Source organism: Candidatus Endomicrobium procryptotermitis, from assembly GCA_031279415.1.
Taxonomy (GTDB): Bacteria; Elusimicrobiota; Endomicrobiia; order Endomicrobiales; family Endomicrobiaceae; genus Endomicrobium_B; species Endomicrobium_B procryptotermitis.
Genome location: JAITIP010000011.1, coordinates 1 through 41461, shown reverse-complemented (window position 1 = coordinate 41461; position 41461 = coordinate 1). Strand labels below are relative to the sequence as shown.

Here is a 41461-nt window from a genome sequence, read left to right as displayed (position 1 = left end):
TAACAATACCCCTGCGGCTGTTGACTTTATTTCTGATATCGCTGACGTAATAATATTTCCTTTGGAAACAATTGAAACTTCGTTATTTGCCGTTATTGCGCCGTCAATTTGCGTATCCCCTGCGCTTTCTAACGAAATGCCCGCATCGCTTGAAGTAATTTTAGCTGTCGTTGTAAGCGCTTTTTCCGATACAATTTCTACTTTTTCTTTTGCCTCAATATCTCCGTTAACCGTTGTATCTTCTTGGCTTGAAATTGCTATTGAACCGTCTGCAGACGCAATTTTGCTTGTTCCCGTTGTAATTGCTTTATCTGAAACTATATTGATATTTCCTTTTGCGGAAAGATTGTTTGCGGAAAGATTTTTGGTTCCCGACAAATTTATAATTCCGTTTTCAGAAGAGACGGCATTGTATGAAATATTTTCGCTTGACGTAAAATTTATACCGCCATAAGACGCGGCGCTTACATTGCCACTTGTCTTAACTTGAAGTTTATCGCTTGAACTTCCTATATTGCCGCCGACATTTGCAAAATTTATGTTTGCTCCCGAAATTGAAGTATTGCCCTGCCTTGCAATATCGCCCTGCGCAGATATTTTTACGTCTCCTGCAGCCGCAATATTTCCCGTGTATAAAGTATTTGTTCCTTTGCCTGCGACATTAATTTTTCCGCTTGAATTTATAGTAAGCGCATTATAAGCGTCTGCAACAGCTTCTTCCTGCGTAAGAGTTATCCCAAGCGCCTGAGTGTCGGTTCCTATGTTTGCGCCCGTAAGCTGCACGCCTTCCGATACTATATTTATAAGACTTCCGCTTACTCCCGTTATATTGCCGCTTGTTGTAAGCCTTGTAAATCCGTTTGAAAGAAGGCTGTCTATTAAAAAATTCTTTGAACCCGCATTAAGATAAATTCCGTCTTTGGCTCTTGCTATAATTTTGCCCGTTATGTTTAATACAAGGTCTTTAGACAATGTCCCAATAGAACCGTTTCCCGCTTCAAGAACAATGTCGTTTCCGATTAAATTAGGCGCAGACTGGGAAGTATTGACATTATAAATACCGCCTTTTGCATATATGGTTATATTTTGTCCTGTCCCCGCTTCTATCGTATTTACATTAATATCTTGGTCGCCGCCTAAATAAACGTAGCCGTTTGCTTTAAGTTTTATTGAATCTGCGTTAATATCCAAATCTTCCGTTTCAAACACTCTTACTGAAACGGGCTTTCCTGCGCCGTCAAGACTAAATACAAGATTGTCGCTTTCAGCGGAAGCTATCAAAAGTTTGTCGGCTTCGCTTAATGCCGCATAATTTGTAAGATTTATATCTTTATACCCCATATTAAGCCCTATTGACCCGCCCGCTTCAATATCTACATTTTTCCCTAAAACGTTTGCATCTTCCACTTGATATTGCGTGTCAACGGTACTTTTAAGGCTTGAAGCGTTGACTGCATATTTAAGCTGATCTTGAGTCCAGCCTGCTCCATTTTGATTAAAAAGGTCTAAACCGTACCAGTCGGTTAAAAGCTGGTTAGCCGTCCTTGTGTCAAAAACAGCTTCTTCGTTTGCGTCAGTAACATTTCCCACAGCTTTAAGTTTAATGTCGCCGGTAAAAGACTGAACGCTTACTATGCCTAAATCGCCGGTATCGGATATATTGATGTCAGACTGAGCGGCAGCCGTTAAAGTATCGGCTTGAATATTTAAAATACCCAAACCGCCGCTTATGGAACCTAAAGAACCGTATTTTGATTCAAGCAAAACATTTTTTCCTTTGACAAAAGACGAACCGTCGGTTTTTATGGAACTGTCCGAAACTATGCTGACGTTTCCGTTTAAAGCCTTAATGCCGTTGACAACGGTATTATACATATTTCCCTGCGTATCCTTTAAATTGCTAAAAACTAAATTAATGTCGCCGACGTTTGAAGAAGCGGTAATTTTTCCTCCGTTTAACCTTGCATCAAGAGCAAGGTTTTGCCCTATGCCCGCCTGCGCCGAAATAGTTATATCTTTTGCAATGACGGAAGCGACGCCTAAATTGTTGACGGCTCCTTGCGAAGAAATCAAATTAACCGCTCCCGCTGACGACATTATACTGCCGTTAAGATTTAAATTGTTAACAGAAGAAATATTAGTTTCGGGCGCGGAATATCCTATAAAATTTATGCCTATATCGTAATCGGCTTTTACGCTGTGTTTATTGTAGGTTATCGTGCCTGTCCTATATTCAAGCTCGTGATGATATTCCGTTGTTGAAAAAATCCACCAGCCGTGCGTTTCCGTCCAGCGTCTGTCTTTGGTTTTTTCTTGACTTAAAGTGACGGGTCCGGTGCGGCCATAACTGTAAGAATTAGAATTTCCTGCGTCAACAATAATGGTTTCGCCGTCAATAATAGGCGACGTCTCCGAAGGTCCCTTACTATAATTGTATGAGTTCTCGTCAGGCACAAAAAAATCCATACCCCAGAAAGAATTGCTGGAATTAGAATAATATTCGGTAAAAGACGACGTAGTTCCAGTAGTCCACGTATATCTTTGATTTGAAAGCGGCTTATAAGCCGAAGTCGTGCTTGAATTGCTTCCCGACGAACCGTCGCTGTATTTTTGCGTTTTTATTACATTGCCCGCAGCGTCTCTTGTATATTGCGTAACAAGAAAAGCGTCTCCTTTTTGAAACGCCGTATCCGTAATTTTTATTATGCCTGAAACCTTATTGTCGTTATAAATGTTTCCCGCCTGTATGTTATAAGACGAATTATTTACTATGTTTATTTTCCCATATCCGTCAAGCGCGGTAAGCTGTCCTGCCGCCCCGCCCGTATTTAAAATATGCCCGTAAAGTTCAAGCCGTCCTCCGCTGACTGAAACGTCATCTAAAATTATTTCGTTCGTTAAAACATTATAATAAGCATTAATGTTTCCATGCGCTGAAGAAAGAGCGTATAAAGGCGGCGCCGCTTGATTTGAGCCGATCTTAGAATTATAATCGGCAATCGCGCTTGTTACGGTAAAACCGCCTTCAAGGGAAAGGCTGTCATTTGCTATATTCAAAGTCCAGTCCGCCACGCCACTTTGTATAGAGCCGTTAATATTTAAATAGCGGCCGCTTATAAAAATATTGTTGCCTATAATTCCCGGTTCGCTGCTTTTTGCGCCGCTATTATCATTTCCGCTTGTAGAGTTCCCCGTTTCATAACCTTGCGCAATATCTTGCCATTGCGAACTTGGGTCCCCCCCGATATGCCTAAAACCGTCGGTATATGATTGAATTACGTCCGCATCCGACTGAATGTTTATATTTAAAGCATTGATATTTCCTTTAGAGTAAATGCTGCCTTTAGAAGCAGCGATAAAATTTCCGTCGCGGTTTAAAATGTCGCCTTTAAGTTCAAGATATGAGCCTACGCCTGCATTAGAATAAAGATTTTTTATTTCTATTACGGGATTATTGTCGCTTTCTGAAGTAACTATGCTTGAAAAATTTGCCGAAGAATTTTTGTTGACCGTATTGATGTCGGCATTGCTTTCCACCTGAACCCCGTTAAATATCACGTTTCCGCGCAGATCTTCCGAAATTACGGCGTCGTTTATTCTTAAAAACAGATCGCTTGTATTGTTAATTTTTATTTCGGCATAACCCGGCGCGGACAATATCCCGTTCCCTTTTAAAACGTCGGCGGTAATCTTTATTTCGCCTCTGTTAGCCGCAATATTATCAAAAGTAATATATTTCACATCGTTTACGACTTTTACAAGTCCGTTTTCGTCAACAAGCCCTAATGCCTCAAGTTCGGATTTTAATCGCACCACTTCAGCTTCATAAGCTCCTTTTAAAACAGCGTCCTTGCTATAAATGGCTGCAAGTTCCTCGTATTTTTCAATTTCCTCTATAATGTTAGTTACAAGATTTTCATCGGTTATGCTCCGACTGACGTCTTCTAGTCCAATGCCCGAAACAGTATAGGAGCCGTTAGCCCCGCTAATATTTGCATTAAATATATTGTTCACTCCCGAAAGCAAAGAACCGTTTATAGCCACCTCAGAGTTTTCTTCAATATCTGCCGAAGTCGCCCCTTCTTTTGTCGCAAGAGTTACGCTGTCGCTTGCCGTATAAATATTTAAAAGCCCTTGAGACTCAGATATTGCATAAGAAGCGTTTATTTCTATCGCGCCCGCCGAACGTAAAACCGACCCGCTGTTGACATTAACTTTATTGTCAATAAAAACTCCGCCATGCGCCTCAGACCCTCCCTCTATAGGTATGCCTGTTTTATTGTAAATATCGGTAATGGCGCTATTTTTAAAATTTGACCTTATTCCTCCATAAGGCTGCGTTAAACCTAATTTTATATCGCCTTTGGCATACACTACTGCTCCGTTATAAAAATCAATATTGTTTTTAATATTGCTTAAAGCCTTGCTTTGTCCGTTTGCTATGGCACTTCCTCCATAGACGCTTATTTGAACCGCAGAATTTATATCCGCGTCGGATTTAACGTTAAATATCGCGTCGCCCGCAGTATTGATATCGGCGTCATAAACTTTAATATTTGCATCGCTGTTATTTGTAATATTGCTTGTAAGCACCGGAACCATCGCAAGCCCGCCGCTTGTAAGAACGAGCTTGTCTTTTGCCTTAATATAGTTAAACGCTTCGGATACAAAAGAACTTGTTCCATCGGATTTTTTAACGGTATTAAGCGCGGCTCCGTTATTTATGACTATGTCGGCTTTTGCGTTTATATCGGTAATGCTTTGCGAGACGTTGACTTGAACGACGCCGCCTGAGGTGGATTGAAGATTTTTATCATACTTTGATTTGTCATAGCTGTTTGACGCGCTTAATTTTAAATCGTTTGCGGTAAGATTTGAATTGCCCGATATTTCAATTTTAGAATTTATATTTGCGTCGTTATCGTCGTTTAAAGACGTCGCTCCGACAATACTTGCATTAACAGCGTCGGTTTTGCTGTCTTGGCTTGCATTGTTTTGGGATATAAGCTCAATTTTTGAAGCTTTTAAATTCAATGCCTTGTCCGTTTTTCCTATACCGACATAAGACGACGAATTGTTAATATTATTAACTGCGGCGCCGCCGCCGACTAAAGCTCCGTAACTTCCTGAAAACGACTGAGCGTAAGTCTGGCTGTTGTTTACGGCTTTTGCCAGAAAAATATTTGAAGCGTTAACGTTTACGCCCTCGTCTATATTGACAGAAGATTTTGCATCCGCTTTGACTTTTGCCAAATTTACGCCCACGCCTATTGCGCCCGCCGTATAGGCGTCTGCCTTAATGTCTTGTTTAGAATATATGGCAGATTGAACCGATATGCTGTTTCCTTGCAATTTTGAATCTTTAGAAATATTCGCGCTGACCGTTCCCTTAACTTCGGATTCCGACTCTGCGCCGTTTCCGCTTAAAAGCGCGCCCGCCGCCGAAGTTGCCGATATTTCCGTGTCGGCTTTGTTTTGAACCGCAGCAACCGTTATACTATAGCCGTCTATATTATTGTTTAGCCCTATTTCAGCTTTATTATCTAACTCAAATAGAATATTTGCCAAAGACACTCCTATGGATAAACCGCCTACGTTGACGCCGTAAGTTTTAGATTTTGCAGAGAGATTGCCTTTTGTAGCGACGTTTAAGCTGGCGGATAACACATTGTTTGCTCCGGTTAAAGCCCAGAGTTTTCCGCTGACATTGACGTCTGCATCGCTTCCCGAACCTGAAACTATTCCGCCTGCCCCAGACTCGGCTTCGCTAAAGAGGGTATGGTCGGTTTCAGCCAATATATTAACCGTTCCTCCGCTGATAATATTAACATTATCTTTAGTAGAAGCTATCGTATCGCCGCTTTTATTTATATTCGCTATTGAAGCGCCCGCCCCAACGCCGCCAAGACTTGCCGAAACGCCCACCGTCTGCGCATGAATATTTGATTTTGTTTTAGAAATAATATCTAACTTAGAAACTTTTGTCAGCTTGACGCTGTCGCCTATATAACTTTCCGTATGATTATTTGCGTTAAAAATAGATATTGCTCCACCCAATGCGCCGCCAAAAGCCGCCGCAGCCATCGTGGACAAACTGTCTCCTTGAACTTCAGACTCGGATTTTAACGTCAGATTAGAATAATATAGTTCTATTACAGTATTATTTCCTATTAAAGCTTTTGTTGAAGAATTGGCGTTTGCAACCGCTACTGAAGCGCCCATTGCATTTATTCCGACAGCTCCTGACCCGGATTTTTGATTTATTGAGAGAAAATCTTTTGCGTTTATGTCAAGAATGCTTGAAGTTATTTTTGCGTTTGCGCCTATGCTTGCTATTGTGCTTTTGTCCTGCGATATGTACGTATTAAAAGCTTCATTGACGTCTGTCGTGAACTTTTCCATATTTTGAGCGTCTGTTCCGTTGAGAATGTCTGCTCTGTCTTGTCCTAACATTTGCCCGTCTATGTTTCCATTTTCAGAAAGATGTTTGTCAAGTATGGATTTTGCGTCAAAAGCCGAATGCAAATCGTCGCTGCTTAAATTTCCTCCTATAGTAGCAACAGACACCGAGCCGCTTAATCCTACGGCTCCGGCTCCCATAGCCGCCGTTATATCGTCTATTGCGCGTTTATTATCCGCAATAACGCTCACTTTGCCGCCTATTATTGATGCTGAAATTTCCACGCCCGAGCCTACCTGCGCGGAAGTTTGTCCGTTGATTTTTGAAATTAAAACTGAAGCGCCTATGCCTGCGCCTACCACTCCTGCGCCAAGCGTTGCCCCGAGATTTTTTATTGAAGAATCAGAACTTGCTTTTATTGTTATCTCTTTATATGCGTCGGATGAAAGCTTTGTCTGGTGCCCGCTTGTTTCTTCAACTAAAGCCTGCGTATCGGAATCTAAAGTTACTACGCCTATGCTTGCAGAAATTCCCGCGCCTATTCCCGCTGCGGCAATAGTAGGGATATATGAATTTACCTGCTGCACGGAATTTGCCAAAACGTCTATTGACCCCGCAGATATATCTGAATCTCTTACTATTGATTTCGTAGCGTTTTTAACGTTTGCGACAAAAATCGCTCCAGCAATACCCGCTCCTTGAAGAGCAAGCGCGCCCGCGCCTACGGCTATGGCGTTTGGTCCGTCGTTATTTTTGCCGAGTTCTACGTTATCATTTGCTTTTATGGAAACATCGCCGTTGATGCTAATTGCGCTGTTTTCAAGCAAAGCCTGATTATCGTTTTTTATATCTAAAACAACTGCATTTCCCGCAATGCCTACAGCACTTCCAGCTCCTGCGCCGCTAAGAACAATAGCATTATAGCGTTCAAGGCTGTCTGTGATTATATTTAAATCTCCTTTCACTCTTATGTCCGAATCTTTTACTATAGCTTTTGCAGTGTTATTTATTAAAGTAGTGTCAGAAACAGCCCCTGCCCCGATTGTCCCGCCTATGCCCAAACTTCCGCCGTAAACGTCAATGTCGGTATAATTTGCCGCCGTAATATTGGCGTTCTGCAAAGCGTTTGACTGCCAAGCGTCAACCGCTTTATTGATATTGGTATTTTTTACCAAAGTTTGAGCATTGTTATTAATATTGCTGACACTTACGTCTGCGGCGACGCCCACATTTCCCGCTGCTCCGATATTTACGCTATAGACATTAATATCGTCATCCACTTTAGACTGCGCCAAGAAACCGCTTTTATCTGCGCCGTCAAAATCTTTTAGCGATAAAGCGCCCAGAGTTTTAATAGCAGAGTCTTCAACATTTACATAAGCGTTATCGGAAACGGAATTTACCGCAACCGTTCCGCCTATGCCCGCCGTTCCTGCGGCGGCTATCATTCCTCCGTAAAAATTAATGACGTTTTCAGACAATGCGCTTGCTTTTATTGAACCTTTAGCGTCTAAAGTTGAATTTTTAACTGAAACATCGGTATTGGTTTTTATATTGTTGACGGCTACGCTGCCTGCTACTCCCGCTGTCCCGCCTACCCCGCCTGCGGCTGCGGCTGTTTCCGTTTCAGTTTGCGAAACCGCAGAAACTGAAATATTGCTGTCTTTGCTTGTTATTGTTGAATTTTCAATATAAGCTTTTGTATCGCTGCCAATTCCGCTTATCGCGCTGGCTATTCCCACTCCGCCTTCTTTGCCCGCGCCCACTCCGCCCGCTATATTTAACATTTTGGCTTTATTTTCAGCGCTGACAGATACCGAACCCGTTGAAATATCAACCTGCGCGCCTTTTATATAACTTTCGGTATCATTATCTATGCTTGCCACTGTAACGCTTGCCGCAATAGCCATGTTTTTAAGAGCTGCACCTATAGCTCCTGATATTGCCGTAAGAGCAGAATCGTTTATCGCGTTTAAAGAAAGCCCATAAGCTGTTATTTGCCCGCCGTTAATATAAGATTTTACGCTGTTATTTATATTGTTGACGCCTACCGCCGCTCCTATTCCCACAGTTTTTGCACTGCTTATTCCCCCGGCAATAGCAAGAATTTCGCTTGCATCTTTTGCGCTTACAGACATAATATTTGAAGCTGCGGGAGAACTTAATACAACGGTTGAATTATCGGAATAAGCCGCAGTATTATTTTCAATTTCGTTGATAGATACCGCTCCCGCTACAGAAATTCCGTTCTTTGACATAGGCGCGGCAGACCCTGAAGCTGAAACAGATAAAATATAAGAGTCGTTTTTAGCGCTCAAATTAAGTTTTGAAGCGTTTATTGTCGCTTTTTTTACAAACGCCTCTATATTATTGCTAATAGTATTGACGCTTGCCGAACCGGCAATTCCCACTGAAGTTTGGCTTTCTGACGAAAACATTATAGCCGCAGAACCTGAAGCCGTAGTAATATTAGTTTCATCTTTTGCGTTAATTTCAATATCGCCGCTTTTTATATTTGCGCCGTTTATAAAAGCCTTTGTGTCTGCTTTTGAATTAGTTATGCTTACGTCTCCGGAAATTCCAAGACCGAAACCGCCCCCGCCGCCTTTAGCGTCTTGCCCATTTTCAGCCGCTAAATCTTCTTGCGATTGAGCTTCTTTTGCCGACTGTCCCGCTTGAACTGACGCAGCAACTGAAAAAGCATAAATATCGCCTTGCGTGGACGCTTTAACGTTTATATCTCCCGCCTCTATATTCGTTTCAGTTGGGGTGGAAGTTTCTTCCTCTTCATCCTCGCCTATATACGCTTTTACCTCGCGCTCAGAATCAATCAAAGCCGCAGCGGCACCTACGCCTACGTTTTTACCGCCGGATACTTTTAAAATACCGCCCGATATATTGTATATTTGAGTATCGTCTAAAGCTGAAAGGTTTAGCACGCCGCTATTTATCAAATCCAATTTTGAACTTCCGCTTATATGGGCAAGCGTGACATTAACATTTTCAATCCAGTTAAACACGCCGTTAAAGCCAAAACTTTCGGCTTTTTTATTTCCCGATATGGCTATGGTAATATCTCTTTTTTCTGTTTGCGCTTCAACGTTTAACAAAGACGCTTTTATCTGCGCGCCGTCATCTATATAGCTTTCCGTTTTATTGTCGTAATTTACCCAAACCATACCCGCGCCCACTCCGGCTTTAGCGCTTGAAGCGCCTATATTTCCCGCGACGTTTACAGTTTGAAGAAGAGAATAGGCATTCACCGATACGTCGCCCGGCAATGTCGTTCTTTGATTTATCTTGGCGTTTTTGCCTATATAGGCTTTTGAGGTTGAATTGAAAGCCGTCATATTAAAAGAAGCGGCAAACCCGAAATTGCCTTGTTCATCAGAATTTTCCTGATTTGTTGAAACTGTAGAATTTGCCCAAGTATTGACAAAACCGTTTTGCAAGCCCAGGTTCCCGTTAAGTTTTTGAGTAATATCGGAAAGTCCTTCAATTTTATGCCATGTTATTTCATAGGGCAGCAAAAAGTTGCTTGACACAGATATATCGCCGTCTGAATCAACTTGCGCATTGTCGTCTATGTAAGCTGAAACGTTATTATTGTATTCGGATATGGCAACTGCCGCCGCGCCGCCGTTTTCTTTGGTGTATCCGCTTTCTCCTTTATTTATAGAACTAACGGAAGCGTTTGAAGCATGTCTTATTCTGTTTTCGGTAATTTGAGCCTTGAGAGTAAAATTTCCCGTTAAATCAGCATCTGCGCCCGCGGTTATATCGGCAGACGAGCCTACTTTAGCGATAGCGTTATTTGTATGTTCGCTATAAGCTACAGAACCCGCCGCGCCAAAACTTGAATGCGATTTTTGCTGAAATTTGTCTCCGCCTTTTCCAAAAAGTTTTGCAATACCGCTTTTTTGCGCGGCAAAATTAGCGGCTTTGTTGACATAATATGTAACCTTGTTGTCGCCTGTGCCCGCGCTTGAAGTTGAACGATTATTTGCGCTGTTTATTATTGAAGATATTGAAGCGTCCTTTCCTGCGGACAATTTTGCGTTGACGTCTGTTTCATTGTTTATTTCGCTTAAAGAAACCGCGCCTGAAAAAGCAAGATTTCCATCGTCAAAAGCCGACGCCGAAGAGTCGACTTTTATATCTTTATCCGTAAGAGCCTCTATTTCCATATCCGCGCCTGAAGTAAGCTGTGCGTTTTCATTTATTTTTACTTTATTATTTCCTTTCATTATTCCTAAGGCAAAAGCTCCGTCCATACCTGCAAAACCTACGGACGCATTGCTTATTGCCTTAGCGTTTACATCTAAAAGAGTATTTGTATAGGCTTTAATATTAAGATTATTTCCTGCCGTCAAAACAGCGTTTTGCGATATTTCAACCAGAGAATTCGTATTTGCTATGCCCACCGCTACGGCTAAATTGGTAAAAGGAACAGTAAGTTTTAACTGAGAGTCAACTTCAGACTTAATATCCAAATTATTTGAAGCGGCAATATTTACGTTTTCTCCTATTTTGACGGAAGCGCTCAAATCGTGCTTTGCGCCCATTCCTACAAGTCCGAAATTGTCTATGGCGTCAACGACAACTTCGCTGACATTTAAAGCCAAATCTTTAATTACGTCGCCCCAATTGTCTGAAACGGCATCCATAACATCCGATGGAGAATCTTCAGTCTCCCAAGTGTCTTCAACAGCGTTGGGCTTGCTTTGAAAATCCAAAGCTGAATCGGCTTTTGCATGTATGGTTATATCTTTTCCTTTAATTGAAGTTCCGTCACCTATTTCTATGGAAGCCTCCGCCGTTTTAAACCAAGGAGTTTGAGAACTTGCAAGAGCTTCTATCAGTACGTCGCCGCTTGTTGCGCCCGAAGAATCAATAGATACGTTTTCGCCTATAACTATGTCTTCGCCCTGCAAACTTATGTTTCCGCCATTTCCATTGACGGCGGAAGCGTTAATAACGGATTTGTCGCCTATATTAAGGTCTTTGTCCGCATGTATATTGATATTGCCCGCATTATTTGTCCCTTTCGCCGAAACGTCCAGAACTACGTCATTTTCTATATCTATATTTTCAGCGGAAAATAAAATATTCCCCGAATCTGCTCCTGTTTTTGAAGTAGTAATATTTACTCCGCTGCTTACTGTAATTGTATCGTAAGCCGTAAAATAATAATTTGCGCCTAATGTATCTGTAGAAGCTAAAATCGTCAAATCGTTTGGGTCTATTAAAACTGTTCCGCCTTTACCGTAAAGAGAATATGCCGCTAAACCCCAGCCTTCAAGGAAAACATTATTTTTTGCGCTAAATTCTATAAAACCGCCGCCGCCGTACTCGGCTGTAGCAGAAACTAAAGCCCCGTTCCTTAAATATGCGTCGTTGTCTGCCCAGATAAAAATATTTCCGCCGTTTTCTTGTCTTGTCCCGTTTGAAGATATGACGGAACCGTTTTTAAGTTCAATATCGTTTGCCGCGGTAATTGATATGTCTGAGCCTTGCGCGTCAATTTTCCCTTCGTTTATAAAATTGCTTTTTGAGTCTATTATTATCTGCCCGTCTTTTATATATATTTCCGTCTCTTCTATGCCTGACAAATTTGCTATATCCGACGGCTTTACGCTGTTTATTTCCCCGCTATGTGCAATTTCGGCGTTTCCCGCTTTAATGCCTGCCCCATTTTGAGCGTTAATCTTTCCTTTAATAGATATTGTTCCGCTTGGGTTGACGGGCATATCCCCTGCTAAAATAGCTTTTGTTATCAAAGACGAAACGCTTTTATCTTCGTTTATTATTGAATCCATAAATTCTTTCGTAGGCGTTGCAAGCATTAACGCTCCTACGTTTACCACTCCGCTTTGACCTATCATTATTCCGTTAGGGTTTAAGAAAAAAACGTTCCCGCCTATTTTGCCGTCTTTAAAAGCGTTTAATACGCCGTCAATGCTTGTGGCTTTGCCGCGGACAAGATTGACAAGATTATTAATGCCGTTTTGTAAATGCAAATTGACGGTATTATCTAAATACACGTCAAATTGCTTGAAAGAATTAAAACCCGTATTTCCTGAAACAGTATTGGTTTTAATATCCGTAACATTTCCGTTAGTTTCAAGCAAAGTGTCTGTTTTGCCGTCAATAACAATCATCTGAGCAAACCCGCTTTGCGAAACCGCAAACAAAACCGCCGTAATCAAAGAAACAATTTTTTTCTTCATTTTAAATCTCCCTAATATATTTTTTGATTTTTTTAATAATTTTTAATAACAATTTTTTTACGATAATAATCAAATCTAAATTCCTTAAAATTCTAAAACACTTTCTTCCAAACGGCAACCGCAAATAAAATACCCCGTCAGAGAGCTGCGCTCTCTGCCACCCCTTTTATAAAAAGGGGAATTTTTAAGGGTTTTTAGAGGCGCCCATCTGCTTTAATATTTGTATTGTTTGCATAAGAGCCTTGTATAAAAATTTCATAGTCAAGTCCTTGAAGTTCAGCGCTATCGTTTATAGCAGACTTTATCATAGATTTTGCATTTTCTATTCTTGTCTCTTCCGCATCACTAACCGCAGAACAATAGCTGCTTAAAGTTTCTTCTGAATATTTCGACATAAATTTCCTTTTTAAACCCTTGCAATTTTCTCGCAAATTACTATGTATTCCGACAGCATAGTATTAACTGTTTTTCCTTTTTCGTTTATCGGGGAGTTTTTTCTTGGCATTGATTTATTGCTTAATGCTCGCTCATAAGTTATTAAATGCTTAAAACCATTTTCTTCAAATTTCTCTGCAATAAATTGGTCTGTCGGTAATTTAATATTTTTAACGGTTCTATTTCCTACCACATAGATTGCTTTGCCGCCTTTTTTTACATTACCTGCAACTTTTATTATGGAAGCGCCCAAATCATTATAAAAAGCGGATACTTCTAATGCTCTTTTATTATCAACCCTATCTATTTGAGAAATATAATCTGCAATTATTCTGTCTTTGATATTTTCTTTTGTCTTATGTCCTCCCATTAACATAGCGTCAATTTTACGAGCATAGTCTATACCTAACCACTCATTTGAAAGAGCAGAAAATTGACCGTAAGCGACTGTTGTTCTGCTGTCGCCATAAGGCGGGCTTGTAAGCACAACATTAAAGGTATTGCCATTAGGAGTAAATTGAGAGTAGTTAATTTCAACCGATATATTGTCTTCTAATTTGGGAAGATAAAAATCTTTGTAGTAAGCAAAAGTCGTATCAAACTTCTTAAAATAAACGCTTATTACATCAGGATTAAAATTCAACAATTCTTCCGACTTAATACGGAATAACTTGAACTCATTATTGCGGGTATAAGAACATTCTCTAACGGTTTCCGAGAACGGTAATAGGAAAAAATTCCGTATATTTTTATCCTTAATTTTATCTATAAAATATTTTATAACCGTAAGATTTTTTATTACTTCTTTTGAAAACCAAAAATCAATATTGGTTATTTGAGGTCTTTGTAAATTTTCAATGCCTTGCTCATTCTTTATGAAGTCATATAGGCTATTTCTAAATGCTTTACGGGTTTCAAAAAGTTTTTCTATTTCAATCTTTGTAAATTTAACTTTTGATAATAGGACGGCAAGAGGATTCATATCACAACCATACATTTCTTTTATACCGCATTCCAACCCGCTTGAAAAAGACGAGCCTGAACCGCAATAAGGGTCAAGCAAACTTCCTTTTGAGATATTAAATTCTTTAAGAATATCTATCCCGATTTGAGGAAGCATTGTGGCGGGATATTTATGCAAATTAGGGTATGAAGAACTGTAAGATTGCCCTATATAATCGTATTTTGTATTTCTGACGACTTTATACATTATAAGACCTCATTAATATATTTCGGCAAAAAGGAAATTTATATTCTCCCCTGAACTATAAACATAAACTTTGAACCGTGAACTTCCTCTCTGTCTCTTTCGGAAAGAGGAACTGCCCAAATGAAACTGCCTTCAACATATTTAAACGCTCCGATTTTTATTCCTGCTCCTGCGCTAAAAAGATTTGCCGACCATTTGGCAAAAGGGTCTGCTTCTTTATCCAATAATACTGAAGCATAATCGCCAAAGACAAAAGCGGATAAATAATCAAGAAATTTATATTTAAGAAAACCAAAACTGTAATTTATTTCAAGCGTTGCCGCTAACCCGTTTTTTGACATATATATGCCTGAGTTATAGCCTCTTACCGTGCCGTCGCCGCCTATTGTGAACTGCTCGCTTGCGGGAACAATGTCAAATGCCGCCTGTCCTTTTAGTTTTAAAACAGCTCCCACATATTTTATGATGCTTGAATAAAACTCACCATAATATGTTATTTTTTCAAAGTTCGTTTCGCCTTCAATTATTTTCAGCCCTTGCGTATATGTAAGCGAATTATAAAGGTAGCCAAAACTCGTCATTATCATATTGTCGCCGGTCAATGACAAATAATCGCTTTTTGCGTCTTGCGCGGTATATCCCGTGATAGAACTTGCGCCGCGCCCAGACCCCGCGTTAAAACTTACATTGCTTACGGTTTTTTCTCTGACGTAAAAAGGACGTTTTAGAAAAATATAAGCCCCGTAATAATCGCCTTTAACATTAAGCGGTTCAAGCTGTCCTTTTACTATTTGAGTGTCTGAATAATTAAAGCCCGCTCCCACTCTAAAACCAAACAAAGGCTCCGGAATTTCATAAGATAAAAAAGCTGCGTGCGAACCTTCCGACAAAACTCCGCCTAAATTCAAAATATCTCTATATCCCGTAAGACTTCTTATCGAAGAATAAAGACCATACCTTATAATACCCGTTTCATCTTGTCCTGCATTGTCTATAAAAGCGTTTATCTGATACCATTTGGGTTCATCTATAACTATATCTATGTCGCTTGTGCCAAAAACTTGACCAGGAGCTAAAACTATTCTCGCTTTTGCGTCGTTTGCAGCGTTAAAATTCATTATCTGGCGGTTTGTGTCGTTTGTGTTTAAACTGTCCGCATTGTCAAAATTTATATACCTTTTTATATATTTTTCGTTTGTATATTTATTGCCTTTCAAATTTATTTTATCTATCGTCCCCTCTACAAGACTTATAAAAAGATCGCCTGAATTTATATTTTGTTTTGAAAGAAAAGCCTGCGAAGAAATGTATCCTTTGAGCATATACTCATTGTTGATGGCATTGACTATAGCATATATATCGTTTACGCTCATTTTTGTGTTTTCGTATTTTTGTTTAAGCGCATCAAAAAAACTTTGAGGCAAAACGTCGCTTTGTGAAAACATAAGTTTTTTTAATAAAACTATTTTTTCATCTTTTGGGTCCTGCCCGACCTTTTCCTCTATTTCCTCAAGTTTTTTCTTTTCTTCCTGAACGCGCTCCTCAAGTGCCTTTGTTCTTTCTTCCTGCTTTATACTTTGCTGAAGATTTTCGGAAGGTAGTGGACTTTGAGCATATGCCGCGTTTATTATAAACAATAAACAAAATACAAAAATAACTATGCGTTTCATTTTTTCTCCAAGCTGTATATATTTAATTTTACCGACAACAACGAAAATACCATCTGGCAGTCCCGACACGACCATCCTCTTTGCTCTCGGGTAAGTCGCTCACATCTTGTGACTCATGATCATTATTCATGCACACTCGGCCGGCCTTTTACAAAAATAGGAATAAAAAGTAAAGTTCCCATTTTTGTGAAAGGGATAGTGGAAGACATTATTTCCCAACTGGGCATTTGCGGTTGTAGTTTTCCTATTTCTTTTCTTCTCCAGCTTCCATTTCCGCCGCAGCCAAAATATTCGCAGTCAACAATATTTCTACCCTTCTATTTTTTGCATACGCTTCTAGTGCGTCTTCATTGTCAACAGGGTTTTCATCACCTTTATAATCAATATGTATATTGATTTCTTTAACGCCCAAAGACAAAAGAAAGTTCTTTGCGCTTTCTACACGTTCTTTGCTCAAAATTAAATTCTTTTCACGATTGCCTGTTTTATCAGCATATCCCGTTAAATATGCGCGCGTCTCAGATATTGCCTGCAATTTTGCAGCCCTCATCAGAGCGTCTTTTGATACTACACTCAATTCCGAAGAAGATATGTCAAAATATACAATCGCTTTATATCCTTTTTCTTTTACCGTTTGCTTTAGTGAAAGTTTCGACTTTTCTTTCTCCTCCGCTATAATACCCGCCGCAAAAACAAAAACACAGACAAAACATAAAAATATTTTTCTCACTTTTTTTCTCCATTTTTTATTAAACTGTTTGCTCTATCACAAAATGAAAAAAACGGCTTTTGTTTATCACCGTTTTTCATACTGAATTGGTAATGAGAAGAAATATATTTATAAGAATATAGGTATGGTGTAGGAATAGATAGTCTTGGCTGGTCCGGAAATTTATTTTTCATTTTTTATACATGTCCCTTGAAATATCAATCATAAATTTCAATCGAATCCTTTTTTATTGATTTCCTAAAATTATTATCGAGCCCTTTGGTAGTAACAAAGTCAGCCTATTTGCCAAAAATTCTATTTATATCAATATAAAACTGAGATAATTGTAAAAGCGTTTTTATATTCCATTTTTCTATGTAAATATCAATATCGCTTTTCACATTCGCTTTACCGCTATATAATGACCAAATAAATAGATTCTCATTACGACGTGTTTTTTTGCAACTAGTGCAAATATTTTTTAATTTCTTCTATAGAATAGGTTTTTTCTTTAAAAAATGCGGCAGTTTATTCTCTTTTTTATAAGAATATTATAACAAAGGAAATATGCATTGTCAAAAGAAGATATAGAAGACTGTCAATTTAAAAAACAAAATGACACAAAAAGAGAGAAAATTAAGAAAGAAAAAGCTTTTAAACTTGGCTAGGGGATGAGTTTATGCCCTAGTTCTTTTGAAAAAAGTATAAATTCAGCTATTAAATATTTACTTTCTTATCGCAGATAAAAGAAGCCTTTATCTTTATTTCCCTCTTGGGTGCGGGAACTCTTTGATGCCAAGCCAGCCGTCGGGGTGATAGCTGTTACCTTTCCTGCATTATAGAGATTCGGTGATGGTGGTTGATGATTAACGATAAACAACAACGACAACTGCAAACAGAGACTATCCCGCGGCTACGTTGCATCCCTTCATAGAAGGGGAAAAACGGCTTGTTATCTGTTCTCTTTTATCTTTTCAATAAATTCATCCATTATCCAACTGGTATCGTTTGGACCTGAGGATGCTTCAGGATGAAATTGAACAGACATCATCGGTTCCGTCTTATGTTTTAAACCCTCTACAGAATCATCGTTTGCATTGACAAACCAAAGTTCCCAGTCGTCTTGTATAGTCTTTTTTTCAACCGCATATCTGTGATTTTGACTGGACATATACGCGTGTTTTTCAGGCAGCGAAAAAACAGGCTGATTATGGCTTCTATGTCCGTGTGGAAGCCGCCTTGTTTTTGCACCCGAAGCAAGCGATAAAATCTGATGTCCTAAACATATCCCTAATACTGGTTTATTTGAACCTAAAACATCTTTTTTCACTCTTTCAACCAAATCTCCCGTATTTTGAGGGTCGCCCGGTCCGTTTGAAATAAGCCACCCATCTACATTTACCGTTGAAAAATCCGTATCCCAAGGCAAAAGCAAAACTTCGCAGTCTCTTTCAACAAGCATTCTTGCAATATTAAATTTTGCGCCACAATCTATAAGCGCGACCTTTTTTGCGCTGCTTCCGTACCTTTTTATTTCTTTTACAGACACCGACGGCATGAGATTATATTTTGAAGGATCAACATATTCGTCATCGGTAAAATTTTTTAGAAATTCGAACCTGTCAATTTTTTCTTTTTTTGTACCTTCGGGAATTATGCGTCCGAAAAGATTGCCGGACTCTCTTATCATTTGAACTAAATATCTTGTGTCTATACCAGCAATTCCGGGAACATTGTTTTCAATCATCCATTGTTCAAGCGAAATTCCTCCGTCATGGTGATGACAGCCGCCATAAATATCTGAGACTATAATGCCTTGAGTTTTTATGGACGAACTCTCATGTCCTTTAGTCATAAAGAAATCCCCGCCTTTAGCGACAGGAACGCCATAATTGCCTATTAAACAAAAACTAAAAACCAAAATTTGTCCCAAATACGAAGGATCCGTCATAGCCTCGCCATAGCCAAGCATTCCCGTATTAAACACCATTTCTCCGCTTACGCACACATTTGCACCTATAGCTCGACCTTCAAGGACTATCCCGTTTGACAATTCTAGATAAGCTTTTCTATACTTTTTGAGTAAAAATTTCTCCTTCTTCATTTCTTTTCCTCTATAAATTTGAACATATCTATAATAGTTTTTGCTATCTGCACAATCTGTTTAGATGAATTCATGGCTTTTTTCTGCATTTCTTTATATGCATCGTCTTCATCCATATCAAACTTTTTCATTAAGATGCCTTTGGCTTTTTCAATCAATTTCCTGTCTTCAAGTTTATGTTTAAGTTCGTCAACTTGATGCTCGTATTCATGCATTCTTCTGGTAAGCCTCAAAATCAGGGAAATCGTATGATTAAGCACCAGCGAATCTATAGGTTTTGTTATACAAAATATTTCAAAAGATTTTTTTTTCAATTCTTCCACATATTCGCTTTGCCTGAAATCCGCCAAAACTATTACTGGACAAATCCGCGAATGTTCAACCATCTGCGCGAAATCCAACCCCGTCATATCGGTTAAATTGTAATCCGTAATGACTATGTCAGGAAATAAAGTCGTAACTTTTCTCAGCGCTTCATTACCGGAGATGGAACTTCCCATAATGGTAAATGACGCTATTTCCAGCTGTTTTTTTACCGAGTTTACAACAGATTCAGAACCTGCAAATATTATCTTCGCCTTGTCCATTTTATATTTTTAATCAATATGCGGAAAGATATTCGTCCGTCTCCCATTTGTGAACCTGAGTTATGTAAGAAAACCATTCCTCGCTTTTTGCTTCGAGGTAGCGATCTGAAATATGCTCTCCAAAAACATTTCTCATAAATATGCTGTTTTTGAATTCTATCATCGACTGCTCTAAATCTCCGGGCAAATCTTCCACCCCGGCTTTTGTTCTGTCGATTTTACTCATTTTAAACATGTTTTGGTCAACGGGCATCGGCGGTTTCGTTTTTTTCTTTATCCCATCAAGACCAGCAGAAAGACAAGCCGCCAAAAGCAAGTAAGGATTTGAAGAAGGGTCAGGACTGCGCAGCTCTATTCTTGTGCTGTTGCCTCTTGAAGCTGGAATTCTTATTAGCGGACTTCTGTTTTTGCATGACCAAGCTATATAAACAGGAGCTTCATATCCCGGCACAAGCCTTTTATACGAATTTACCAGAGGATTTGTTATAACTGTCATAGATTTCATATGTTCTATCAATCCGCCGATAAAATTATACGCTATGTCTGAAAGTTGTAATTCGTCTTTTTCATCAAAAAAAGTATTTTTGCCGTCTTTAAACAATGACATATTTGTGTGCATTCCGGAACCGTTTATTCCGGAAATCGGTTTAGGCATAAATGTCGCGTGAAGTCCGTGTTTTTGCGCTATGGTTTTGACAACCATTTTAAAAGTATTTATATTGTCGGCCGCTCTGAGTGCTTCGGAATATTTAAAATCAATTTCATGCTGGCCTTTGGCGACTTCATGATGGGAAGCTTCTATTTCAAAACCCATGCTTTCCAGAGCAAGACACATATCCCTTCTGGCATTTTCTCCCAAATCTACAGGTCCCAAATCGAAATAACCGGCGTCATCGTGGGTTATCGTCGTAGGTTTGCCTTTATCATCGGTTAAAAATAAAAAGAACTCGCATTCCGAGCCTACGTTAAACGAGTATCCCATATTTGCAGCTTCTTTTAACACTTTCTTTAAAGCATATCTAGGACAGCCTTCAAAAGGTTTTCCGTCAGTCGTATAAACATCGCATATAAGCCTTGCAACTTTGCCGTCCTGCGGCCTCCACGGAAATATCACAAACGTATCTAAGTCCGGATAGAGATACATATCGCTTTCTTCTATCCTTACAAATCCTTCAATAGAGGAGCCGTCAAACATGCACTGATTACTCAACGCTTTTTCAAGCTGGCTTGCGGTTATCGCGACATTTTTCAAAGTCCCCAAAATATCGGTAAACTGCAATCTTATAAATTTTACACCGTTTTCTTTCACAAGCTGGATAATCCGCTCTTTTGTATACATTTTCATCTCCCTCGACACTTTATTTCGATTATATAAAAAAACATCCTAAAAAGTTTTGTTTCTTTTCGGACGCAGTTGCAATTTATCATGTTGTATAATCATGAAATTTTTCGAATATTTTATATAAGTTTTTATCTAGTCTATATCTTTTTTTCAAAAAAATCAATTCAATATTTGCAATACATATTCTTATAGGGATTCTTGTTTACAGCAGCATATTTGATAAACGATTCGATTTTCAATGATTTTAAGTCTCTTTTAAAGTATTTTGAATATAAATCTATATATTTTTTCAAAAAAGCTTTATCTTCTTCGTTCAGCTTAACTTTTACGGCTTCTTTGCCCAATTTATATTTTTCGGTTTTTCCATTAAGATAAATCGTGCCCCCGTGCATTCCGGTTCCGCAAAACCTTCCCGTCAAATCTTCGTCTTTTTTAAGATTTATTCCTAAAAGAATTATGGCTCCCCCCGCCATATATTCGCCAAGAAAGTCACCAGCCTTCCCGCCGATTACGATAACAGGCTTCATTTCGCGGTACTCTTTCATATGAATGCCTACTCTGTATCCGACGTTTCCTTCAACGTAAATTTCACCTCCTCTCATGGAATACCCGGCTGTGTCTCCGCAATTGCCATGAATTATTATTTTACCGTCATTCATGGTATTTCCAACCGCGTCCTGCGCGTTTGAAAAAATTTCAAGTTCAGCTCCGTCCATATAAGCGGCCATATCGTTGCCTGGAGTGCCGTAAATTTTTAGTTTCACTTTTTTGGCAAGTCCTCGCCCTATATATCTTTGACCGTAGACGTTATTAAGCGTTATGTTTTTATCGATTTCAGAAGTTTCTGATATAAGATTGTTTAAATCGCGGTAATGCATGTTTAAAGCGTCTATAGTTTTCATAATTTACCCCATGCTTTTCCTTTTCTGGCTTCTTTAGGATAAATGTTTAATCCTATGTCTTTCGACTTTATATCGTATTCAAGAGAAGACAATTTTGTCCTGTCGTTTATCAAAGCGGTATAAATTCCTGCTCTTTGATTATCATTTATTAAAACGAATCCTATTAAATTATCATTTGCAATGTTAAGTCTGCGGAATTTGTCGCCGCGCGTATCGGAAAACAGATTATTTGCGTCCCCACTGCTGACAATTCCTGCAGAAATAAGCTGCAAACCGAAAAATGATATGGCATTCATCGCAAAAGAAGCCGGCGCTTTATGCCTTTTTCCCGTCATATTAAACCCGGCAGTTTCTCCCTGCGTAGTCGCATTAGGCCACAACGCCAAAACTTTATTTTCATTTGAAAGCATGTCAAGCGATTCGACACAATCACCGGCGGCATATATATCTTTCTGTGAAGTCTGCATATATTCGTCAACTATGATTCCTCTTTCAGTTTTAATTCCAGCGCTGACGGCAAGTTTTATGTTGGGACGCACGCCTATGGCGATAATAAGAATATCGCATTCGGGCCTATCGCCGTTTGAAAATTTTACTCTTTTTACTTTTTCTTTTCCTTCGACTTCTTCTATATATATATTGTGTAGGACTTCAATGTCTTTTTCTTTTATGTGCTTTTCAATAATATCCGCGGCGGTTTTGTCAAGGACCGAAGACATCAGCCTGTCCGCCAAATCTATGACTGTTATTTTTTCCACTTGCCCGTACAAACCTTCTGCAGCTTTTAATCCTATAAGTCCAGCGCCGGCAATAATGACTTTTGAATCTTTACTTAGGGCTTCTTTCAATTTTATACTGTCTTTATAAGTCAAAAAAGTAAAAACGTTTTTCTGTTCTTTAAGATTTTTTATTTCAGGAACAAAAGGTGTGCTTCCGCAAGCTATCAAAAGTTTATCGTAATCGACTTTTCCACCTCCTCTAAAAGTAACTTTTTTCTTTACGGCATCAACTTTTTCAGCTTCGGTATTTAAAAGCAGTTTTATATTTCTTAAAGAATAAAAATCTTCATCCCTGTAATTCATATTTTCGGCTTTGACTTTTCCGCTTAAAAAATAGGATATTAGAGGTCTTCCATAAGCAGGAAATTCTTCGTTTGAAACGATTGTTATATCGCCTTTTTTATCGAGCGTTCTTACAGCGTCGGATGCGTTAATTCCTGCCGCGCTGTTGCCGATTATCAAATATTTCATATCAAAGCCTCCGCTTCTTCTTCGGTTAAAAGCTTCAATGCTTCATTAGGGCAGTTCTTAACGCAGAGCTGCGTACCGTAATTTATGCATAAATCGCATTTAGATACGGCTTTTCCATCTTTATTTTTTTTAATTGCGCCGTAAGGACATACAAGAACACATGACAGACACCCAACGCATTTTTCTTTATTATTTCTTACAAGCCCGTTTTCATCTTTATACATCGCTCCGGCAATACAGGCTTTCACGCATTTTGGTGACGCACAATGCCTGCACTGTAGGGCAAAATACATTTTAGCTTTGGGCTGCAATATTTCTTCGATAACTATCGAAGAAGTTATATTTTCTTTTTTATGCGCTTTTATTATATCTTTCGATTTTGAATGCGCAGTTCTGCAATACACTTCGCACAATCCACAGCCAAGGCATTTGCTTTCAAACGCGTAAACTCTTTTCATTTTATTTATTCCCCTGCATACTTAATACCGAGAATTTCAAGCTCTTTATCATTTAAGTCTATTCCCCTGAGCATAAGCCTGTTTCCTCTTAAACTGTCTATGGCGTTTATGCCCATTCCTCCAAGTATTTCCTGAATTTCATGATTCCACGCTGATATTAAATTAATAAGCCTTTTATACATTATATCAGGATTAAGCCTTTTTACGAGTTCGGGTTCTTGCGTGGCGATACCCCAATTGCATTTTCCAGTCGAACAAGCGTGACACATATGGCATCCCAACGCTATTACCGCTGCAGAAGCTATGTAGACGGCATCAGCTCCCAAAGCAATCGCTTTTACTATATCGGCACTGTTTCTTATCGAGCCTGCGGCTATAATTGAAACCTGATTTCTTATACCTTCTTCTCTTAGTCTCTGGTCTATTGTCGCAAGAGCGAGTTCTACGGGAATTCCAACATTGTCTCTCACTCTTGTAGGAGCAGCTCCCGTCCCACCTCTGAAACCGTCAATTACTATCGCATCCGCTCCTGCTCTGGCTATTCCAGAAGCTATCGCTGCGGCATTATGAACCGCGGCAATTTTTACAAAAACCGGCTTTTTATATTCCGTAACTTCTTTCAACGAATATATAAGCTGCCTTAAATCTTCTATTGAATAAATATCGTGATGAGGAGCTGGGGAAATTGCATCTGAGCCTTCTGGTATCATCCTTGTTGCGGAAACGTCTTCGTCGACTTTTTCTCCCGGAAGATGACCGCCTATTCCTGGCTTTGCACCTTGCCCTATTTTAATTTCTATCGCCGCTCCGGCGTTCAGATACTCTTTATTTACTCCAAACCTTCCAGAAGCAACCTGCACTATTGTATTTTTTCCATATTTATAAAAACCTCTGTTCAGACCGCCTTCACCTGTATTGTAGTATATGCCAAGTTCGGAAGCGGCGCGCGCAAGAGATTCGTGAGCGTTTCTTGAAATGGAACCATAACTCATTGCGGAAAACATTATCGGAATATTGAGTTCAAGTTGGGGAGGCATTTCAGTAATAAGTTTGCTGTTAGAATCGAATTCAAGTTTTTCTGGTTTTCTACCTATCATCACTTTTGTTTCCATTGGTTCTCTGAGAGGATCTATTGAAGGATTTGTCACCTGGCTGGCATTTAAAAGCATTCTGTCCCAATATATCGGAAAAGGTTTCGGATTTCCCATGCTTGACAGAAGCACTCCGCCGCTTTGCGCCTGTTTATAAATTTCGTTTATGGCCGCTCCCGTCCAGTTGGCGTTTTCTTTAAACTCCAGAGAATACTTTTTTATTTTCAAAGCTCTCGTCGGACACAAAAGAACACACCTGTGGCAATTGACACATTTCATATCGTCGGCTTTTACGATGTCTTCGTCCTCATCATAGGCGTGCACAAGATTTGCGCACTGTTGAATGCAAACCTTACATTGTATGCATTTTTTTTCATCTCTTATAACCTCAAAAGCGGGAGTATTAAAATCTATGCTCATTTTGTCCTCCTTGAATATCGTCTTCAAGTAAAGCAACTACAGGTTCCCCGCCTCTGGGCAACCACACTCTTTCGGGATCTGCGCAAATGATTCTTATTGCGCTTTCTTCGCTTGCGACATAAGTTCTGTCGCCTTTTTCGGCCGCGACCAAAGAACGCAGTTTGATTCTGTCGTTTAAAGCAATCATTCCTTTTTCATAACCGAGTATTATCGAAAAAGGACCATTTATCAAAGCGCTTGAATAAACGGCTCTGAGACTTTTAAGCTCATTTTGCAAATCTTTATTCACTTTTTCTATATCGTCCCAAAAAGGAGCGACCATAATTTCTATGGCTTTTTCTATTGGAAGCCCATGTTTTCTTATAAGAAGATCAAACAGATAAGTTATTACTTCAGTATCGGTTTGAAGGGTGCATTTATATCCAAACATTTCAACAAAACGTCTGTTGGCATCATAAGAAGAAATTTCTCCATTATGCACTACCGACCAGTTAAGCATGGTAAAAGGATGTGCTCCTCCCCACCAGCCGGGCGTATTTGTCGGAAATCTTCCATGTGCTGTCCACATATAAGCTTCATAGGTATCCAGCATAAAAAATTCACCTATATCTTCTGGATAACCGACACCCTTAAACACTCCCATATTTTTCCCGCTGGAAAAAACGTATGCGCCCGTATATTCTTTATTTATTCTTATTACACATCTTGCGGTAAACTCTTTATCATCCATAAAACCTTCCTTTACCATATAAGTTCTTGGATGAACGAAATAACGCCATATCAAAGGCTTATTTTTTACGGTAGGAACCTGACTTGTGGGTATATTTCCGGCACTTTCAATATCAAAATGTCTCGCAAGAAACTCTTCCGTCTGCATTTTAATATTTAAGTCGTCATAAAATATGTGCAGCGCAAATAAATCTTTATACTGTGGATATATGCCGTAAGCGGCGAAACCGCCACCTAAACCGTTTGAACGGTCATGCATTAAAGCGATGGATTTAATTATTTCCTGCCCGCCGAACCTATTGCCTTTTTTATCTATGATTCCGCTAATCGCACAGCCGGCAGGAATTCGTAATTCCCCTTCTTTTAACATGTAGTCCTCCCCGTATAACAAAAAAAGCATCCTTAAATAATCTGTGAAGATTATTTTCTAGGACGCCTTTGCCCCAACCGTCAATTATCAATTTATCTGTATAAATGTACCATATTGCAAAAAAAAAGTCAAGAGAGCCGTTAAGGTCAAAATAGATATAATCTATAATCCTTTTTAAGATATAATAAAAGAGGTGATAGCAATGGACATTTCCAAAGAAACACAACGAAGACGAAAAATTTTGGAACAAGAAATGATACTTGTATTATATACAAGGCTTTGATTGATATTTTTCAACCCGGTATTTTAAGATATTCTTTAGCGTATTTGCCGAAAAATTAAAAAAATGACGGCAGATGTAGAACCTGAAAAATTGAAAGAGCATTTATTTATATTGTGTTTATAAATCCATTCCTTGTGCTAAGAACATTATAATGCAGAATTTAATTTTTTAAAGCGGACAGATATACAATTTTTCGATTTTGTCTCTGTTATGCTAAGCCTTTGTCTTTTAATTTTTCTTCCGTATAGTCTATCATCCTCTTTCTCGGACGGCTGAAAGTTTTTCTTAAAAAACGTCTGAATATTTCCATATATTCAAATATTGCGGGAACAATTATAAGCGTAAGTACCGTAGAGGCTATAATGCCTCCAATAACTACTATACCCATGCCTTTTCTGAACTGCCCAACTTCGGAAAGCCCTAGTGCCGTCGGCATCATTCCAGCGATAAGAGCAAACGAAGTCATTAGAATCGGACGAAGTCTTATGGAACCAGCTTTTATTATTGCATTGTCTATATCTACACCGGCGCGCATTTGCTGTTGTATGTAGTCAACAAGCAAAATTGAGTTTTTGGCGACTATGCCCAGAAGCATTATCATTCCTATCAACGTAAACATGTCTATCGGCTGTCCCGCAATAAGCAACGCTATAATTCCACCGATAATTCCTAGCGGCAGCGCCGTCATAATCGTAAAAGGCGTTATTACCGACTCGTATAAGCTAGCAAGAACCATAAATATAAACATCAGAGAAAGTAAAGCAGCAATTGCTATGCTTGACTGCATTGTGGCCATTTCTTCGGCATTTCCGGATTCTCTAATTTCTATATTTTTCCATTTCTGTGCATTTTTCGGATTGGCGTATTTTTCTTCATAAAAGATTTTAAAAGCTGCTTTTTGCACGGTACCTATGGCGCCGCCTTCCGAGAGATTTCCCTCAACTGAAACAAAACGTGTCCTGTCTTTTCTGAAAATCTGCGTCGGTCCTTCGGCTTCCTGCAACGCGGCCACATTTTTAAGCTTTATAAGCTTATTATTTATATTGTTAACATATATCGTACTAAAAGCTTTGCTTATATCTTTTTGATTTTCCTGTAGTCGCACGCGTATATCGTATTCAAGCCCGTTTTCCCTGTATTTTCCAGCAATCGCACCATCTATCATGGCACGGACTTCTGTGCCAATTATAACAGAATTCACTCCGAGCACTTCCATTTTAGACGCGTCCATCTGCAATCTTATTTCCGGTTTACCGGGTTTGTAATTTGTGGTGAGGTCTACCAAATGCGGAATGGATTTAAATCTTTCTATAAGAGTTTGCGCGGCTTCATATAAAATGTCTATATCGTCTCCGGTAAGTTCCATAATAAATTCGCTTTGGCTGCCACCAAGCAATTGTCTGGTGATGGCAATATCAAGCTCTTCGCCATATTTTTTATTCAGAACTTCTCTCAAATAATCTTTCATCTGCGAAGTAGAACGCATTCTTTTTTTAGACGGCTCTTTTTGTTTTTTCTTACTAAATAAAGAGAGAATTCTTTTTATTATTCCGCCTTTTGACGGATTATCTATCATTTTAACATAAATACTTGTTTTATTTGCCATAGACGAAAACATGTCCGCTGAGCCTACGGATGAAGAAATAAGTTCCACATCGGGGGCACTCATTATTATTTCTTCTATATCTCTTGCATATTTGTCCATTTGCTCTAAAGAAGTGCCGGGTTTTGACACAAGAGTAACGTTGAATTCCCCCCATTCCGAATTCGGCATAAATGTATTTTGAAGAGATTTTCCACCGACTATGGTAAAAACAAAAATTATCATTATTATCATAAGTGTCATGAATTTCCAGCTTATAGAAAAGCACAGCTTGTTTTTTTCAAAATTAAAAAAATTGATGAACGCAAAAACAAGAAATGCCGTAAGCGCAATAATAAAAAACACGACAGACGGAACATGCGCGATTTTTTTTGATATGCCAAAAATCAGTAAAAATACGGATAAAATAAAAAACAGAAATTTATATTTGATAATGTAAACGAAAACATTTTTTATTTTTTTGTTTAAATTAAATGTTTTGTGCAGCAAATCTTTTTTGACAATAAAAGAAATCAGCCCCGCATAACAAAATTCCACAAAGCCAAAAAGTTTATTAAACCATACCACTGTCAGCAATCTGAAAATATAAATCAGTCCGTTGCGAAATTTTTCGACGATTCCCAAAATTCCTGAACGCATTTTTGCTTTTGCCTTTGTCTCTTTATGTTGAGGAATTATGTAAGCGGAAAGCATAGGCGCTATTGTCAAGGCGTCAAGAACCGATATGAGCATTGCAAATACTACCGTCAATCCGAATTCTCTGAAAAACTGTCCCATAATACCGCTTAAAAAAGCCACCGGGAAAAATACAGCTATAACAGTACTGGTGGTAGCTATAACCGCCAAAGTAACTTCATTTGTGCCATCTATAGCAGCTTTTATTGAATTAGCCCCTTCTTCATAATGCCTGAATATATTTTCTCTGACAACTATGGCGTCATCTATCAAAAGCCCGACGGCAAGCGATAAAGACATAAGCGATATTACATTTAAACTGAATCCGAAAGCGTACATAAACACAAAAGCACCTATCAAACTGTTCGGCAGAGCAAGAGCAGTAATAAATGTCGAACGCCAACTGCCGAGAAAAAAGTACACAACAACAACCGCAAGAAAAATACCTTCAACTATGGTATCTTTTACGTCCGCAAGATTCCTTCTTACCCCCTGCGCAGTATCGGAAATAAGAGTTATCTTGGGATTTCCATTGAACTTTTGGTATTTGACATTTACTTCATCGATTTTATTTTTTACTCCATCTGAAATCGCGACATCATTGCCTTTTGCCTGCCTGTAAATATGCATTAATAAAGAGGGTTCATAAATTATATTTCCATTTTCATCTTTAAAATCTAGTCTGGCTCTTGAAATTTCATCTTTGACACCATCTTCGACGGTTGCCACATCTTTAACCGTAACCGGAACATCGTTGCCCACAAAACTGACGACGACATCATTTATCTTTTTCACGGAAGAAAACTCTCCCATTGTTCTGTAGGTTATTTCTTTTTCCCCTCTGTCCACTTTTCCGGCAGGAACATTAAGAGTGTTTGCTTTAATTCTAGAAGCAAGAGCTGTAAGAGTAAGCTCATGCTCTTTTAATTTTATTTTATCGGCATTTACATGTATTTCTCTTCTTGAACCACCGACGATCTGTATTTGCGAAACACCCGATACCTGCGAAAAATCTTTTGACACTACATCATATGCAAAATCATACAACTCTTTCGGAGACATCGTGTCTGATTTTAAACTTATCGTAACAAGCGGCATACTATCCATATCAGCTTTTAAAATTATCGGCTCTTCTATGTCTTCCGGCAAAGTCTGCCTTATCTGCCCAATTTTGTCTCTTATCTCCTGTGTTGCGATATCGGGATCTTTTGAAAGAACAAATTCTGCAAACACTATGGATAAACTATCCTGATTTATCGAAGTGAGATGCTTAAGTCCAGCAACACTGGACACAGCGTCTTCAACGGGTTTTGTTACCAGTTGTTCTATTTCGTTGACTCCAGCACCAGGATAGGTTATTATTGCAGCCACATAAGGAAAATCTACATCAGGAAACATTCTGACACTGAGCTTGCTAAGAGAAACCACTCCGAGTATCAGAACGGTCATAAGTATCGCCATTATAAAAGTTGGACGTTTAATTGAAAGTTTTGCTAAATTCATTTTTTCCCCTTATATAATTTTTTATAATATTTTTTATCGTTATATTTTCCCGAATGCAACCAAGACTTCTGATTACTTCAGGACAAAACAGACTGCACCACATTTTGGGTTTACTCTATATTAACACCGTAAAAAGCTTCTGCCTGCTCATATATGCTTATAAGTTCAATAATTGTCTGAAGCATTCCTAAGTACGAGTCATCGAGATCCTGTTCGCTTTGCAAAACAAGATAAGTCGTGCTTCTTCCTTTTTTCAAAAGATCCTGCTCCTCTGCATTTCTCTGTTGCTGAATATTTCTTATTTCCATAGCTAGAGCAAATCTAGATTTGGCATTGCTCCAGTTGTCTAACAACTGGAACCAATCATTGCTTTCTTGAAGTTTAGCGTTTTCTACGGCTTTTTCAGCCGCCGTCTGTGCCGCTTTGTATCCACTGATGATTGTCTTTCTTAAAGAAAAATCTAACGGAAGACTGTAACGGATACCTAACGAATATGAAGGCTTGTTCAGTTCTCCCAAATCAGAACTTGCCTTCGGAAAATCTTTGTTGACACCGTTTAATGCAAACTGACCGGTAAACACCAAATCTGCTCCCATTCCTTTTTCGGAAACTATCTGTGCCTGCGCCACGCTTATGACATCTTCCATAGCGGCCAGAACATCAGCTCTTAACCCTTTTTTCTCAAGCTTTTTATCTTTTTCAAAATTATTTCCAGAAGTTATAAAAGTTTCCACTTGATAACTTACTTTTGGATCGGAAACATTGATAAGTCTGTTAAAATCTCTTGAAGATTTTACTTCGGCTTCATAAGCAAGTTTCAAATTCAGTTCCCTTGTTTTGAAAGCGGCTTGGGATTGAAGCAAATCCGATTTTTCAGCCAAATCGAGATTATATCTCTTCTGATTCCAATCTAAAATTTTCCTCGTCCTGTCCAAAGAATATCTTCTGAAATCAATTACGGTTCTCGCATATGACAAATTCCAATACGCAAGCTTTGCGTTTAATAAAATATTCTGCTTTTTGTATTCCAAAAGATAAAGCGCCGATTTTGCGTTTGCCCTTGCTTGAGCTATGCTCGCTTTCGTAGCTCCGCCTTTCCAATCCTTTAACAAAGACTGCTCAAGCTTTATAAAAGGAGAAAGGTCGGTAACTTCATAATCCGAAGAAATTCTATTGTTATAATTGCCGTAGGAACCCTGTAAACCTATGGAAATATTTGTACCGGTTTCAAATTGTTTGTTTACACTTACATCAGTATTAAAACTCGTCATCCTCTCCATAGTCAAAATATCGGAAACAAGAGGTCTGCCGCTTTGATCATCGGCATAAGTCACTCCGGCGCTGAGAAAATAAGAATATGCTCTTTCGATTTCGGCTATTTTTCCTTTAATAGCATTTATATTCGCCTGAACGGATTGCAGCTCGCTGTTATTTTTGGAAACAATATCCAAATATTGCTGCATAGTTAACATTTCTCCATACACAGGAACAGCTGCAACAAAACTCAATAACAACAATAGCTTAACTTTTTTCATATTTAACATCTCCGTTTAATTTTATTTAAATTTTTCCATTATAAAATCAATCATTTTTTCAATATCCGCATAATAAGTTTTTTCATCGTCATAATCACAAAAATTATACTTTTTTGCATAACTGTGAACTGCCCCTGTTATTATGGCAATCAAAATATCGGTGTCAATATTTTTGTCTAAGTATCCATCATTTTTGCATTCATTAATAAGATTGGAATAAAATTTTATCCATGAAGAATACATTTCTTTTCCTATTTCAACGTAAAACTTGTCAAAAATATTCGTATCTTTAATTAAAGTTTCTATCATTCCATGTTTTTCTCTTATCATCTTTACGTTTATCAGCAAAACTTTTTTAAGTTTTTCCACCGAACTTGACAGCTTTTCAGATTGGACAATCCAAATCGCCGCCAAATCATTGTTCAGACTCCTCAAAATAGCTTTAATAAAATTTTCTTTTGACTTGAAATAATAATAAAACATACCGAGATTAATTTTACCGTCAAGACATATCTGTCTTATGCTCAAATTTGCAATTCCGTAGGAAATAATTTTTTCTTTTCCAAGTTCAATCAATTTTTTATTAAGATTTTGTGATGGTCTTACCATTATTATACTTCCTTCATTTAATTTAACATGTTATTTATACACATTTATAATAAATATGTCAAGGCTTTTTAGCCATATCAAAAAAATTTTTTACAATGCGTATAATAATTAAAACATATTATTTTTTCAATTATTTTTTATTTTGATAAAAAAGAAGAAACTTTTTTATAAAGTATTATAAAAATACAAGTCCAATCTCTACAACATATGGTGAAATAGAAGAAAACCCATTTTGCTAACCAAAAAGAGAGACTCAGAAGTAAAATTATAAAAATTTAATTTGTTCGACAAAGGGTTGAAGTTATGTGGAAGATCAAAAAAACAGATTCCTAATAGAAAAATCTGAAGACGGCTCAAAAGCGTTTACTTCCGATAAAAACGCTTTGATTGAATAAGACTAGTGGTTGAAATAGCAGTAACTGGTTCCAGATATGCGGTTTTTGCGGACATTACAGACGGATATCCGCTTTTAAAAACAGATGTCCGTCTGTAAATTTCCATATGCCGAAAAGATGTGGTTTTTGCACAAACGATTTGTTACGATATGTGTTAAAGTTATTATTCTGCCAAAGCAAGAACTTCTTTCAGTTTTGCCACTTCTTCTTTTGTCAAAGTAATGCCTTTTCCCATTTTTGTATGATCAGGTGACCAGTCGCGCAAATCGTATTTCGGATCTCGGTCATTCCATTTAATGACATTAAGCTCTTTTTTCCAGCCCTTGCTTCCTTCTGAAATTGTACCTACATTTTTTACAATTTCAAACTTGATTTCAGTTTTTGCTTTTACAGCCATACGTAATCCTCCTTTAATTATATCATTAGATAATAAGCGGCGCTTTAAAAGTGCTGCCTTCAAAACTGACACCTGCTAATTATCAATATTTTTATTTCTTTTTTCCAAAAAAACTGAACCCTTTTACTTTATTGCCGTTCATCGTATCATAAACGGTTTTTTCAAAAATAATTTTATCAAAAACTGAAAAAAGCCGCTTAACATATTCTTCGTCATGATGTCTTAACACGACACCGTCGGAAAGCTCAAATACGCCGTATAATGCATATTTTTCTTTGAAACGTTCATATCTTTCGCTGCTGTGCTTGCCTGTATTAATCAGAAAATCGTTTACATATACAATACCGACGGACTTAAGAACCCTGTTTATTTCAGTGATGAGTTTTTCCTGTTTACTTTCATTGATTATACATGTTAAAACGGCAAAAAGCAAAACAGAATCAAAGCTTTCGTCTGAAAAGCCAATTTTTTCATTTGTTTTTAATTTTGAAATCCGAATACGGACACAAGTTTTTTGACGATTCAATCATTTTCTCGGAAAAATCCGTTCCGAAAAGATTTTCATATCCGGCGTCATGCAGTTCACTTATCGTTCTGCCATAGCCGCAGCCGACATCAAGAATGCGAGCATCTTTAGCGGCAAACTTTTCAAAAAGGCCCGCATTGAAAGGCACAGTAAATTTTTTTATGCCAGCAGCCGAATTCCAGTATCGTTTGGAATTTATTTCGTCAAATAATTTCATTTTTATTTGCATTTGTTTTTAAAGATTCTTATATTTTTTCTAATGAAACAACGCTTTCCATATGATATGTCTGAGGGAACATATCTGTAGGAGTAATAATTTTTACGGCATATCTACCCGAAGCAGTCATTAAAGCCAAATCTCTGGCAAGCGTAGAAGGATTGCATGATACATAAATTATTTTTCTTGCCTGTGAGCCAAGCAGGAATTTTATGATGTCGTTTGTAAGTCCGCTTCTTGGCGGATCGACAATTATGGCGTCAAAAGCCAGATTGTTTTCTTTTACCCACTTCTCCACAGTCGAAGCAAAAAACTCGGCATTTACAGCATTATTGAGCAAAGCGTTTGTTTTTGCATTTTCTATCGCAGATGCCGACTGCTCGATTCCCGTTACTTTTTTTACTCTATGCGACATACATATGCCTATCGTTCCTGTACCGCAGTACAAATCCAGCAGAATATCCTCTTTCGATGGGCTGAGCTGGCGCAAAACTTCATTATAAAGCATTTCAGCGCCTTTTGAGTTCGTCTGAAAAAAAGAAAAAGGCGACACGTTAAAATAAAAATCGCGGTTTCCGACAGTCAATTTTTCGGTTATGTTTTCTTTTCCCAAAAGCAAAGTAAGTTTATCCAAAACGACTGCATCAGACCGGCTTGCATTTTGCGTCCAATAAACACTTTGAACGAAATCTCTGAGCTTTTTTACAAGCGGTTCGAAAAAAGCATGACTTCCTTCAAGAACATTTGTAACAATATTTATAAGCAGTTGATTGTTATTTTTAGCTTTTCTTAAAACCAGATGCCTGAAAAAACCTTCGTGAGTTTTATTATCGTATGCTGCAATTCCATTTTTATTAGCAAAATCTTTTACAATCTGCGCGGCTTTAATGAAATCTTTGTCAGCTATATAGCACGGCGGAATCGAAATGTACTTATTGAAACTTCCGCGGCAGTGAAGTCCCAAATCAGTAATGCCTTCTCCATTAAAAAAGCTGAATTCCATCTTATTTCTGTAGTTCCAGATTTCCGTACTTTGAAGGATTGAACCTATCTCAACTCCAAAAATGTTTAACAGTTCATCTATGTACCCTTTTTTATATTTTACCTGATTTTCATAATCCGTATTCTGAAAAGCACAGCCGCCACAGCTTCCAAAAGAAGAACATAAGGGTTCAATTCTTTCATCGGACTTTTGAACAATCCGTTTTATGACCCCTTCTCTAAAAGACTTTTTATCTTTAATTACAAGAACATCCGCGGTTTCACCCGGGAGAACCCCTTCGGCAAACAAAGCTATTCCATCTTCGCAACGGCATAAAGAACGGCCGGGAAAGATGATTTTTTCCGCCTTAACGCTGATAATTTTATTTTTCAATGACATTATTTTTGTTCTTGATTTGTTTCATGAAGACATTGGAGTGCTTTATTTTTCATTTCATTTAACGCGTTAACCGCCGGCTGAGGCATGTCTTTAAGAGAAGCAATATACTCCGCTTGTTCCGATATAAAAAGCGCCGTATCGCTAAATTTTGACTCCGGCGCTTTAGCCGTATCTTTCACTTTATCCAAATTTCTTAAAACTTGTTCAAGTTCCGCTATTTTAACTTCAAGTTTCTCGTATAATTTCGTATTAGCTATAGACTGAGCTATCCGTGCTGCAAGAACGCCGGCATTTTTTAAATCCGACTTTACATAAGAATACGCCGAGTTAGTTTTTGTTAAAAGCAAATATCCCATCATCTTATTAAGCATCATCGGGAAAGCTATAACAGATTTTATTTCCGTGTCCGACGTAAATATTCCGTCAAGGTTTTTCGGCACGGCACTAGTGTCAAAAAATATAGGTTCGGTTCTGTTTTCTCCGCAAAGTTTTGAAGCTAAAAGTTCAATTTCATTTTTCTGTGACGCATATCTGGAATAAGTCGAATACGCAGGATAGAGATGATTGTTATTATCCAAAAGGAAAATCGACGCATCCTGAGAATGCGTCACTTTTTTTACAAACGAAGTCATGATAGGAAATAAATCTTCAAGTTTAAGACTCGAAAAAACAGCGTTACTGCTTTCATAAAGCGCAACAAGCATTTTAAGTTCAGTTTTTTCCAGAGCTTTTTCGACAAGAGCCACAAGCTCATCCATATTAAAAGGCTTTTGCACAAAATCATACGCGCCGCATCTCATGGCGTCAAGTGCATTTTCTACAGCGGCGTAACCTGTTATTATTATTACTTCAGTTTCTAGAGCTTTTTCTTTTATGAATTTGAGGAGTTCAAGCCCGTCAAACCTTGGCATTTTCATTTCGGTGATTACTATGTCAATCTTTTTTGCCCGTAATTTTGCGGCGGCTTCTTCGCCGTTTATTACAGCGAAAACTTCATATCCCATTTTGCTAAATTCACTTATTAACAGATCTCTTATTCCCTGTTCGTCGTCAACAATAAGTATTCTTCCTTTTTGTACAGACATCGTTCCACCGTTGAATATTTATTTGGACACGAAAAGATTATAACAAAAATAATTACGCCTTTGCAAACCTCTTTTCCCATCTATTTTTGATTTTATTTAACTAAAACAAATATAAATATTTTACTTATTTTTTTTATCTGTAATTTGTAAACTGGAGCGGAAGAGAAAAATTTACCTGTTTCAAATACGCTATTACCTGCTGCAAATCATCTTTCTTAGAAGAAATAACCTTAACTTTTGAGCCGTCAATCTGTGTCTGTACTTTAAATTTTGAATCTTTTATGAGTTTTACAAGCTCTTTCGCTTTATCGGATGGAAGTCCCGAAATAATTTCGGCAACCTGCCTTATGTAACCTTCAAAAGCTTTTTCCTGCGCTCTATAATTCAGTGATTTTATAGACACGCCTCGTTTGGCAAAACGACCCTCAAGTATGTCTTTTAAAGCTTTCAACTTAAAATCATCGTCGGCAACAAGTGTTATTTTTTTATCGCTTTTGTTAAGCTCTATGGACGATTTACTGCCTTTAAAATCAAATCTTGCCGAAAGCTCTTTCTGTGCCTGATTTACGGCGTTTTCGACTTCCATCATATCGACTTCAGAAACAATGTCAAAAGAAAATTTATCCGCCATTTTATTCCTCCCATAACAACTGAATTTAAAATCTTAACTTTTAAATTGAATCTGATACAATTGTCTGTACACACCTTCTTCCATAGCCATAAGTTCTTCATGCGTTCCCTGTTCAACAATTTTGCCATTATCTAAAACAAGTATTTTATCGGCATATTGCACCGTAGAAAGCCTGTGAGCTATGACAAATATGGTTTTATCTTTCATTAAATTGTCAAAAGCCTTTTGAAGTTCTTTTTCGGATTTGTTGTCTAAAGCGCTTGTGGCTTCATCCAAAATGACTATCGGCGCGTCTTTTAAAATCGCTCTTGCGACTGCAACGCGTTGTTTTTGTCCACCGGACAAAATTATTCCTCTCTCTCCTATGACAGTGTCCAGACCACCCTCAAAGCCAGCTACAACTTCATCAAGACATGCCATTTTTACAGCTTCTAAAAGTTCTTTTTCGCTTGCATCGGGTTTTCCAATCATTATATTTTCGCGTATCGTTCCAGAAAATAAAAAATTATCCTGAAAAACTATCGCTATATGAGATCTCAAAGAATGCAGCGCTATTTTCCATAGTTTAATTCCATCGATTATTATATTTCCAGATTTCGTATTATAAAGTCTTAAAAGAAGATTTACTAAAGTTGTCTTGCCTCCTCCGGAGTTTCCTACCAGAGCTACGGTTTCTCCTTTTTTCACAGTAAAACTTATACCGTTTAATACGGTTTTGAAATTATCATAACTGAAAGAAACTTTATCAAATATTATCTCCTTGTTAAATCCTTTAAGTTCAATAGGATGTTCTTCTGTATCTCTCACGATCGGTCTTATGTTAAGTATTTTAAATATGCGGTCCATAGCCATAAAAGAGCCTTGTATGCTTACAAACTGCTGCCCTATGGACTTAACCGGAGTGTAAAGCATGAGAAGAGCTGCCAGAAATGAAACAAAATTCCCGCTTGTTATCATATCGTTTACAACCAGATATGTGCCGAAAAAAACTACTCCTGCAACACCGAAAGAAGAAATTATATGCATTACTGGAGAAAGCCATGCCGTATTTTTAAGCAAAGCCATTTTTAAATTGAACGATTTACCGAGGAGTCCATCAAAATCATTCATTTTCATGCTCTGCAAATTATAAGACGTTATAGTCCTATTTCCCATAAACGCTTCATTATATACAGTAATCAAATCACTTTCTACCGATACCGATTTCTCAAATACCATTTTCATTCTTTTCTTAACAAAATACAAAGGAAGAAAAGCGCATCCAAGCACAAATATCGATATAATGGTAAGATGCCATGAATTGTAAAGCAAAACAGCCACGAGCGATACTATTGAAACAACTCTAGTAACTATAGTTTTTATGTTATTGATAAGTCCGTTGCTTGCGGTTTCCGCATCTTTGGAAAATCTAAAAAAAACATTGCCAGAAGAAGTTTTATCAAAAAATGACGGCGACAACGAAAGAAGTTTGTCAAATAATAGCCTTTTAATATTGATAGTTATTTTGTTTGCGGTCCATCCACTAACATAAACGGCGAGAAAATTAAAAATGCCCTGAACAATCGTAAAACCTACGATTACAAAAGGTACGTATATAAAATTTGACGGTTCTTTTGCAACCATCACATTGTCCATATAAGGTTTAAGAAACATCGCAATAAGCGCATCAAGCGCTCCGACGGGAACAGTAAGCAGCAAGCCAAGTATTACCTTAGGGAAAATAGGCTTTACAAAAGGCCACATTCCTTTCAATTTTAAGATAAGCTTGTTTTTAGATCTTAATTGCTTTATTTTTTTATATATTCTCATATTATATTTGACGCACAACCTCTAAGCTTATTCTTTTTAATTCCGTATCTACTTTCAGAACTTTTACTTTTACTGTATCGCCTACTGAAACAACTTCATGCGGATTGGTTATAAATCTGCTGCTGAGCTTTGAAATATGCACCAAACCGTCCTGATGAACGCCTATATCCACAAAAGCTCCAAAATTTGTCACGTTCGTCACCGTGCCGTTTAAAACCATGTTTTCCTGAATATCTTCCAGAGTATTTATTTCCGAACTAAACTCAGCTGTCAAAAAATCTCTTCTGGGGTCAACGCCAGGCTTTTTTAATTCATGCATAATGTCGTTTAACGTAAGAAGTCCAGTATTTTCGGTAATATATTTTTTCGGATCAATCTGATTTATCAAATTTTCGTTTCCTATAAGTCCTTCAATGTCAACACCTAAATCAAGAGCCATTTTTTCAACTGCCACATAACTTTCCGGATGAACTCCAGAATTATCCAGAGGATTGAGCCCGTTCTGAATTCTTAAAAAACCCGCGCATTGAACAAAAGTTTTTTCTCCAAGCCCAATTACTTTCAAAAGTTCTTTTTTATCTTTAAAAGAACCGTTTTTTGTTCTGTAACCGACTATATTTTTTGCGGCAAGTTTGCTTAAACCAGAAACATATGACAAAAGTTCTACTGAAGCGGAGTTCAAATTCGCACCTACAAAGTTAACCGCAGATTCAACTGTTCCATCCAGCTGCTTTTTAAGCTTCCCCTGATTGACATCATGCTGGTATTGACCAACACCGATTGATTTCGGATCTATTTTTACAAGTTCGGCAAGCGGATCCTGAAGCCTTCGCGCGATGCTTATTGCACCTCTTACGGTAACATCAAGATTGGGGAATTCGTCTGTCGCCAAAGGCGAAGCGGAATACACGGAAGCACCCGCTTCGCTTACAACTATAACTTTCGGCATAATTTTAAAAGTATGTTTTTTTAATACGTTGTTAATAAACGTTACGGTTTCCTTTGAAGCTGTACCGTTGCCAACTGATATAAGTTCGACATAATATTCTTCTATAAGATCAACTACTATATCCTCGGCTTCCTGAATTCTTGAAGCAGGCTCATGTGGAAATATAGCATGATATTCTTTAAAATTACCATTTTCATCTATAACGGCTATTTTGCAGCCGGTTCTGAAACCAGGATCTATGCCCATGATAACTTTATGTCCGGCCGGTGGAGCAAGTAGAAGATTTTTAGCGTTCTTCGCAAACACATCAATGGCATCTTTGTCAGCTTCTTCCATTTTTGCAAGAAATATTTCGACTTGCAATGAAGGGTATAAATGCCTGTTATAAGACGTTTTTACAGCGGTAAAAAGTTCGGGATAAAATAAAGACTTGTTTCCCTTGTTATTAACGAGTTTTGAAAGTATCAAATCCACTGCCGCTTCATCGTCTAAATCTATTTTCCACGACAAAATTTTTTCTTTTGCTCCGCGCCTTATCGCAAGAAGCCTGTGTCCTGCAGCATTTTTAACAGGTTCGCTATAATCGTAATACATGTCATACTTAGTTTTTATATTTTTGGCAGCTTTTACAGCTTTAGAACGGACATTGCCGTTTACTATCATAAAATTTCTTAAAATTTCTCTTATTGCAGCATTATCGGAAATCCGTTCGGCAATAATGTCTATCGACCCGGTAACAGCCTTTTCTATAGTGTCTATTCCTTTTTCAGCATTTAAATAAGGTTTTATTATCTCTTCCCTATTTTCTTTCATGCTGAGTTTTTGTTCCATAATTTCATTTGCAAGAGGTTCAAGTCCCGCGGCTTTTGCTATTGTGGCTTTAGTCCGGAGTTTCGGTTTGTAAGGCAGGTATATATCTTCAAGCTTTGTTTTTTCTTTACAGTCTTCAATCTGCCTTTTAAGCTCTGGAGTCATTTTTTTCTGCTCTTCAATACTGTTTAATATTGTCTCTTTTCTTGTTTCAAGTTCTATATAATATTGAAGCTTATCATTAATATCTCTGATATTTACTTCGTCAAAATTGCCCGTTTTTTCCTTTCTGTAACGCGATATGAAAGGAACGGTATCTCCTTCGCTAAGCATTATTACTGTATTTTTTACTCCGCTTTCCTGCAGTCCGAGATCCGAAGTTATCCAGTTGATTATTTTGTCCCCGCTGCTCATTCATAACTCCAAGATATATTATAATTAAATTCTGACAACTACTTTATACGCCAAAAAGAACAGAGTTAACCTTTAATCCGCTTGTTTAGCTTATTTATAAGGTTAACCCCGTAGATTTGCTACTTATTTTTGCCAACAATTCTATAGACCTTTGTTGCGCATATGGGACATACACCCGTAACCGCTTTCATACCATTTTTTGTTACGGTATCTTTGGCATCTTTAACTTCAACCTGTTTTTTGCATTTCATACATCTTGCTTCTGCCATAATTCCCCTCCCCTTGAAGATAGACGTCTTAATATTTTTTAAGACATAACAGTTATTTATACTCTTTTTTACTGTGTTTGTAAAGACTTTGTAGAATAAACAAAGTTCAAATTGCTAATGCAGTAGTGGAATTAAAAACCTCCTTAAGATGTAAAATAATTTAGACATTTTCTAGGTCTGTTGTTAAGCCAATCTTCTATCTGAGCAATTTAAACATCATTTCTATTATCAAAATTAGTGTGTTTAGAAAAGAAACATATTATAAGCCCATTAGTATTTTCAACAAGCACTCCACTTTTCCAAAACTTGCTCCTCCCCCGTAATCATAACTTCTTCTTTCATCTTTATCTTTTATTTCTATATATTCAAATTCTTTTGTGTTCAATGTCATGTTGCCTTTGTCGTTGCTTACTATCACTTTCCCTTGTTCGTTGTATTTGATGTCCGCATTCGCTATCACTGC

The 41461-nt window shown here is 37.9% G+C and carries 24 protein-coding genes and 1 pseudogene; all 25 read right to left on the bottom strand.

The window, feature by feature from the left end; translation table 11 throughout:
* Positions 1-12630 (bottom strand): leukotoxin LktA family filamentous adhesin (locus tag LBD46_02000; protein MDR2425948.1); only part of this gene is annotated, 12630 nt, incomplete at its 3' end.
* A 194-nt stretch (positions 12631-12824) separates the two neighbouring features.
* Positions 12825-13025: a hypothetical protein gene (locus tag LBD46_01995; protein ID MDR2425947.1), complete on the bottom strand. Its 201-nt coding sequence runs from the start codon at positions 13023-13025 to the stop codon at positions 12825-12827.
* A gap of 11 nt (positions 13026-13036) precedes the next feature.
* Positions 13037-14275: a hypothetical protein gene (locus tag LBD46_01990; protein ID MDR2425946.1), complete on the bottom strand. Its 1239-nt coding sequence runs from the start codon at positions 14273-14275 to the stop codon at positions 13037-13039.
* A 38-nt stretch (positions 14276-14313) separates the two neighbouring features.
* Positions 14314-16014 carry a BamA/TamA family outer membrane protein gene (locus LBD46_01985; GenBank protein MDR2425945.1) on the bottom strand — a complete coding sequence of 567 codons (1701 nt, stop codon included), beginning with the start codon at positions 16012-16014 and terminating at the stop codon, positions 14314-14316.
* A gap of 175 nt (positions 16015-16189) precedes the next feature.
* Positions 16190-16675, bottom strand: a complete 486-nt coding sequence (locus tag LBD46_01980; protein MDR2425944.1) for an OmpA family protein — start codon at positions 16673-16675, stop codon at positions 16190-16192.
* 931 nt (positions 16676-17606) lie between these two features.
* On the bottom strand, positions 17607-18758 hold the full coding sequence (gene carA / locus LBD46_01975; protein MDR2425943.1) for a glutamine-hydrolyzing carbamoyl-phosphate synthase small subunit: 1152 nt from the start codon (positions 18756-18758) through the stop codon (positions 17607-17609).
* Positions 18755-19345, bottom strand: coding sequence for an ANTAR domain-containing protein (locus LBD46_01970; protein ID MDR2425942.1), 591 nt, complete (start codon positions 19343-19345; stop codon positions 18755-18757). Before LBD46_01970 ends, carA begins: the two co-directional genes overlap by 4 nt.
* Positions 19346-19358: 13 nt before the next feature.
* Positions 19359-20684, bottom strand: a complete 1326-nt coding sequence (gene glnA, locus LBD46_01965; GenBank protein MDR2425941.1) for a type I glutamate--ammonia ligase — start codon at positions 20682-20684, stop codon at positions 19359-19361.
* A gap of 167 nt (positions 20685-20851) precedes the next feature.
* Positions 20852-21589 carry a hypothetical protein gene (locus LBD46_01960; GenBank protein MDR2425940.1) on the bottom strand — a complete coding sequence of 246 codons (738 nt, stop codon included), beginning with the start codon at positions 21587-21589 and terminating at the stop codon, positions 20852-20854.
* Positions 21586-22839: an FAD-dependent oxidoreductase gene (locus LBD46_01955; GenBank protein ID MDR2425939.1), complete on the bottom strand. Its 1254-nt coding sequence runs from the start codon at positions 22837-22839 to the stop codon at positions 21586-21588. Before LBD46_01955 ends, LBD46_01960 begins: the two co-directional genes overlap by 4 nt.
* The gene (locus LBD46_01950) at positions 22836-23297 is read right to left on the bottom strand and encodes a 4Fe-4S dicluster domain-containing protein (GenBank protein ID MDR2425938.1); all 462 of its coding nucleotides are present in this window, start codon (positions 23295-23297) and stop codon (positions 22836-22838) included. The genes LBD46_01955 and LBD46_01950 overlap by 4 nt, the downstream gene beginning before the upstream one ends.
* Before the next feature lie 5 nt (positions 23298-23302).
* Positions 23303-24808 carry an IMP dehydrogenase gene (locus LBD46_01945; GenBank protein ID MDR2425937.1) on the bottom strand — a complete coding sequence of 502 codons (1506 nt, stop codon included), beginning with the start codon at positions 24806-24808 and terminating at the stop codon, positions 23303-23305.
* Positions 24792-25907 (bottom strand): glutamine amidotransferase family protein, encoded by a 1116-nt coding sequence (locus LBD46_01940; protein ID MDR2425936.1) that lies wholly within the window; start codon positions 25905-25907, stop codon positions 24792-24794. Before LBD46_01940 ends, LBD46_01945 begins: the two co-directional genes overlap by 17 nt.
* A gap of 491 nt (positions 25908-26398) precedes the next feature.
* Positions 26399-29971, bottom strand: coding sequence for an efflux RND transporter permease subunit (locus LBD46_01935; GenBank protein MDR2425935.1), 3573 nt, complete (start codon positions 29969-29971; stop codon positions 26399-26401).
* Positions 29972-30081: 110 nt separating this feature from the next.
* Positions 30082-31506 (bottom strand): TolC family protein, encoded by a 1425-nt coding sequence (locus LBD46_01930; GenBank protein MDR2425934.1) that lies wholly within the window; start codon positions 31504-31506, stop codon positions 30082-30084.
* 21 nt (positions 31507-31527) lie between these two features.
* On the bottom strand, positions 31528-32115 hold the full coding sequence (locus tag LBD46_01925) for a TetR/AcrR family transcriptional regulator (GenBank protein ID MDR2425933.1): 588 nt from the start codon (positions 32113-32115) through the stop codon (positions 31528-31530).
* 558 nt (positions 32116-32673) lie between these two features.
* Positions 32674-32907 (bottom strand): hypothetical protein, encoded by a 234-nt coding sequence (locus LBD46_01920; GenBank protein ID MDR2425932.1) that lies wholly within the window; start codon positions 32905-32907, stop codon positions 32674-32676.
* Between the two features lie 91 nt (positions 32908-32998).
* A pseudogene (locus LBD46_01915) lies at positions 32999-33650 on the bottom strand (class I SAM-dependent methyltransferase).
* Positions 33651-33678: 28 nt separating this feature from the next.
* Positions 33679-35031 (bottom strand): 23S rRNA (uracil(1939)-C(5))-methyltransferase RlmD, encoded by a 1353-nt coding sequence (rlmD, locus tag LBD46_01910; GenBank protein ID MDR2425931.1) that lies wholly within the window; start codon positions 35029-35031, stop codon positions 33679-33681.
* A complete protein-coding gene (locus LBD46_01905) occupies positions 35031-36116 on the bottom strand; it encodes a response regulator (protein MDR2425930.1) in 1086 nt (361 codons plus the stop codon). The genes rlmD and LBD46_01905 overlap by 1 nt, the downstream gene beginning before the upstream one ends.
* A 133-nt stretch (positions 36117-36249) precedes the next feature.
* A complete protein-coding gene (locus tag LBD46_01900) occupies positions 36250-36747 on the bottom strand; it encodes a YajQ family cyclic di-GMP-binding protein (GenBank protein MDR2425929.1) in 498 nt (165 codons plus the stop codon).
* A 33-nt stretch (positions 36748-36780) separates the two neighbouring features.
* The gene (locus LBD46_01895) at positions 36781-38556 is read right to left on the bottom strand and encodes an ABC transporter ATP-binding protein/permease (protein ID MDR2425928.1); all 1776 of its coding nucleotides are present in this window, start codon (positions 38554-38556) and stop codon (positions 36781-36783) included.
* Between the two features lies 1 nt (position 38557).
* A complete protein-coding gene (locus LBD46_01890) occupies positions 38558-40729 on the bottom strand; it encodes an RNA-binding transcriptional accessory protein (protein MDR2425927.1) in 2172 nt (723 codons plus the stop codon).
* A gap of 119 nt (positions 40730-40848) precedes the next feature.
* Positions 40849-40998 carry a DUF5679 domain-containing protein gene (locus LBD46_01885; GenBank protein ID MDR2425926.1) on the bottom strand — a complete coding sequence of 50 codons (150 nt, stop codon included), beginning with the start codon at positions 40996-40998 and terminating at the stop codon, positions 40849-40851.
* Between the two features lie 259 nt (positions 40999-41257).
* A partial coding sequence (locus LBD46_01880) for a hypothetical protein (GenBank protein ID MDR2425925.1) occupies positions 41258-41461 on the bottom strand: 204 nt, incomplete at its 5' end.

Bases quoted from the DNA above. Each gene is read 5' to 3' on its own strand.
- LBD46_01995 (MDR2425947.1), bottom strand. From the start codon at position 13,025: ATGTCGAAATATTCAGAAGAAACTTTAAGCAGCTATTGTTCTGCGGTT.
- LBD46_01990 (MDR2425946.1), bottom strand. From the start codon at position 14,275: ATGTATAAAGTCGTCAGAAATACAAAATACGATTATATAGGGCAATCT.
- carA (MDR2425943.1), bottom strand. From the start codon at position 18,758: ATGAAGAAGGAGAAATTTTTACTCAAAAAGTATAGAAAAGCTTATCTA.
- LBD46_01970 (MDR2425942.1), bottom strand. From the start codon at position 19,345: ATGGACAAGGCGAAGATAATATTTGCAGGTTCTGAATCTGTTGTAAAC.
- glnA (MDR2425941.1), bottom strand. From the start codon at position 20,684: ATGTATACAAAAGAGCGGATTATCCAGCTTGTGAAAGAAAACGGTGTA.
- LBD46_01960 (MDR2425940.1), bottom strand. From the start codon at position 21,589: ATGAAAACTATAGACGCTTTAAACATGCATTACCGCGATTTAAACAAT.
- LBD46_01955 (MDR2425939.1), bottom strand. From the start codon at position 22,839: ATGAAATATTTGATAATCGGCAACAGCGCGGCAGGAATTAACGCATCC.
- LBD46_01950 (MDR2425938.1), bottom strand. From the start codon at position 23,297: ATGAAAAGAGTTTACGCGTTTGAAAGCAAATGCCTTGGCTGTGGATTG.
- LBD46_01945 (MDR2425937.1), bottom strand. From the start codon at position 24,808: ATGAGCATAGATTTTAATACTCCCGCTTTTGAGGTTATAAGAGATGAA.
- LBD46_01940 (MDR2425936.1), bottom strand. From the start codon at position 25,907: ATGTTAAAAGAAGGGGAATTACGAATTCCTGCCGGCTGTGCGATTAGC.
- LBD46_01935 (MDR2425935.1), bottom strand. From the start codon at position 29,971: ATGAATTTAGCAAAACTTTCAATTAAACGTCCAACTTTTATAATGGCG.
- LBD46_01930 (MDR2425934.1), bottom strand. From the start codon at position 31,506: ATGAAAAAAGTTAAGCTATTGTTGTTATTGAGTTTTGTTGCAGCTGTT.
- LBD46_01925 (MDR2425933.1), bottom strand. From the start codon at position 32,115: ATGGTAAGACCATCACAAAATCTTAATAAAAAATTGATTGAACTTGGA.
- LBD46_01920 (MDR2425932.1), bottom strand. From the start codon at position 32,907: ATGGCTGTAAAAGCAAAAACTGAAATCAAGTTTGAAATTGTAAAAAAT.
- rlmD (MDR2425931.1), bottom strand. From the start codon at position 35,031: ATGTCATTGAAAAATAAAATTATCAGCGTTAAGGCGGAAAAAATCATC.
- LBD46_01905 (MDR2425930.1), bottom strand. From the start codon at position 36,116: ATGTCTGTACAAAAAGGAAGAATACTTATTGTTGACGACGAACAGGGA.
- LBD46_01900 (MDR2425929.1), bottom strand. From the start codon at position 36,747: ATGGCGGATAAATTTTCTTTTGACATTGTTTCTGAAGTCGATATGATG.
- LBD46_01895 (MDR2425928.1), bottom strand. From the start codon at position 38,556: ATGAGAATATATAAAAAAATAAAGCAATTAAGATCTAAAAACAAGCTT.
- LBD46_01890 (MDR2425927.1), bottom strand. From the start codon at position 40,729: ATGAGCAGCGGGGACAAAATAATCAACTGGATAACTTCGGATCTCGGA.
- LBD46_01885 (MDR2425926.1), bottom strand. From the start codon at position 40,998: ATGGCAGAAGCAAGATGTATGAAATGCAAAAAACAGGTTGAAGTTAAA.